Source organism: Streptomyces sp. NPDC060049 (assembly GCF_042736715.1).
Lineage (GTDB): Bacteria > Actinomycetota > Actinomycetes > Streptomycetales > Streptomycetaceae > Streptomyces.
The window spans coordinates 1-56,206 of record NZ_JBHWVV010000028.1 but is presented as its reverse complement, the minus strand read 5'-3'; the positions used below and the strand labels follow the sequence as shown (position 1 = coordinate 56,206).

The window sequence follows — 56,206 nt, the reverse complement described above, 5'->3', positions numbered from 1 at the left end:
GACCTGGTTCAGGCTGCGCAGGACCCGCTTCCACTGGTCCACCGGGATGCGACCGGCCTCGAAGGCCTGGCGCACGTCATCACCGTTGATGTGACCCTGCTCGCGGCCGCGCTCGACAAGCGCGACAAGGGCCTCGGATTCGGCGATCTCCGTGGGGAACGTACGGGACGGGCTGAGCGACACAAGGAGCCTCTCGTTGCGAACAGATAAGGGGTGGCTGGACATCATCGCGCGAACTTGGGAAACAGACCCGAGGGGGGTCTGTATTCCGGGCCGCACGAGGACACCTGTCGGTTCATCGCATGCCCGAGTCGATTCGTTACGCGCTGAATTGAGTGACCTGCGCCACGCTGTGACCGGGCAACCGTTCGGGGGTGGTCGCGTCCGCCCGTTTTGTCAGCCCGTTTTGCGGGCCTCGATGAGGAATCGGGCGGTGTGCGCGACGAACGGGCCGTCCCGTTCGATCTGTTCGTGCAGCTCGCGCAAGCGGTCCCGAAAGTGCCCGACTGTGAAACCGGGCACCATCCAGATCACCTTCCGGAGGAAGTAGATCACGGCTCCGATGTCGTGGAACTCCGTCCGCAGCCGCTCCGAGCGCAGATCCACGACCTCCAGCCCGGCCCCCGTGGCGTCGGCGACCGCGTCGTCCGGGTGCCGGCCGCGCCGGGCCTCCTCCGGCTGCGGGCCCAGGAAGTACTCGACCAGCTCGAAGACGCTCGCCGGACCCACCTGCTGGGAGAAGTACGTGCCGCCGGGCCGCAGCACCCGCGCGATCTCGTCCCACCAGATCGTCACCGGATGCCGGCTGCAGACGAACTCGAAGGCCTCGTCGGCGAACGGCAGCGGAGGCTCGTCGCGGTCCGCGACGACCACCGCGCCGAGCGGGTGCAGCAGCCGCGTCGCCTTGTCGATGTTCGGCGGCCAGGACTCGGTTGCCGCCATCAGCGGGGGCAGGGGCCCGGCCCCGGCGAGCACCTCCCCGCCGCCGGTCTGGATGTCCAGGGCCGAGCGGACCCCGGCCAGGCGCTCCCCGAGGAGCTGCTGGTAGCCCCACGAGGGGCGCTGCTCGACGGCGCGGCCGTCGAGCCAGGAGAAGTCCCAGCCGTCCACGGACACGGACTCGGCTTCCGCGACGAGATGGTCAAAGGTGGGCGTCATGTCTCGATCGTCCCAGGTCGGACGCCGGTCATCCACCGGGTTGCCGGAGCCGGGGCCCCCTCCGGGAGCTCCGGGGGTCGCCTACACTGGGCGGCGGGCCGTGACTGGCGTTCGGGTGGATCACCACCGGGGAGCGGCCCGGCGTACCTCCGTACGTCGACTGCCGCGCGCCTGGGCGAACCGCGATCCCGCAGCGACGCTCAGGAGACCCCATGACGACTGCCCAGACCGTTCCCGGCGCCCAGAGCGACCAGTCCCCTGCGGGGCGGACCGCCCGGCTGATGGACGGCACCGCCCTCGCCCGCCGCATCTCGGAGCAGACCGCCGACTACGCCGCGAAGATCACCGAGCGCACGGGCACCGCGCCCTGTCTGGCGACCGTGCTGGTCGGTGAGGACCCCGCGTCCGTCACCTACGTGCGCATGAAGCAGAACCGCTGCGCCAAGGCCGGGATCACCTCCCGCCACGTGGAGCTGCCGGCCGCGACGACCACCGGAGAACTGGTCGCCACACTCACCGCGCTCTCCGAGGACCCGGAGATCAGCGGGATCCTGCTCCAGCACCCCGTCCCGCACCACATCGACGAGCGCGCCGCCTTCGAGGCCATCGCCCCGGGCAAGGACGTCGACGGGGTCACCATGCACTCCTTCGCCGCCATGGGCTTCGGACTGCCGGGCTTCGTCTCCTGCACCCCCGGCGGCATCATGCGCCTGCTGGAGGCCTATGACGTGGACCTGACCGGCAAGCACGCCGTGGTCGTCGGCCGCAGCGCGATCCTGGGCAAGCCCGCCGGGATGCTGCTCCTGGAGCAGAACGCCACCGTCACCTACTGCCACTCGCGCACCGTGGACCTCCCGTCCATCGTCCGCCAGGCGGACGTGCTCGTCGCCGCCGTCGGCAAGGCCGAGTTCATCCGGGGCGAGGACATCAAGCCGGGCGCCGTGGTCCTGGACGCCGGGTACAACGAGGGCAACGTCGGCGACGTCCACTTCGAGTCGGCCGCCGCCCGTGCCTCGCTGATCACCCCCGTACCGGGCGGCGTCGGCCCGATGACCATCGCGGTGCTGCTGGAGCAGACCGTCCAGGCGGCCGCCGCACAGGCCGGTCTGGCACTCGCGGACCTCTGACCGGGCCGGACGGTCCCGCGGGCCCCGGTCAGACGCCCGCGGCCTGGCGGCGGGCCTCGGCCACGATCGGGGAGGCGTGGAACTCCCGGGCCAGCTCGGTGAGCGGCCGGGAGTCCAAGCGGTACGGGCCCGCGCAAGCGGGTCCGGCGCCGTCGGTGCCGGCGCCCGCGCGGTCGGCCGCCGCCCGGCGCTGGCAGGCCGCCGCGAGCATGGCCGCGTCCGCCACCAGGACGGCTTCCTCCTCGGTCCGGCCCTGGGCGCGCGCGGCTCCGTACGCCTCCTCGCGCACGGCGGGGTCGAACCAGTACACGAGCGCGAGGATGCCGTCGTCGATCACCGATTCGCGGTGGATCAGCCGGATCCCGACCGGCGACCACCAGGTCAGCGGGACGGGCCGCATGCCGCACGGGGAGAAGCCGCGCAGCGCCGCCCACAGCGGGCGCAGCCGCCGGTAGCGGCTGTAGTCCCGCCAGGGCGCCGAACCGCCGACCAGCGGCACGATGAACCCGGCCCCGACCAGCAGGGCCGCGGCGGCCCCCAGCGGTGGTGCCACATAGGTGGAGAGGTAGTCCAGGTCGCCGCCGCTCCAGTGCGCGGCCATCGCCGTCCACTTCACGACGAGGAAGGCCAGGTCGAAGACGCCCCCGGACATCAGCACGGCGAGCCCCGTGCGCAACGGGCGCATCGACGGGTCCAGGCGGCGCAGCCACTTCCAGCACAGCACCGTGAGCGCGGTGCTGCCCACGGTGTGCGCCGACAGGTAGCAGATGATCATCTCGCGCAGCCAGGGCGTGTCGGCGTAGTACGTGTCCATGTCCCGCAGCCGCTCGACCGGCGCCTCCCCCAACGCGAAGAGGACGACGATCGCCACGGTCACGGCTCCGTACGCCGCCACGGTCAGGCGGGTCGCCCGGCGCACGCCCGGGCTCGGGGGGCCGCTCCAGTGCAGGATGAGCACGATGCAGGAGCCGGAGAAGGCGGTGAGCAGGCTGTACACCAGCGGGGCCGAGAAGTTGACGACGCCGGTGAGCCTGTTGACCGCGACGATGGTCGGGGGCGCCGAGAGGAACACGGCGAGCGAGCCCACGACGAGGAGCGTGCACACGGCGCGCATGAGCGGCTGGTCCCAGCCCCGCCGTAACCTCGGCGCCTTGACGATCAGTGCCGCGGCGATCACCACGCCCGGCACGTAGAGGACGAGGCTTTCGATCATCGCGCCTGTCCGACGGGGTCGGCGGGGTCCGCGGAACCCTCGGCGACTTCCACGGCTTCCGCCGCTTCCGAGGCCTGCGGTACCTCGGGTGCTTCGGTGACTCCGGCGGGGGCCGCGGGCGCGGCCGGGCCGTCCTGGTCGAGGCCCGCGACCGTCCGCTCGGCGGCCGTCAGCGGCGCCGCCTTCAGGGCGCCGCGGCGGGAGGCGCGCAGCACCTCCCAGACCACGCCGGGGCGGACCCAGTACGTGGGCGCCTGGTTCATGGTGATGACCTGGAGCAGGGCGGCGGTGAGCGACGCCTTGGTGGTGGCGCCGGTCATCAGCCGGTCGACGTAGCCGTTCAGCAGGCCCGCTCCGGCGCGCGGCTTCATGCCGGTGGCGCCCGGGTACAGGATGTCCTGCGAGGTGGCGAGGTCCCAGGCGACGGCCACCTGCGGGGCGATGGCCCGCTGTGCCTCGCGGCCGATGGCGGGGTGCGACAGGCCCTTGGCGCGCAGCAGCGTGCGGACGGCCAGCAGGCCCTGGGCGGCGACCGTCATGCCCTGGCCGTAGAGCGGGTTGAAGGTGGCGACCGAGTCACCGACGGCGAAGAAGCCGTCCGGGAGGTCGGCCTTCTCGAAGAAGATCCGGCGGTTGGCGGTGCCCTGGGTGACGGAGACGCCGGTCAGCGGCTTCTTGCCTTCGAGGAGTTCGCCGACGATGGGGTCGCGGACCCCCTTGGCGAACGGGATGAAGGCCTCCGGGTCGGCGGTGGGCTGGCCGCCGCGGGTGCCGGACAGGGTGGCCTGCCAGCGGCCGTCCTCGATCGGGACGATGGTCGCGGTCCGGCCGGGTACGGCCACCCGGGGGTCGGACTGCACGTTGACGATGGGGAAGCCCATGGCGTGGGCGCCCTCGGGCGCCTCGAAGATGCGCGTCGCGTACACGAGCCCGGAGTCCACCCCGGCCTCCTTGAGGTCGCTGACGCCGAGCGCCTCCAGCCAGGTGCGGGCCCGCGAGCCGCGGCCGCTGGCGTCGACCACGAGGTCGGCGGTGACCAGGCGGTTCTCTTCCCCGCCGGTGTCCACCCGGACACCGGTGATCCGGTCGGCCGTGCCCTCCAGCCCTCGGACGCGGCTCTGCTGGAGGGTGGTGACACCGGCCAGGCCGATGACGCGGGAGCGGATCACCGAGTCGAGCAGGTCGCGGCTGCAGGAGATGTTGAACTGCATCTCGCCGTGGCGCGGCAGCCAGCCCTGGGCGGTCTTGGTGACCAGGTCGGTGGGCAGGCTGCGGCGGAACGCGCCGGCGGCCGTCCAGTCGTCGGTGATGCCGGGCAGGATCGCCTCGATGGCGCGCGCGCCGCCCGACCACAGGAGGTGGGTGTGCCGGGCCTGGGGGAGTCCTCGGCGCGGCTCGGGGCCGGCCGGCAGGGTGTCCGCCTCGATGATCGTGACCGTCGCGTGCTCGGCGAGGACGGCTGCCGCGAGCAGGCCGGACAAACTGCCGCCGATGACGACGGCGTGCCGGGGCGGGGAAGACTGGGGCATCGTGTGGTGCTCTCTGTCAGGCCGTGCGAAGACGCATCGGCGGAGGAGGTGCGTCGGCGGGGGAAGCGGTGGTCAGCCGCCGGGTGTGGTCACCGGGGCCGCGCTCAACGTCCCCAGCCGAACGAGCTCTTGATCCGTTCGATCGCTTCGGGGACCTGTTCCTCCCGGGGTGGTGGGAGGAACGCCTTGAGGATCTTGCCGAGGTGCAGTCCGAAGGTCTCCGCCCGGACCTCCGCCGGATCTTCCCGGTCGGCACGGGCGGCCGCCTGCCGGACGACGGAGCCCAGCCCCCGGTCGGAGCTCAGCAGCCCCGAGAGGCCGCCGTGGCGGCCCGTCAGCCGCGCGGCCACGGCCATGCCCGGGCCGTGGCGGTCGCAGGCGCCCTCGTCCACGTGCCAGAGCTCGTGGCAGGCGATGACGAGCTGGTGCTCGGGCCGGGTGCGTTCCTCGATGACGAGGAGGTCGCGCTCCTCCAGCCCGAGCCACAGCCCGCTGGCCGTGTCGGGAGGGAAGGAGGCGAAACGGAACTCGACCGGGCGCCCGCCGCGCACGCGCCCGTAGGCGGCGCAGAGGGCCCCGATGATCTCGGCGGCCCCGGCGGGCGGTGTCAGGTCCGCGGCCGCCGTCAGATCGTCGCCGAGCCTGCGCATGGCCCGTGTGGTCCTCATCGTGCTTCCCCCTCGGCGGTTCCTGCGTGGTCGGTGCGGTCGGCTGCCGCGGCGGCTCCGGTCCGCGGGCCGGCGGTTCCGCGGTCGTCCGCGCGGCGCGCGGCCGGGCTGCCGAGCTGTCCCTCCCGCGCGAGCAGATCGTCCAGGTGGTCGGCCAGCGACTTCCAGCCGGCCGGAGAGAGCCGGCCCGCCCGGGTGACGATGCTGCGCACGTCGTGCGCCCGCATCACGGCGAGCATCGGGTTCTCGGCGGGCCGCTCCGCGGCCTCCAGTTCGCGTTCGATCCCGGTGAGGGCGGCGGCCAGCGCCTCGGCGTCGTCGGCCAGCAGGAAGCCGCTCTCGACGCCGTAGAAGCGCTGGATCCCGGCGGCCGCCGCGAGGTTGGGCAGTCCCTCGCCCTGGGCGAGGCGGGTCAGCGACTGGCCCGACGCGTCGAAGGACCCGGCGATGGCGGAGAGCGAGTGGGTCTGCCCGTCCTCCCGGGGGCGGGTGCGGCGCAAGTGCTCGAACCGGCTGCGCACCTGCTCCTTCAGCGGGAGCCGGGGCGGGTTCCCGTCGAGGGTGAGCCGGACGGCCTGCGGGCTGATGCCGGTGAGGTACGAGAGGCGTTCGAGGTCTCCGGAGCCGGGCCCGGAGCCGGGGCCGGGCCCGGGCTCCGTCAGGGCGAGGGCCCGCGCCACGGCGCTCTTGCTGTCGGCCAGGAGGAAGCCGGCGTAGACCCCGAAGAACCGCTGTACGCCGGCCGCGTGGCCGAGCCGGGGCAGGCCGGTGCCCGCGTTGAGCGGTCCGAGGGAGGCGCCGGGGGCGTCGAAGTCCTCGGCGATGGCGGCGAGCGGCCACTCGCGGCCGTGCTTGTCGAGGCGGGTGGCGCGCAGCCGCAGGAAACGCTGGTGCACGCGCTCGCACAGGGGCAGTTCGGCGGCGGTGCCGGCCAGCACCCGGGGGATGCGCGCCGGTTCGACCCCGGACAGGTGGCTGAGCCGCTCCACGGCCAGTACTTGTTCCGGGTCCTGGCCGCGCCGCTCCGCCAGCGCGACGACGCGGCCCCGGGCCGCGTTGAGGTCGGGTCGGGCGGCGGCTCGCACCGGGTGTTTCTCCGTCAGTAGAGAGAAGGTTCGATCTGGTTGCTCTGCGTGAAGCCTAGCCCCCGGTTCCGTGGCGGAACAGGTCGGCCCGCAACCTTTCTTTCCGTCCGTCTCAAAGAAGGTGGGGACACCTGGCCAGGCCGACGGGCATGACCCCGGAGGTAATCGACCCGCCCCGGGCCCGGCGGCACAGTGGAGCCATCGGGTTCCGGAGCCGCGCACTCGGCTCCGGAACCCGGGTCACCCGTACGCCACCAGCACATTCGATCCTCGACGGAGGCTGATCCGCCATGTCCGCAACCCTGCTCACCGCCGTAGCCCGCACCGCCGTCCCGCGGGCCGCGCTGCGCCGCGTGCTCGCCGTCGACGCCGTCGTCACCGCGGGCAACGGCCTCGCCTACGCCGCCTTCTCCGCCCCGCTCGGCCGGCTGCTCGGCGTCGGACAGGGCCTGCTGCTGGAGCTCGGCCTGCTCCTGGTGCTCTACGGCGCGGGGGTCGGGCGGCTGGCCTCGCGGCGGCAGCCCGCGGCCTTCCCGGTGAAGCTCGTCATCGAGGCCAACTACGCCTGGGCCGCGCTCAGCCTGGTCGCCGTCGTCGTCTGGTTCACCCCCACCACAGCCGGGGCGGTGTGGATCCCGGCGCAGGCGCTCGTCGTCGCCTCCTTCGCGCTCCTGCAGCAGCTCGCGCTGCGCGCCGGCTCAGGGCGCCGTTGACCGCAGGTACTTCGCCGTCGCCGGGTCCGCAGGCAGCAGCGTCTCGATGGCCAGCTCGGCGACCGTCACGTCCATCGGCGTGTTGAAGGTGGAGATCGAGGAGACGAAGGAGAGCAGGTGCCCGTCGTGCTCGATCCGCAGGGGCAGCGCGATGTACGGGACCACTTCGTCCGGTTCGCTGTCGCCGGGCCGCTCCGGCACCGGGTAGGCGGCCACTTCCTCGTACAGCGCGCGCAGCGGCGCCGAGCGGACCAGCGCGATCTGCCGCTCCATCTGGGCCAGCAGGTGTCCTCGCCATTCGCGCAGGTTGTGGATGCGCGCCGCGAGGCCCTGCGGGTGCAGCGTCAGCCGCATCGCGTTGAGCGGACCGGCCAGCAGGTGCTCGGGCAGCCCCTCCATCAGCATCATGATGCCCCGGTTGGCCGCCACCACGTCGTACGTCGAGTCCACCACCAGCGCCGGATACGGCTCGTAACCGGTGAGCAGCCGCTCCAGTCCCTCGCGCAGCACCCCCATCGACGGATCGTCGAGCGGCGTGTGCGCGTACCGGGGTGCGTAACCGGCCGCCAGGAGGAGGGTGTTGCGGTCGCGCACCGGGACGTCCAGCCGGTCGGCGAGCCGCAGCACCATCTCCTCGCTCGGACGCGAGCGGCCCGTCTCCACGAAACTGATGTGCCGGGAGGAGGAGTCGGCGCGGCCCGCCAGCTCCAGCTGGCTGATCCCGCGCCGCTCGCGCCACGTGCGCAGCAGGGCACCCACCGTCGCAGTCGTCATGGCTCGACTTTAAGGGCTGCTCACCCCAGGTCGAAGGTGTTGCGCAGGCCGAGCCGGTAGCGCCAGAGGTCGTTGCGCTTGAAGGCCTCCACCGCCGGGGACCGGTACCGCGTCCGGACCGTGCACCGGGGTGCCTTCGAACCGTCGCGGTCCAGCAGCGAGTTGACGGCGGCGCGGGCCGACGCGTTGGCGCCCTCCATCGTCGCGAGGTCGATGTCCACGGACACGTAGTCCCCGCTGAGGAAGAAGTTGGGGACGCGGGTGCCCGCGCTCGGCCGGTTGTGGAAGGTGCCGGTCGGGTGGATCAACAGCTGGTCCTGGTTGGTGGGGTTCGGCGTACCGGTCCCGTCCACCCCCGGGTCCAGGAACCACGAGTGCAGCTTCCCGTCCGACAGCAGCGTCCTTCCGGTGTCGTTGAGCGAGGCCTTCAGCTGCGCCCACACCTCGCGGGCGATCTCCTCGCGCGTGCACTGCTTGGCCGTCTTCCCGTAGAGGATCCCGGGCTTGTCCCATTCGGAGATGTCCACCGAGAGGCAGTCCACGGCCACTCCGTCGCCGTAGTCGGCTGGGAAGTCGCGGGCCGTCCAGTGCTCGGCCTGCTGGATCGCCGTCAACGACCAAGCCGAGTCGATGCAGTTGAGGTGACCGTGCACGAGCGGCGCGCGCTCGGTGAGGTAGAACTGGATGCCGGTCATCCAGTCGGTCTCCAGCTTGTCGCAGCGTCCCAGCATCGGGTCGGCGGCCCGCAGCGCGGGGCTCCAGGTGCGGCGGGCGTGCTCGACGGGCAGGGCGCTGACGTAGTGGTCGGCCGTGACGGTCCGTACGGCGCCCGCCGGGTCCTCGACGACGACCCCGCTCACGCGGCCGTCCCCGTACCGCACCTCGCGCACCGTCCAGCCGATCTCGAACTCCACGCCCAGCGACCGCAGATGGGTCTCCCACGGGTCGATCCACGCCTCGTTGGTCGGCAGGTTCAAAATGCGGTCCGGCGGGCCGTCCGCGCCCAGCCCCAGCAGGTTGAAGACGAAGGCCTCGCCGAGCGTGCCGACCGTACGGGTGGAGGCCTCCTCGGCCTTGGTCGCCACGATGTTGCGCGTGACGCCGATGGCGAGGATGCGCTGGTACTCGGCCGACATCCGGGCAGCCCGGGTGAACTCCCACCAGGGGGTGCGCTCCCACGTGTCGTCGCGCCGCTCGTCGCAGCTGGTGAGGAAGACGAGCGCGCGGTCGACGAAGTAGGCCGTCTCGTGGAGCGGGAGGCGGACCAGTGACTGGAGGATGCCGGTGAGGGCCCGGCGCAGCTCGTCGGGGGTCAGGTCGGCGGCGGAGTGGCCGGGCCACGGGATGGGCGCGCGCAGGTCCTCGCGGCCGGCCGCGCGGGCGAACATCATCTCGCGCGGGGCGGTCAGGTTGTCCCAGACGCCGTTGGCGTTGCCGGGGAAGGGGATGCGCCGCATGGTGTCGGGCAGGTTGTGGTAGATCCCCGGGATGAAGCGGAAGCCGTGCTCGGCCGGGAGGGGGCGGCGGCCGCCGCGCGCGCTGCCGGGGACGTCCATGCTGCGCGCCTTGCCGCCGAGCGCGCGGCGCTCGTACACGGTGACGGCGTAGCCGCGTTCGGCCAGCTCGTGTGCGGCGGTGAGGCCGGCGACCCCGCCGCCGAGGACGGCGACGCGGCGCTCGCCGGCGGCCGCCGGGCGGGCAGTGGCCGGGGCGGCGGGTGCGGGGGCGGCGTGGGCGGGAGCCGCGAGGGCTCCGCCGCCGGTCAGCGCGCCTGCGGTGGCCGCGGCCCCCGCGATGAACGTGCGCCTGGAATTGCCTGTGCGCGTCACGATGGTGTCCCCTCGATGCCCGGCAGTATTACCGGCGGTAACAGTCACGTCCGGCGCAGGAGCATAAGGGTGGCGCGGTGGTCACGGAAGGCTCGGAAGTACCCGCACGCACTATGGCGCGAAACCTTCCCCGTGGCCCGCGCTGTGGGAACCTTGACCTCACGTCAGGTCAATCGGCAGCGCGCGTACGGCTACGCGTACGCACACGGGGAAGGAGCCTGCGGATGTCGAGAGAGCCGCTTTCGCAGAAGGAGATCGAGGACCGGTTGCGGGAACTCCCGGGCTGGGCCTTCGAGGACGACCGGATCGTCCGCACCTACCGGCTGGGCAGCCACTTCGCGGCGAGCGCCCTCGTCACCCACATCGCCTCGGTGCAGGAGGAGCTGAACCACCACTCCGACCTCACCCTCGGCTACAACACCGTCCGGCTCCGCGTGAACACGCACGACGCCGGAGACGTCGTCACCGACGCCGACTTCACCCTCGCCGAGCGCGTCGAGTCCCTCGCCCCCGCCCACGGCGCCGCCTGATGCCGATGGCGCGCCCCCTGCTCGACTACGACGCCGAAGCCGCGGCCTACGACGCCACGCGCGGCGGCGTCCCGCGCGCCGAAGCCGCCGCCGCCGGGGTACTCGGGCTGCTCCCTACCACCACCGGGACCCTGCTCGACCTCGGCTGCGGCACCGGCATCGTCACCACCCGGATAGCCGCCGCCCGCCCCGCCCTGCGCGTCCTCGGCGCCGACGCCTCGCACGGGATGGCCGCCATGGCCCGCTCCCGGGGCGTCCCGGTGGTCCACGCCTCCGGGACGCGGCTCCCGATCCGCACGGGTGCGCTCGACGCGGTGAGCGCGGTCTGGCTGCTGCACCTGCTGCGCGCACCAGGCGTGGCGGCCGCGGTGGTCGCCGAGGCCGGGCGGGTGCTGCGGCCCGGCGGGGTGTTCGTCACCACCGTCGACAAGGACTCCGCCCACGACGTCGGCAGCGACATCGACGAGGTGCTCGCCCCGCACCTGACCCCCACCCCCGCCGACTCCGCGCAGGCCGTCACCGGCTACGCGGCCGCAGCGGGCCTGCGCCCCGCCGGCGAAGCCCGGTTCACCGGGCACGGGCAGGGGCGCACCCCGCGCGGGAGCGCCGCCGCGCTGCTCGCCGGGCGGTACGCCTCACGGGTCCGCCCGCGCGGGGCCACCCCGCGCGAACTCGCGGACCGCCTGGAAAGCCTGCCCGGGCCGGACATCCCGCGCGCGGAGCCGGAGTACCTGCTGCGGGCCTTCGTACGCGACTGAGGCCGCCGCGCGGACCGGTCAGACGGACTCGAGGCGCCACCACTGCGAGGGCGAGTCCTCGTCCTCGCACTGGCGGGCGCCGCCCTGCGCGTCCGCCTCCAGCGACAGACCGCTGATGGCGGCGATCAGCGAGACGACACCCGGGTCGTCGAGGTGCTCCTCGACGACCCACTCCTGCGCCCCGAAGGCATTGGCCTTCCACACCTGGACCCGGGCGCCGCTCTCGGTCGACGCGTTCGCGACGTCGAGCCGCTTGCCGTTGTGCACGCTGACCACGTGGAAGATCCCGCCGCCGCTGTGGACCGGCGTGATCTCCCACTGCCGGGACGCGGCCGGTTCGCCGTCCGCCCCGACGCGCACCCGGTTGCCGCTCTCGACCTGGAGCATCAGCCCGCTGGCGACGTTGCGGATCCGGTACACGCCGTCCGGCGGCCGCCGCCGCGCCGGCTCGGGGTCCACGGGGCGCGCGGGGCCCGCGGGATCCATGGGGCTCACGCGGCTCAGAAGTCGAACTCGGCCGGGTCGGGACCGATCCGGCGGCCCGAGGCGCCCTCGCCCAGGGCGTCCAGTGCCGCGATGTCGGCCGCGTCCAGCTCGAAGTCGAAGACGTCCAGGTTCTCCCGGATCCGCGAGGGGGTCACGGACTTCGGGATCACGATGTTCCCCAGCTGCAGGTGCCAGCGCAGCACCACCTGCGCGGCCGAGCGGCCGTGCTTGGCGGCGATCGCGGTGACGGCCGGCAGCGTGAGGAGGTCCTTGCCCTGGCCGAGCGGGGACCATGCCTCGGTGGCGATGCCGAGGCGCGCGTGCACGGCGCGCAGTGCGGCCTGCGGAAGGAGCGGGTGCAGCTCGACCTGGTTCACGGCCGGGACGAGGGAGCTCTCGGCGCCGAGCCGCTCCAGGTCCGCGGGGCGGAAGTTGGACACACCGACGGCCTTGGCGCGGCCGCTCGCCGCGATCTCCTCGAAGGCCTTCCAGATGGCGACGAAGTCGTCGCGCATCGGGCGCGGCCAGTGGATCAGGTACAGGTCGATCTCGTCGAGTCCGAGCTTGGCGAGCGAGGCGTCGAACTCCCGCAGCACGTTGTCCCGGCCCCAGGTCTCGGACTTGCCGTTCCACAGCTTCGTGGTGACGAACAACTCCTCGCGCGGTACCCCGGAGGCGGCGATTGCCTTGCCGGTGCCCGCCTCGTTGCCGTAGATCGAGGCGGTGTCGATGCTGCGGTAGCCCGCCTCCAGCGCGGAGCCGACGGCCCGCCGGGCCTCGTCGTCCGCGATCTGCCAGACGCCGAAGCCGAGCTGGGGCATGAGCGTGCCGTTGTTGAGCTTGACGGCGGGTACCTGGTGGGGATCCTGGTTCACGTCGGGTCGTTCCCTCGGTTCGTCGCGGTCGTACGGGGTACACGTACGACCGCGACAACCGGGCCCCGCGGTGGCCTATTCCCGCTGTACGGGTGAACCCCGGCCGACGACTCCGGGCGCCGACCACGCCCCCGACCACGCCTCCGGGCGCCGCCTACGCCCCCAGGTACGCCTCCCGGACCCGCGCGTCGGCCCGTACCTCGCAGGCCGTGCCCTCGGCGAGCACGCTCCCCAGGTCCAGGACGACCACGCGGGTGCAGAGGTCCATCACGAAGGCGACGTTGTGCTCGACCAGCAGCACCGCGCAGCCCTCCTCCTCCGCGAGGCGGCGCACGACCTGCGCCAGCCGCGCGCGCTCGGGCGCCGACATGCCCGAAGCGGGCTCGTCCAGCAGCAGCACCCGGGGCGGATCGGCCACGGCGCGCGCCAGTTCCACCATCCGGGCCCGCCCCACCGGCAGACCGCCGGCGTACGAAGCCCCGAGAGCCCCGATGCCGCAGTCCGCCAGCATCCGCGCGGCCCGCTCCCGCCGCTCCCGCTCCAGGCGGCGCCGGGCGGGCGAAGCGACCAGATCGGCGGCGAGACCCCCGCCACCGCCCCGCCACTCCTGCGCGACGAGGACGTTGTCGGCCACGCTGAGCTGCCCGAACAACTGCTGGCGCTGGAACGTCCGGCGCATTCCGTGACGGGCCCGCCAGACGGGGGAGCGGCGGGTGATGTCCGCCCCGTCGAGCAGCATCCGCCCCTCGTCGGGCCGGCGGATACCGGACAGCACGTCGAACAGCGTCGTCTTCCCGGCCCCGTTCGGACCGATCAGCCCGCACACCTCGCCGGCCCGCACCCCGACGTCGACGCCGGACAGCGCCTTCACCCCGCCGAAGCGGACACTGACCCCGGAAGCCTCCAGGACATAGGGCTCCGCCGTCATGTCGCCATCCCCAGGTAGGCCTCGGTCAACCGGTCCGTCTCCACCTCGGAGCGAGGGCCGCACCAGGAGACCCGGCCCTCGGAGAGGTAGGCGACGGTGTCGGCGATCCCGAGGATCTCGGCCGCCTTCTCCTCCACCAGCAGCAGCGCGGTCCCGGCGTCACGGAGCTCGGTGAGCAGCCCGTACACCTCGTCGACCACGCGCGGCGCGAGCCCGAGCGAGGGCTCGTCCGCGATCAGGACCTCCGGCGGGCGCTGCAGCAGCGGGGCGAGGGCCAGCATCTGCTGCTCGCCGCCGGACAGCGCGCCGGCGGCGACGGAGCGCCGCTCGCGGAGCCGCGGGAACCGGTCGTAGACGGCGTCCCGCGCGGCCGGGTCCGTGAGGTAGAGCGCCAGGTTCTCCTCGATGGTGAGCGCGGGGAAGACCCCCCGTCCTTCGGGCGCCAGCAGCACCCCGGCGCGGGAGCGCCGCACCGCGCCGTCCCGGGTGGCGTCCCGCCCGTCCACGTGGACGCTCCCGGCGATGACGGGCAGCGCTCCGGCCGCCACCTTGCAAGCGGTGCTCTTCCCGGCCCCGTTGGGTCCGAGCACCGCCAGGATCTCCCCGCGCCGCACGACGAGATCCACCCCGTGCAACACGAGCCCGCCGTCGTAGCCCGCCGCAACGCCGCGCAGCTCCAGGGCGGGAGAATCAGCCCCGCCGGCGCCGTTCCAGCCCGCCCGGCGTTTGAGGGCCGGGGTCCGGGGCGGAGCCCCGGTTTCGGGAAGGGGCGGGGTGGGGGAAAGCCCCGCAGGGCCCACCCCGGCGTCGCCGCTAGTCCTGGCCGCGGGAACGGCTTCGGCCCCGGCCCCGGCCCCGACTCCCGCCCCGGCCCCGGCCCCGACTCCCGCCCCGGCCCCGGCCCCGACTCCCGCTCCGGCTCCGGCCGCGGTCACGGCTGCGGTCACGGAACCGGCCAGGGCCCCCGCCCGCCGCCGCGCCAACCGCACCGGAACGGCCGCGCAATACCCGTCCGGATCATTGGCCAAGGCCAACCCCGCCAGCCCGAACAGGATGACCGGCAGGTGCGCCGAATCCGTCACGTAGTCCGCCATGACCCGTGGGGCGACGGCGAAGACCAGTCCCGCCACCACCGCGTACTGCGGCCGCCGGACGCCCGCCGCCACGACCACCGCCAGCCACACCAGCCCGGTCATCGCCGTGAAGTCGGTCGCCGTGATCCGGGTGTTGTACGAGGCGTACATCACCCCGCCGAAGCCGGCCAGCCCCGCCGACAGCGTGAACAGCAGCAGTTTCGTCCGCAGTACGGACACCCCGGAGGCCATCGCGGCCGCGGGAGCCGATCGTACGGCGAGCATCGCCCGCCCCGACGGCGAGTTCCGCAGCGCGCTCAGCCCGGCGGCGACCACCGCGACCAGGACGACCAGCGCCACCCCGAGCGCGCGGTCGTCGGACAGGTCCACCGGCCCGAGGACGGGGCGCGGGACCGACCACCCCGAGTCCCCGTTGCGCAGCCACCGCATCTGGAAGAGCACCTGGTCCGCCAGGAACGCCAGCGCCAGCGTCGCCAGTGCCAGGGACCGCCCGCCGAGCCGTAGCGCGGGCAGTGCGACCAGCGCCCCCAGTACGGCGGCCACGCAGGTCCCGACCGCCAGCGCGGCGAGGAACGGCCAGCCGTGGCTCATCAGCAGCCCGGCCACGAGCGCGGCGCCGGTCACGAAGGTGCCCTGGGCCAGCGAGACCATCGCGCCGAGTCCGGTCACCACGGTGAAGGACATGAACACCAGCGCCAGCGCGAGCCCTTGGGCGAGGAGCCCGCTCCAGAACGGCGTGGTCACGGTGTAGAACGCGACACCCAGGGCCGCGCCCAGCGCGGCCCACACCCCCCACCGCCGCCCCCACGCGGCCCCGGCCAGGTGGTCCACCGGGGCCACGTCCACCGCGGCGGTCCCGGCGGCGCGCGTGCGCCGGGTGAGCACGAGGAGGCCGCCGAAGAGGATCAGGAAGGGCACGGCCGTCCTGAATCCGGTGATGGAGTCCGCGAAGGAGGCGTAGCCGACGACCAGGTTCTGCAGCACGCCCAGCCCCAGCCCGCCCGCGAACGCGAGCGGGACGGAGGCGAACCGCCCGATCACCGCCGCCGTGGCCGACACGAACAGGAACAGCGTGAAGTCGTGCGCCGACAGCCCCAGCAGCGGTGTCGCCAGCACTCCCGCCAGCCCGGCCAGCCCCGACGCGATCATCCACGCCACCGACGAGAGCCGGTCGGCGTCGATCCCGCGCAGTTCGGTCAGCGAGCGGTTGTCGACGGCGGCCCGCAGCCGCAGCCCCAGCCGGGTGTGCCGCATCAGCACCCACAGGGCCACGGCGACCAGGGCCGTGGCCACCCAGGTGATCAGCTGGTCGGAGTCGATGCCGACGTCGGCGGTGAGCTGCCAGGCCGTGGCGGGGCTCGGCCCCACCCCGGGCAGCCCGAACTGGTTCTCCGCCGGCGCCAGCGGTACGCCCGCCTCCGTCAGCAGTTCCACCGCCCACAGCCCGGCCGCCGGGAGCGCCACGAGCAGGCCGATGGTGGCGACGATCTGAGCCGTCTCGCCGACCTGCGCGAGCCGCCGGAACATCAGCCGGTCCAGTGCCCACCCGAGCCCGGGTGCCAGTACGAGGACCACCAGCAGCGCCGCCGGGACGGCGGGCCAGCCCAGGCCGGAGTGCAGTTCGTAGAAGGTGAGAGCGCACAGGTAGGCGGTGGCCCCGTGCGCGAAGTTGAACAGTCCGGACGCCGAGTACGACAGCACCAGCCCGGTGGCGAGCAGTGCGTACAGGGCGCCGGACACCAGACCGCTCAGTACGAAGGCGAGCAGATCCCCCATGCCGTTTCCCGGCCCGCTACTTGAAGGGGATGGGCTCGTGGCACTTGAACGGTACGGAGACCTCGTACGCGCCGTTCTTCAGCTGGACGAGTGCGCCGCAGCCGAAGCTGTCCTTCTGGCCCTTGGGCTCCGAGCGGTCGCCGACGAGGGTGCCGGTGTCGGAGAAGCCCTGCGCTGCGGCCTGGAAGGACTTGACGGTCAGGTCCTTTCCGGCCTTCTTCGCGATGGACACGAACAGGTCGGCGGACATGTACCCGGTCATCATGTGCATGTTGAGCGGCACTTCCTGCCCGCCGGACGCCGCCTTGATGTCGGCCTTGAACCGGGCCATCTTCGGGTCGGCCGATTCGAAGGGCTCGAACTGCAGCAGGACGTGCACGCCGTCGAGGGCCTGCTTCGTGGCGTCCTTGGCGAGCAGGCCGGGGTCGTAGTCGGTCGGGTCCGAGAGCAGCCCCTTGTACCCGCTGCGCTTGAGCGAGGTGAACAGGCCGATGTTGCTGGGGGTCTGCATGACGGAGACGACCGCGTCCGGGGCCTTGCCGTCGTTGCTCTCCAGGATCTCCTTGACGTAGGCCGACCAGTCGCTCGGCACGGCGGTGCCGGGCACCGAGGCCTTGGCGTAGGCGACCTTGAACCCGGCACTGCCGAAGCCCTGTTGGAAGGTGCGCACGCCGAACTTCCCGGCGTCGCTGTCGTTGGCGATGATCGCGACGGACTTGCCCTGGGCGCCGCCGAGCACCGTGGCGATGCCCTCGGGCCAGGTCTGGTTGATGGTGCCGCCGGGGGTGGGGACGAGGCAGCCGTTGAACCCGTAGATGTACTGGGGGCCGCAGAAGGAGGGGAGCGTGCCCCAGCCGAAGGTGGGGACCTTCTCCTGCTCCAGGAAGTCGGCGCCGGAGAAGGTGACCGAGCTCATGGGGGAGACGGCGAAGACCTTGTCCTGCTGGACGAGCTTGCGGGCCGCGGCCAGGTTCTTGGCCGGGTCCTGGCCGTCGTCCTCGGCGCCGATGTAGTCGATCTTCCGTCCGTTGACGCCGCCCTCGGCGTTGGCTCTCATGTAGCGGGCTTTGGCCCCGAGGTCGGTGTCCTTCTTGCTGTAGCCGCTGGCGCTGGTCATCGACACGATGCCGCCGACCTTGATCGCCTCCGCGCTCACCCCGCGGGAGTCGCCGGCGGCCCCCGGCTTGTCGGCGGAGGAGCCGTTGGAGGCGGAGTTGCAGGCGGAGACGAGGGCGAGAGTCGCCGCCGCGGCGGCCAAGGTGCGGATCGGTCGCAACATGTGTGGGATCCCCTCCGGTCGGAATTCCCGCATTCTGTGCGTGACCTGACGCATCGTCAATAACAATCACCAACTGGAGTGACGATGCGTCAGATGTGGTGCGTCAGATGTGGGGGTGGGGGTCGCCGCCGCCCTCCCGGATGCGGTCAGGACTCGTAGAGGGCCGCCACTTCCGCCTCGTAGGCCTTCTCGATCGCCCGCCGCTTCAGCTTCAGGGAGGGCGTCAGAAGACCCCGCTCCTCGGTGAACTGCTCGGCCAGGACGCGGAACGTGCGGATCGCCTCGGCCTGCGAGACCAGGGTGTTCGCGGCCACCACCGCCCGGCGGACCTCAGCCGTCAGATCGGGGTCGAGCACCAGGTCCGCCACCCCCGGCAGCTGCGGGCGCCCGCGCATCGCCAGCCAGTGCGCGACGCCCTCCATGTCCAGGGTGAGCAGGGCCGCGATGTACGGCCGGTCGTTGCCCACGAGCACGCACTGCGAGACGAGCGGATGCGAGCGGACCCGTTCCTCCAGGGCGGTCGGCGCGACGCTCTTGCCGTTGGAGGTCACCAGGATCTCCTTCTTGCGCCCGGTGATCGTGAGGTAGCCGTCCTCGTCGAGGCGCCCCAGGTCCCCAGTGGCCAGCCAGCCGTCGTGCAGCACCGCCTCGGTGGCGCGCGGGTCGTTGAGGTACCCGGAGAAGACGTGGGCTCCGTGCAGCCAGACCTCTCCGTCGTCGGCGATGTGGACGGTGGCGCCGGGTATCGGCCGACCGACGGTCCCGTACTTGGTCGCCCCGGGCGGGTTCGCGGTGGCCGCCGCGCACGACTCGGTCAGCCCGTACCCCTCGAACACCGTGACTCCGGCGCCGTCGAAGAACAGCCCGAGCCGGCGCGACATGGCGGAACCGCCGGACATGGCGTGCCGGACCCGGCCGCCCAGCGCGTCTCGCACCTTCCCGTACACCAGCTTCTCGAAGAGCTGGTGCTCCATGCGCAGCTTGGCCGAGGGCCCGGGTCCCATGCCGAACGCCTTCTGCTCGCGCGCCTCCGCGTACCGTACGGCCACGTCCACCGCCCGGTCGAAGGGCCCGGTCCGGCCCTCCGACTCGGCCTTGCGGCGGGCGGCGGCGAAGACCTTCTCGAAGACGTAGGGGACACCGAGCACGAACGTCGGGCGGAACGCGGCGAGGTCCGGCAGCAACTCGGCCGCCGCCAGCACCGGCTGGTGCCCGAGCTTCACCCCGGACCGGACCGCCGCCACCTCCACCATCCGCCCGAAGACGTGGGCGAGCGGCAGGAACAGCAGGGTGGAGGGCTGTTCTCCGGGCCCGGCCTGGAACACGGACTCCCAGCGGGCGACCATGGTGTCGGCCTCGAACATGAAATTGCCGTGGGTCAGCACACAGCCCTTGGGGCGGCCCGTGGTCCCCGAGGTGTAGATCACGGTGGCCGTCGCATCGGGCGTCACCGCGCCCCGGTGGCGGTGCACGACGTCTTCGGAGACCTGCCGGCCGTCCTCGGCCAGGGTGTCCACCGCGCCCGCGTCCAGCTGCCAGAGCAGGCGCAGGCGCGGCAGCCGCTCGATGACCGAGCCCACGGTCATCGCCTGGTCCTCGTCCTCGACGACGCAGGCCGTGCACTCGGAGTCGTACAGGATCCAGTACACCTGCTCGGTGGAGGACGTGGGGTAGACGGGGACGGGCTGGGCGCCGATCGCCCAGAGGGCGAAGTCGAAGAGGGACCACTCGTACCGGGTGCGGGACATGATCGCGACCCGGTCCCCGAAGCGGATGCCGTGCGCGAGGAGCCCCTGGGCCAGGCGCGTCACCTCGGCCGCCAGTTCGGCCGCGGTCACGTCCTGCCACACGCCGTCGGTCTTGCGGCCGAGCACGATCCGGCCGGGGTCCTCGCGGGCGTTCTGGAAGACGGCGTCGGCCAGGCCGCCGACGGGTGAGCCCGTGACGACGGGTGGGACGGTGATCTCGCGCAAGGACCCGCTCCTCTCCGCACAGCGCGGTGACGCTACCCCAGCCCTCCCCGTCGTTGATCAACGGGCGAAGACCTCCACAAGACCTCCCCAGCCGGAGCCCGGGGCCGTGACCACGGAGATGTCGACGCCCCCCGGCGCGTCCGGTTGTGGTCGCGCGCCGCCGGGAAGGCTCGCCGACCGCCCCGCCGCCCCGCCGTCCCGCCGTCCCGCCGGACCGCCGCCCCGCCGGACCGCCGCCCCGCCGGACCGCCGGGCCGCCGGACCGCCGGACCGCCTGGCCGCCGGGGCGGCGTCAGGCCGCGCGGGTCAGGCGGTCCGCGCCCGAGAGGATCGCCGCCGCCAGGGCTTCGGCGGCGGCCGACACCCGAGAGCCGCGCAGCAGTGCGAACTCCACCGGGCCGAGGTCCGGCAGGCCGCCCACCCGCACCAGCCCCGGCGGGATCAGGCCCCGCGCGTGCGCCATGACACCCAGCCCCGCCCGGGCCGCCGCGATCAGACCGCTGAGGCTGCCGCTCGTACAGGCGATCCGCCAGGGCCGGCCGTCGGCATGCAGCACGTCCAGTGCCCGCGCCCGCGTGATCCCGGGCGGCGGGAAGACGATCAGCGGGACCGGTCGGTCCGGGTCCACCCGCAGGCCCTGCGCCCCGATCCACACCATCCGGTCCCGCCACACCAGCCGTCCCCGCGCGTCGGCGTCCCCGCGCCGCTTGGCGAGTACGAGGTCCAGCCGCCCGGCGTCCAGCCGCTCGTGCAAGGTGCCCGACAGCTCCACCGACAGTTCGAGCTCCACCTCGGGGTGCTCGTGCCGGAACGCCTCCAGGATCTCCGGCAGGCGGGTCAGTACGAAGTCCTCCGAGGCGCCGAAGCGCAGCCGGCCGCGGATCCGGGTCCCCGTGAAGAAGGCAGCCGCGCGCTCGTGCGCCTCCAGGATCGAGCGGGCGAAGCCGAGCAGCGCCTCGCCGTCCTCGGTGAGCTCGACGCTGTGCGTGTCGCGCAGGAAGAGCGGCCGGCCCGTGGCCTCCTCCAGGCGCCGTACGTGCTGGCTGACCGTGGACTGGCGGACGCCGAGCCGTGCGGCGGCCTGCGTGAAGCTCAGCGTCTGGGCGACGGTGAGGAACGTGCGCAGCTGGACGGGGTCGTACATGCCGCCCACCTTAGGGTCTCCGCCGGAAGCCGCCGAGGGCCGCGGTCATCGTGGTTGGTCGGGGTTGGTCACCCGTTAGTCATCATGGTTCGTGATGGCAGTCACCACGGTGTGCGGGTTTCCCGATCACCGTCCCACCCCCGACCATGAGAGGGACCCGGCCCCGCCCGCCCCGGCACCCCCCGAGCTACAGCAAGTGAGCACCCCCATGCGCCGCCCGCACCTCCCCGCCCGGCTCCCCGTGGACCCCTTCATCGCGGGCCTGCTCGCCACCGTCGCCATCGCCGCCCTGCTGCCCGCCCGCGGCGCGGCCGCCCCGCTCGCCGGGGCCGCCTCCACCGCAGCGGTGGCACTGCTCTTCTTCCTCTACGGAGCTTGGCTCTCCACCCGCGAAGTCCTCGACGGCCTGCGCCACTGGCGGCTCCACGTCACCGTGCTCGCCGGCACCTTCGTCCTCTTCCCCCTCCTCGGCCTCGCCGCCCGCGCCCTGGTCCCCACGCTCCTCACCCCCTCCCTCTACAACGGCCTGCTCTTCCTCTGCCTGGTCCCCTCCACCGTCCAGTCCTCCATCGCCTTCACCTCGATCGCCCGGGGCAACGTGCCCGCCGCGATCTGCGCGGGCTCCTTCTCCAGCCTCGTCGGCATCTTCCTCACCCCGCTCCTCGCCGCGGGCCTGCTCGGCAACAGCGGAGGCGGGTTCTCCCCGGACTCGGTGCTGAAGATCGTCCTGCAGCTCCTCCTGCCCTTCCTCCTCGGCCAGGCCCTGCGCCCCTGGGCCGGCGGCTTCCTCGTCCGCAACAAGAAGGTCCTGGGCTACGTGGACCGGGGCTCGATCCTGCTCGTCGTCTACACCGCCTTCGGCGCGGGCACGGTCGCCGGGATCTGGCACCAGGTCAGCGCCGCGCGACTCGGCGCGCTGATGCTGGTGGAGGCGGTCATCCTCGGCGTGATGCTCCTGGCCACCTGGTACGGGGCGAAGCGCCTGGGGTTCGACCGCGAGGACCGGATCGCCATCCAGTTCGCCGGGTCGAAGAAGAGCCTGGCCGCCGGACTTCCCATGGCCAGCGTGCTGTTCGGCGCGCAGGCGAGCCTCGCCGTGCTGCCGCTGATGCTCTTCCACCAGATGCAGTTGATGGTCTGCGCGGTCCTGGCCCGGCGTCGCGCCCGGGACGCCCGGCAGGGCGCGGGGAACAACGCCGGCTCGGAACTCCCCGCCGACCATGTGGCGGAGGTCTCCCGTACCGCTCAACACCCCGCCCCCCAGGCCCGGTAACGTGCGGCGGTGACCTGGATACGCCCGCTCTCCGCCCACGCCGAACGACCCTGCACCCTGGTGGTCTGCCGGGGCTGCTGCTGCGGCGACCCCCGCAAGAACCCGGGCACCGACCACGTGGGTCAGCTGGCCCGGCTGCGCGAGGCCGCCGCCGCCTCCGGGGGCCGGCTGGCCCTCCGTACGACCGACTGCCTCGGACCCTGCGCGCAGGCCAACGTCATCGTGGTGCAGCCCACCACGGAGGCCCGGCGCCGGGGCGCCCGCGCGGCCTGGTTCGGCTGGGCCCTGGACGACACCGCCACCGACGAGATCATCGCCTGGGCGGAGTCGGGCGGCCCCGGAGCCACCCCGGTCCCGCCGACCCTCGACCTCCACCGCATCGACCCGCCGTCCCCGAAGCCGGACAAGCCCGCTTCCCGCCGGGGCCGCAGGGGGCGTTGACGTCCCCGTCGCGCCGCCCTCACGCCGACAGGTCGATCCGCTCCTCGCCCGCGTAGACGTTCATGTCCCCGCCCCGCAGGAACCCGATCAGCGTCAGTCCCGAGTCCAGGGCCAGGTCCACCGCGAGCGAGGACGGCGCCGACACGGCCGCGAGGACGGGGATGCCCGCCATCACCGCCTTCTGCGCCAGCTCGAAGGACGCCCGGCTCGACACCAGCAGCACCGACCCCGCCAGCGGCAGGAGGCCTGCCTGCAGGGCGCGGCCGACGAGCTTGTCGACCGCGTTGTGCCGGCCCACGTCCTCCCGTGCGTCGATCAGCTCGCCCCGCGCCGAGAACAGCCCGGCGCCGTGGAGCCCGCCCGTGCGGTCGAAGACCTTCTGCTGGGCGCGCAGCCGGTCCGGCAGCTCCCCGAGGACCCGCGCGCTCACCCGGAGGGGATCGTCCGCGATCCCCGGGAAGCGGGTCGCCGTGCGCACCGCGTCCAGGCTGGCCTTGCCGCACAGCCCGCAGGACGAGGTGGTGTAGACGTTCCGCTCCAGCGTGATGTCCGGCACGGGAACCCCGGCGGCCAGCCGGACGTTCACCACGTTGTAGGTGTTCGTACCGTCTTCCGCCGCGCCCTCGCAGTAGGTGACGGCGGCGACGTCCGAGGCCGATCCGAGCACGCCCTCGCTGACCAGGAAGCCCACGGCCAGCGCGAAATCGTCCCCCGGCGTGCGCATCGTGATGGCCAGCGGTTTGCCGTTCAGCCGTATCTCCAGCGGCTCCTCGGCCACCAGCGTGTCCGCCCGGGCGCCCGCCACGCCATTCCGGATCCGGACGACGCGACGCCGTTCGGTGACCCGTCCCATGTGATCAGCCCACCTGTTCTGTACTCGCCGTACCGTTCGCCCACCCATTCTCGCGGATCCGCTTCGGCCACCGTCCCCGGCTGGAAGATCCTCGGGAAGCTCCAAATTCCGGGCACTGAATCCTGTCGGGTCACGCGCCCCCGTACCGATGGGTAGCAGGCGAAGCTGGGACGTCCTGACTGCCTACGAGGGGGGAACCCACCCATGACCGGTTCACGCGTGGTGGCGCTAGGGCACTACCAGCCCGCGAAAGTGCTCACCAACGAGGACCTCGAGGCCATGGTGGACACCAACGACGAGTGGATCCGGTCCCGTGTCGGGATCAGGACCCGCCACATCGCGGGCCCCGACGAGCCGGTGGACGAGCTGGCCTACCAGGCCGCCGGCAAGGCCCTCGCGAGCGCGGGCATGACCCCGGACGACATCGACCTCGTCCTCGTCGCCACCTCCACGGCCATCGACCGTTCCCCCAACATGGCCGCCCGTGTCGCCGCCAAGCTGGGCATGGGCGGCGCCCCCGCCGTCATGGACATCAATGTCGTCTGCTCGGGCTTCACGCACGCCCTGGCCACCGCCGACCACGCGATCCGGGCCGGCGCCGCCACCCGTGCCCTGGTCATCGGCGCCGACAAGATGACCGCCATCACCGACTGGACCGACCGCACGACCTGCGTCCTGACGGGCGACGGCGCCGGCGCGGCCGTGGTCGAGGCGTGCGACGAGCCCGGCATCGGCCCGGTCCTGTGGGGATCGGTGCCCGAGATGGGTCATGCGGTCCGCATCGAGGGCTCGCCGCCGGTCTTCGCGCAGGAGGGCCAGGCCGTCTACCGCTGGACCACCAGCCAGCTCCCGCCGCTCGCCCGCAAGGTGTGCGAGAAGGCGGGGGTCACCCCCGAGGAGCTGGCCGGGGTCGTCCTCCACCAGGCGAACCTGCGGATCATCGAGCCGCTCGCCGCCAAGATCGGCGCCGTCAACGCCGTCGTCGCCCGCGACGTCATCGACTCCGGCAACACCTCGGCCGGCTCCATCCCGATGGCCCTGTCCAAGCTGGTCGAGCGCGGCGAGATCCCCTCCGGGGCGCCGGTGCTCCTCTTCGGCTTCGGCGGCAACCTCTCCTACGCCGGCCAGGTCATCCGCTGCCCGTAGCCCCGGCTTCGGCGGCGCCCCCGCGAGACGTCCCGTATCGCCCGGCCCGAGGGCCGCCCCTGGGACATGCCCGCAGGTCAGCGCGGCGCGTCGAACTCCGGCCGGGCGAAATACCTGGTCGGAACCGAGCGGAACCTTTGCTATTGTTGTCCATGTCGCCGCGGGAAACCGGGGCCGACCACCTAGTCCGGGTGGCGGAATGGCAGACGCGCTAGCTTGAGGTGCTAGTGCCCTTTATCGGGCGTGGGGGTTCAAGTCCCCCCTCGGACACAGAGGTCAACCGACCAAATAGAGCCGATCAAACCGACGTAATGTCGCTTTGATCGGCTTTATTGTTTGTAGCGAACGTAATCTGGCCCCCCGCCGTTGGCGGGGGGCCAGATTCGTTTGCGCTGGTCAGGCAGGGTGCAGGGGGTGGGAGGATCAGGTGCCGGGTGTGGGGTCGGCTAGGTAGCCCTTGGGGGTCCAACTGCGGGGGTTCTTGAGTTTGTGGCGGTTGGAGGGGCGGCGGCGAGCGGGCTGGTCGTCTACGGGGAGGGTGTCGAGCCAGCTGGTGAGTTTGCGTTGGTTGGCGTGGGCGATCTGGAAGGCGAGGAGGAGGGACTGGGCGGCGACGCCTCGGATGCGGCGGGTGCGGCTGCGTTCGATGGCTTCGTGGTCCTTGGCGTAGCTGTTGAAGTGCTCCACGCGGTTGCGCAGGCGGAAGTAGTGGTGGGTCCAGGGGGCCAGGCCGTGGTCGAGTTCCTGCCAGTGGCGTACGCCGATGTCGCGGGCGAAGGTGAGGGACTCCTTGCGGCATACCTCGGGGTGTCCGGCTGTGGTGGGGGGTGCGTCGACGACGGGGTGGCGGGGGTCGCGGCCGAGGCTGCGGCGCTTGACTGGGCAGGCCACGGTGGGGTGGGTGCCGGCCGCCGGGCAGAGCATCCGGCGGGCGCCGCGGTCGTCGGGGGCGGCCTTGGGGCGCAGGCGGTAGGCGGCGCGGGCGTTGGCCCGGCTTCGCCAGGTGTCCTTGTCGATCTTCTTGTCGAGGAGGTCGGATGTGACGGTGATCAGGGCTTCGGGGAGGTGGGGGCAGTACCAGGTGCCGTCGACGAGGAGTGCGCCACCGTGAGAGCCCTGGATGCCGAGCTGGTCGATGCGGTAGTCCCAGATGGGCCGATAGCCCAGGTCGCGGACTGGGATGTGGAAAGTTTCGGGGAGGGCTGCGTTGTAGGCGCGGTCGGCGGCGAGCCAGCCAGGCTGGTAGCCGCGGCGATGCACGTCTCGGAGCGCTGTGAGGGCATTGCCGGCGGGATCGTGGCCGGGTTTGTGGACAGTGAAGGCCAGGACGAGGGCGGGTAGGTGGTGCTCGTTGTCGGGGTTGGGGTTGTGACTGTCGCCGCGCGGGCCGGGTGAGGTCTCCCCGGTCACGACGAGGGTGGCCTCGAAGCCGTAGATGATGCGCTTGGCCTTCTTGCGTTCCGTCCCGCCGCCCGGGGTGTTGGAGGGGTCTCGATGGTCGCCTTCGCGGACGTACCAGGCGGCATCAGGGTCGGTAGCGGTCTGTGGGTCGGAGTTTGCCACTCCACGGGAGAAGGTCCGGATCGGGGTCGCGTCCACGGCGACGGGGCCGTCCCATACGGCCTCGATGTGAGGCCTGGCGGGGGCGAGGGAGGCTTCGACGAGTCGGTTGGTGACCTCGACAAGCAGTCGCCGCTGTGCCGCGAGCTTCTCCTGGTCGGCCTCTTGTTCCAGTCGGGCGGCATCGGCCCGGCTCAAGCGTCGCTTGGGCAGTGGTGAGGGATCCATGACTGTTTCGGCCGCGTGGAAGGTGCGGCGTACGGCGAGGTAGGCGGCCTCGAACCCGTCGGCGGTGTCGGGCCAGGTAGGGAGCCCGAGTTGGGTCCGGGCGGCGGGAGCGAGTTGGTAAGCGAGGATGTCGGTGACATCGCCGAGGACGACGCTGCCATTGCTCCGCCAGGAGGCCAGAGTCATGCCGATCAGCAGGGCGTTGAGGCTCACGTGTGGACAGCGGCCCGCATTGGACTTGCGTGCGTTGCGCCGAGCGCCGTCGATGAGCGGGACGACACCGGACATGGCGATGAATCGGCGAGCGCTCCTGAAATTGGCCCAAGTGACAGGCTCTCGGCGTCGACGCAACTGCGCGAGCCACACAGGAGCCGGAGACTTCCCCGCTCCCTGCTGGGGGGTGCGTGCGGTGTGGTCAGCGCTCACGGCATCTCCCTGAGGATGGTGGCAGCCTGTTGGGCGCCGATGGTCTTGAGGTGGGGTACGAGGCGGGAGAGCGCGTGCAGGGAGTCGAGGCCGGCGGCGGCAAGCAGGACGGTCAGCGGGATGGGGATGTTCATGCGGTCCACCAGCCAGGTGGCACGGCACCGGCCCATGACCAGGCGCGGTACGCGGGGGTCAGGGCTGGCGCGATAGATGAGGTCGGTGACGGTGTTGGAGCCGCGGGCCTGGCAGCCGGGGCGGAAGAGCGAGCCGGTTCCGGAGTGTTCACCGGCCTCGGCGAGGGCGCGTTCGTAGGGGCGGGAGCAGATGACCAGGCGGGCCCTGCCGCCCCGGACGGAGAGGACTTGGGCCCCGTCGTCCAGAGTGCGGACGTCAGGTCCGCGCAAGGGGATGATCTCGTTGGTGTCGAGGCCGCAGCCCAGTCCGAGGACGAGCAGCAGACGAAGGCCCCTTCGCAGTTCCTGGGTGGGCTGGCCGCCGGCCCACGCCCACAGTCCCGCCTTCTCAGTGGAGGTGTAGGGCGCGGAGGGGGCGGAGCTGGACAGCGAAACGGGCTTGCCGCCGGGCAGGTCGGGTCCGTAGACGGCCTGGCGGATCGCGGTGAGGCAGGACCGGTAGTTTGCCCGTGCTGCCTCGCGGACTTCAGGGCAGCCGACGGCGGTGAAGTACTCGACCATGGCGGGGTCCAGCCAGCGTCTGGCGTCGGGCGGGTGGCCGTGCTGGTCGGCGAAGACCGCGATCCGGGTCAGGGCGGTGAGGAGGTCGCGGGCGCGGTGGGTGGTGAGCGGGGCGGCGCGGGCGACGGTAGCGCGGACCTCGTGTTCGACGCGTTCCCAGGCCGGTGGGGCGTAGGTGGGCCGGTACCGGGCGATGCGACGCTCCATCAGCAGCCTCCAGACGAACACCCCTGGCGGGGTGCCATTGGAATACCATGCTGGCTGTTGGGGGATGCTGCGCGACCCGGGAGATCCGGATGGGTGAGACTGGGGCGTGTGCCCCGAGGAGACAGCCGGTTCGTGAGCCCCTGCGGATACGTGCAGGCCGGTCCCTGGCCCAGAGCCGTCTTGACTGACCATCACGGGGCCAAGGTCGCCCAAGCGCTGGCCCTGGCTCTCGCCGCAGGGCTGGAGGAACGCTGCTGGTCGGTGGCCGAGCTCTCCCGGCGCAGCGGGGTCAGCCGGCTGACCATCGCGAACGTGCTGGCCGGGCGAGTGTGGCCGGATCTGCTGACCGTCGCCAGCCTCGAGCTGGCTCTGGAGAGGGATCTGTGGCCGGGGCGTGAGGTGTGAGCCGGCCGGGCCTCGCCTCTTGGGCGCGGGAAGGGGTGGCGCCATCGTGTCCGTCCTCGACGGGGTGGCATCCACGGGAGCGGGCCACCCGAAGGGATGACGGCATGGCTGTATGCGGCTTCCCGGTGCGCAGTTCGCGTTAGGGTGCCGGAAACGGCCAGGCCGCGTTGATCTGGCCTGGTCCCGCCCGAGGGCGGGACCAGGCCAACATGTGAAGGGTCTGCTCAGGTCCGGAGCCGTTCAGGGCCGCCGCTGATGTGAGAGTTGGCGGCGGCCCGTACCCGTTTCCGAGCGGTCAAAGGCTTACCTCATCGCGCCCTCCTCGCCAGGTCGGGCCGGGAGGGCGCGCCGGTAGAACACAGTCCGAGGCAGCTCGGTGCGGCGTGTCAGGAGACCCTCGGCGACAAGCTCCTGGAGCAACAGGCGCATGCTCCGGTGGTTGGCTCTTCCCGAGGCTTCGGAGATCTCCCGCACCGTCCACTCCCGAGCTGGATCGCTTTCGGCATCGAGGACCGCCAGCACCCGAACCCTCCACGGAACTCCCGGTGCTGCACCAGCTGCTTGAGACGGCTGACCGGTCGGGGGCTGCTCCGGCTGTTGGCTGTCAGCAGGACCGTTCGGCTGGGAGGTGTCCTGTGCCGGTTCGGCGTTGGAACCCGCTTGTTCCGACCCGCTGGGAGATGGTGTGCCGCCGTCGTCCTGCCGGGGGAAGGACCAGGATCGTGCAGCGAGAGCCTCGAACTTCGTACGCGTCAGGCGGACATGCTCGGTGAACTTCTCTGCATCCGACTCGACTTGCCGCAGCCATTGAACGGCGGCGTGGGGGTCGGCGAGAGCTGCTTCCAAGTTCAGGCCGGTGAGGTCCATGGCGGACACCCTAGAGCCAGGCAGGTACCTCACAGGGCGCCAGGACAGGTATCCCACCCTGACGAGTGATGCGCTACAGCAAGTTATTTGCGTCAAAGCACACGGACAGGCCCTGTGGACCCCTGGCCTGCATGGATAGGTGGACGTGAGCGCGTGCTTCTAGGACTTCCTAGCCTTCCGTAACTGTCCGTTCCGTCCTACCTGATGGCCCGGACGGCTCACCTGGGATGCACTACGACGGCGCGCGGTGAAAGTGGGAAGCATGACGGTCCCGTCAGCAAGACCACGCCGCATCGCGCACGTTCTCCTGCTCGACCGCAGCCTCGATCGTGTGCTGCTGTCCGGGAAGGAAGACATCCTCTCGCCCCCCTCGGTCCTCCTGCGCCCGGGGCAGGGCTACCACAAGGCAGCCGTCGAGGCCGCACGTACCTGGTGGGGCGTAGACTCCTTGCCGATCGGACGGGTCACCGGCCACGGCTGGTGCGGGGCACCGGACCAGAGGACCAGCGAACGCAGTCTTCTGATGGCTTCCCTCGCACACCTGCCGGAACCAGTTCGCAGCAATCTTCCGGAAGGGCCGGCCGGATGCCGCTGGTGGCAGCTTGCGGACCTGCGTCAACATCCAGGGCCGACCAGCCCGGTCGATCTGCACCTCATCATCGAGGGCTACTGGGACGGATGGCTGCCTGACGGCCCCCTGTCTGTCGACTGGTGCTGACCTCAGTCAACCTGCGTGGCCCCCCGCCGCGGGACGCCGTCACCACGCTTGAGCTGGTCACCCTTTCGGAGGGTGGAGACACGAACTGCTTGGGCGCCAGTGACCGCTGAGACTAGCGTTGCCTGCGTGGCACACCAAGATCCTGGCGCGTTCCCATTCGACCATCTCGCGTCCATGAAGGCCGAGTGGAATCGCAAGCACGCCGAAGCCGCCGCCGAAGCGGAGCGGTACAAGGACCTTCTCGACTCTGCCAGCGACATTGAGGAGATCGCGGCCCTGTGGCAGCAACTCTCTGATGGGCCTGTCACCCACCACATCTTCGGCGCAGGCCGCGAACCGATCTCCGAGCAGCCCACACCTCTGGATGTTGACCGGGTGCTCATGCTGATGGGCCAGGAACCGGAGCGCCTGTGGAGGGCCAAAGACGTTCAGATTGTCTTCGCGCAGCGTTCCCTCGCTCAAGTGCGGGTCTTCCTCAACACGATGGTCGGCGAAGGCCACATTGAGGCGGTCCGTCGTAGCAACCGGTGCCTGAACTTCAAGATCCCCTCTCAGAAATCGGCCTGATCAGCCGACGTGCCGTAGTGACGGACCCAAGGTCGTCGCCGCGAGGTCCTCGCGGCTGTCACGTGAGCCATACGGAAGGAAAGGGTTCTCATCGATCTAGGGTTAGTCCATTACGCCGCACCGTGCGGGCGGACGCACCCACCACGCTGGCCGCGGTCAGTTCTCGGGTCTTGGCCGCCTCCCGGGACGCGAGGTCATAAACTCGGGGATCGGACGGTGCACGGGACTCAGAAGCTCCCCCCGCCTGCGGCTGCCTGGTGATGACCTCCACCAGATGCGGTTCCCACCAAAGAGCCTGATGCTCGGCATCGTCGCTCTCACCGTCTCCCGACAGTACCGGTGGGCGTGAGAGGGATCGTCTGTCGACGATCTCAAGGTCTGGCGTCCGGACGAGCTGAAACACTGTCCGACCCATTCGGTGACCCGGGACGTCGATGAGCTCGACCAAACCACCGGGCAGGCCAGCCACCGTCCAGGTCCCGCCGAGGCGGACCCGGCCGCCCAGGCCGATCCGGGAGCCCGCCAAGTGGCCCATCGCATGATCTCCGCCCTGCCCGCGAAACAGTCCCATCACGCCGCCCTTTCATGCGAGGCGTCGAATCTCGCGAGCCGTCCACGAGCGGCGGCCATGGAGACCTTCGAGTCCATCGATCGGGCCAATTCATCTATATAGGCAATCCAGAGTGACGCGCTGCCAACCAACAGTGAGTGCGGGTCGGGTCGTGGGGAGGGCGGCCGTTCGCCTCGGGCGGTACTGCTGAGGCGACGCCCAGGAAGTGGTCCCCGCCCTCCGTCGGCGTCGTCGAGCAGGGGTCCTGCTCACCTCGTATTGGAGCCCCCTGCAGCGGAGGGCCTCTGTGTAGGTCGGCCGCCCAGGTGGTTGGGGAAGCGGCGCGAGCGACTCCGGAGCGCGGCCCGAGCAGGTGTCGGCCGTTTGAGGGCAGGGCCATCATGCGTTTGGGGCCAGGGCCTCGCCACGAAACCGTTCCGAAGCGGACGTTCAACACAGGCACGCCGCCGGGCACTGTTCGCTCGAGTCGCAGTTCTTGCCCTCTGGCTGACTTGTTCAGCTGCCCTGAGGGTCCTTTGGTAGGTGGAAAGGCAGGAAAGCCATCTTGATCTCGCGGCTCGCGTCACCGTTGGCATGGAATACGAAGTCGTGCCGTTCGTCGGTCGAGTGCCGGCCATTACGCTTGTAGTTCGGGTGCTCGCGAAACCTGGCTACGGCCTTGGCCATGACGTCACCGGGGGCACCCGAGCGGATGAACAGCAGCAGCGCAGCCTTCGTGTCCCGCCACGTCAGGTAGCCGAGGAGCTGATCGACGGTGTCCGCGATGGTTTTGGGCCCCTTCCAGATCTTGCACTCACCGATGAAGATGTGGCGGTCGTCCACACGGATGAGGATGTCCGTCTTGCCGGTGTTGTTGAAGACCTCTCCGGCAGCCTGGCCCTCGAAGTGGCTGTTCAGGCCGATCAGGAGCAGGTTGCGGATCTCCTCCTCGCCCATCTTGGCGCTCGTGCCAGGAGCCCTCTCCAGCGCGTTGCGCTGATTCCGCAATACTTCGAGAGCCGCCTCGTAGTGCGCGTCAGCCAGCGCCGGCTCAGGCTCAAACGGACTGGATGCAGTGCCCCGCTTGGGAACGATCTTCTTCCGCTTGATCGGGACGCTGTAGGTCGCAGCGTCGTGCCGTTCTCGCATCGGGAAGCCGAGGGCTTCCTGGAGGTTCCTGTTGGCCAGCAACCGAGTCTTCCGCGCCTGGACCTCGGCAGCGATCTTCAGCGTCGCTGCCTCGTTGAAGAGGACGACCTGGGCCGTACTCCAGTCGATCCACCGCTGGATCTCATCGAGCCGACTGTCCAGGGCGAGCCGGACCTGTTGCGGGTCGTGGTCGACGGGCCCCATCCACTCGATTTCCAGTCCGCCGTCCAAAGCGTCCCCGTCGGTCGCGGCAACCGGTGGGCTGTTGGTGTAGGTGCTCGGCCGCATATGGAACAGGTCGAGCTCTCCCTTGAAGCGGACCAAGATCGTCACGACGGTCTGTCGGATCCGTAGCTCCTCGCCGAACTGTCTAACAGTGGCGAAGCCTTCCTTGACCGAGCCGGCCGTGATGCCATCCCGGTCGAGGACGAGGGGTTCCAAGCGGAACCTCTCCTCCAGCTCCTCACAGACGTCGCTCTCCGGAGAGGACAGCAGGACGTCCTCGTTCAGTGCCGCTACCTCCTCCGCGATCCTGTGGAGTTGATGGTTCAGGAAAGTCGCAAGCTCCATCAAGCTGAACAGTCTGTCGCCCGAGGTCATCCTCTCAGTGTGCTTGACGGCACTGACATTTAGACCGTCGACGGCCTCCAAGGGGGCCGGAGCCATCGACGGTCGCCAGCGATCGGCTTCAGGTCAGGGGGTCGAGGCGGTCGGTGCAAGCGGCTTGGAGGGCGCGCAGTTCCTTGCCCACCTCGCTGATGGCGTGGGGGGTGGCGGGGCCGAGGCGAATCGTGGCCAGGATCCTCCTCTCCAGCGTCTGGAGGGTGCTGTTGGGCACGAAGGGCATCCCCACCGAGTATCCGGTGTCGATCCCGGCGCGCAGGTTCAGGTTGAGCGCGTCCCAGCTCCTGAGGGCCGCGTCGGTCTTCGTGCCGATGTCGTCGCCTTTGGCCTTGGTCAACTCGTCGAGGTCCCTGAGCAGGGCCTGCACGTCGGTGTGGACCTGGGTGCAGAGCTTGCGCACCCGTGCGTACGTCTTGTGCAGGAGCACGATCGCGAGCACCGCGAGGGTCAGGAAGATGGAGATGACCGGCGCCTTGTAAGCCTCGAAGAACTGCCCACGTATCGCGAGCACAGCGGCGGCTAGGCCGGCGAAGTTGGACCACGTGCGGTCGCGCGTGGCGCGCTTGATGCGGCCGGTGAGGTCACCCAGCGAGAAGGGCTCGGGGTCGCGCTCTTGGGTGCCCCAGGCGAGCCCCAGCCATGTCCATAGCAGCAGCCAGGTGAGCATGGAGTAGTCGCCCGAGGTCATTCCCCCGCCCGGGGGCTCCTGCCAGAGATCGGGTCGCCTGTTCAGGTAGATGGCGATGAGGGTTGAGGGGACCATCGCCTTCAGGAAGATGACGGCCTTGGTTCGGTCGTGCCACCACCGCCCCGTGAGCACCTCGCGCTTCCAGTACGGGGCTGCGTAGCACAACATCGCGACGCCGAGGAGGAAGGGGAGGGCGCTGAGGGCTGTGCTCTCGCCTGCCTTGTAGAGGTTGTCTCCGTAGGTGGCGACGAGGGGGCCGGCGGGCAGGCCCCAGCGCCGAAGGAAGTCGTCGACCCGCTCCCGTGTTGTCTGCATGGAATCAGTGATCGGCTGAACTGCGCGAAGCCAACCGTGATTTGATGAACTTGAGAGGTTCGGGAGTCTGAGCCGGCCGTGCCTCTGATGCTGGTGAAGCGGGGGCTTTGGGTTGCTCCCGCATCCGGGCGGCCTGAGCAGGCTGGGGACTTCAGTGGGCTTCGTCCGCGGTGGCGTTCGGTGCCTCTTGGTACGGCAGGATTGCTGTCCATGGACTCCTCTGTGTTAGCGGCCCTGATATCCGCTCCGGTGGCTGTGCTTGCCTCTGCGGCTGCCTTCTTGGCCGGGAGAGCTCAGGGGCGCGGCGCCTATCACGGGCCGGTGGCTGCCGTGCGGCGTCAGCATCAACGTGAGGCGTATGCCGCCCTGGTCACTGTGGCGAACACCTACATCACCCAGACAGAGTGGGGAGTGTGTCTTCGGGAGGCGCGCAACCAGCTGGGGATTGCAACCCTGTTCGATAAGAGTCGGACGCAGGAGATGAATCGGTACGCCGCCCGTGTCCGTGCCGAGGTTTCAGTCGAGCCGGTGCGGGCGGCTGGCTCTGTCGTACTCCTTGAGGGGCCGGAGAACGTTGCGGAACTTGCCTCAAGCCTCGTCATCAGTGCGGACTAGGTGTGCCGGGACGCGCGTCGGGGCAACGGTCCCGGTGGCGTACTGGAAGCCCTGATGGAGGGCCGCCAGCCCGAGGTCCCTGCCGGGTACCTCATGGTCGACGCATTCACCGATGCCGCACGCAAGCATCTCAACTCAGATGGTTCATCGTCCTAGCATCTGGCCGGCCAAGGGCCTCAGAAGCTTGGATGCCAGAGCTCGGCGTCCAGAGGGATCCGCTATTCTCCCGAGGCCTACCCGGGGCACGTGGGGTCGGTGTCTCGTCTGGAGTCTGGTCTTGCTGCACTCAACCTCGAAAGCGTAACGGTCAGCGGCTGCTCTATTGGTCGTCGTGGGTTGTCTGGCTGCTGGGCAGCGCTGAGCGGTCCGTTTGGAAGCTGACCTGACCGTCGACCCACCATGTTCCGGCGCGCTGGAACATGGTGCCCCTGACCGTCACCAGTGCCCGCGCACGGTGGGCTACTACAGCGCTGAGGTAGTCGTCCGCGTTGATCGCGACCCGTACTTCGCTGGGTGGCCTGAGCCCATCGCGTCCCACGATGACGAAACCGCCGGCGCTACCCGATGTAGACAGTCGGTTGTCCAGGGTCACTGCGAGGACCGGCCCGCTGAAGTTCACGCGTTCCGCCGGGTCGTATGCCGTGGTCGGAACAGCTGGAGTGGACGGGAGGTCGTCGCGATCCACCCACTGAGTCGACCGCGGGTGTCCTGCTGCTTGACTAGCGTTAGCGTGGGCCGTGCGGATGGTCTCGGGTGTGAAGAGCGTGCTCTCATCCACGCCGAATCGGGGTTCTGGCCGGCCCGGAGCCCATTGCAGGGAGAGGCTGATCGACTTCAGGTCAGGAAACCCGGAGAGAGGCAGGAGCACCTTGGCCAGCTTGGCGGCAAGTTTCTGCGTACTCCCCGCGTCGGCGCCGAGCTCGGCGTCGAAGGGCCTGTTGCCGAGCCAGCTCAGCCCTTTGGCGAGGTTCTCCATCACGGCGCGGCCGAACGGTTGCGGAGAGTCGTCCTGTCCGCGCAGCAGGGAGTAGACGGGGAAGACGAAACTTCCGCGCTGCGTATGTCCCAGGGTGACCCGCTCACGCAGGTAGGACGTGACCTCACGGCTCGGGCGGCCGCCGAAGGAGGTGTAGGGGTCGTGCGTGTAGCGCGCGGAAGCATCGAGCAGCCGGTGGATGGCCTCCAGCGTTTCCCGTGCTTCAGTGAGGCCAATGGTGTCGGCGTCGGGATCGACATGGGCCAGTCGTACTGTCAGGGAATCCCAGGTGTGGCGTGAGATCAGCTGGCGCAGGCCAGCGGAGTCGCATCCGTAGTGGTCTGCGAGGGCGGCCATCAACTCGGCGAACCGTCGGGCGAAGTCTGCGTACTCGCGATTCAGCGGAAGCAGATAGAGGATCTGCGGGTAATGCTCGGGGTTGAAGTCCGGCTGAGCCCAACGCTCGAAGGCGCCTTCGCGGACGTCGACCTGTGTCCAGTGTTGGGAGGCGAGGAACCCCGAAACCTGAGAGGGGGAGACAGCGGTGGCCAGAGGGTAAAAGTCAGCGATCTCCTGGCTGCTCATGCTCTGCCCCCGTCGCCGATCCGCTTCATCTCGCTTCTTACGTACTCCTCGGTGAATTCGTCCTCGAGCCTGAAGCGGACGGTTCCGGACTTTTGGTCTGGCTCAAGAGGATCCCAGGTGCGCGGGTCTGACAGGAGCATGATGCCATCGAGGGTGTATCTGTCTCCCACGCGGATGAGGCGGGGCACCTCGACTCCTGTCGGGAGCAGCAGCAGGATGAACTTGACCGGAGTCATGCGGTCGCGGCGTAGTTCCCAGTGGCTTCTGGCGTCGAGTTGCATGGAAAAGTCGCCGTCCGCGAGTCGCCGGACGCGATGCTCGCTGCTGCTGGCCTTGAGTTGGACGTCGAACCGCGGCAGCGCGTATCGGTGGGGTTCGTCGGACACGACCGTTGTGTCCACGCAGTTGTAGTCAAGGCGGGGGTCGCTCAGGTGGCAGCCTGCGTCGTTCACGATCAGTTCCAGTACGGCTTTGCTCGCGACTTCTTTCCGGGCGGAGGCGGGCGCGCCTGTATGGCGGATCGGCTCCTCACCCATATCGCTGTCCCCACCTCGTCACGCGCCTGCGCGTCTGCCGTGCACCGCGCGGTTACGCCGGAGTGCTCGAGTCAGCCTAGTCCCGGGCAGGGCCTTGGTCAGGGGAATCGGGCCTCCGGCTACCTGCGCAGGGGAACTTCATCGCAGTCTCTGCTTCCGCCGGGCCGGATGTCTGTCCGCGGGCTGCGCGTTCGTGTGCCCTGAGCCCACCTCGGGGTGGGTGTTCGCCCACATGATCCTCGAACCTTCGTGTGATTCTGATCATGATGTTCGGGTTTGCCTCGGCGCGGGCGATGGTGCCTGCGGCAGCCGAAGTAGAGGCGGGATACCTACTGGGGCCCTCTGTCCGTGGTGCTCTCCGGGTTCGGGTCCGATGAGAGTCGGAGCAGCAGGCGCCGGTCCAGTGGGCGGGGGTCGGCCGGCACGCTTGCTGGGTGGTGCCGAAACCCCACCAGGCACGGATGGCCATCGAAACCATGAAGAGGCCGGGGATGGCATAGAAGCCCCATATGGTCCACACCATGAAGGTCTCCGCCTTGGCGCCACGCGAGAAGCTGAACAGGGCAGAGAAGAGCACCGTGGCCGCCCATAGCGGTACGGGGACGAGCCAGGCCATGAGGCTGCCGCGGTGGTGGATGCGGAGGTGGCCGAAGAGGTAGGCCGCGTAGATGTGCCCTCTCCTCGACCTATTTGCTTTCACTCCTGGCCGAGGTAGTCCCCTCATGTTCCCCCTGGGCACGTCAGTTGCGAAGGTCAGTGCGCCCGTGCAGTGCACGCTTCGACAGAGGGCAACAGGCCGCCACGATGACAGCGTTTTGCACTCGGTGGAACTGCGTGTCGGCTGGCTCCGTCGGCGTTGAAGGCGTCTGGACCTCCCGGTGACGGCCTGCGGGGGTGCTACGTCACTGCCACCTCGGCCCAAACCGTCTGTCCATGAGCATGGCGAAGGCAGACGGGCCTCGGTGTTGAGGGGTTCACGGGAGGAAGCCAGGGCGGCCGTCGGCAGCGGTGAAGTTGTAGGTGGTGGCTTCAGAGAGAACACCGAGGGGCGGATCACCGTTCTCGATGATCACGGCCTGGCCTGGAAAAGCCAGCATGTCCTCATAGAAGCGGTCCACGACGGTGGATGTGATGCGCACGTCTGGTAGGTCGGGGTCCTCTGGGGTGTGCTTTACCGGTTGGCGGTAGGTGACCACCGGGGAGTCCAGGACCACGAAGCCGAGATGGGGAAGGTCTCGCTCGATACAGAAGCGGGCAAGGGACGTAGTGAAGGCTGAGTGCAGCACGGACCGCACGCCCTTGCCGCGGCCAGCGCGTGTGCGGCCACCGGCCCAGATCTCGGCGTTGTACTGGTCATACCCAGGGCTGTCGACGGCCGGCACGTCCCAACTGCTCAAGGTTTGCTGGAGGACCGAGTCGAAGTCGTTGACGACGCGTGCCGCGATGTACTCCGCGGGCCGGGTAGCGGGTACGGCTGCCGCTCCGTCGAGGCGAGAGCGCTTGTCCTCAAGTTCAGCGATCCGTGCATGCAGTTCCAGCCCCCGCTCGACCGCAGATCGTGCGTCCAGTAGTTCTTGAAGGCCCTCCCTGAGCGGGGCTAGCCGGTCCTCGGCTTCGGCGATGAGTTCGTCCAGCACCTCTATGTCACCCTTGACTACCTGCCAGGTACGGGCACCTTCTTCATGCTCCTGGGCGAGGTCCTCGATAGTCGGCAGGAGGTCGGCGAGCAAGGCGGTCGTCTTCTCGGCCTCAGCCTGCACGGCAATGTGGAGCTGCGTGGCCTCCTGCTGGCTGTGGCCGGGATGCTGGTGCTCAGGATCCGCTCCGCAAAAGACGCACGTTCCGACACGGAAGTATCCGAGGATGCTGCCGGCCTCGTTGACCATGACCAGACGCTCCAGATCGGAGCGGTACTGGTCCGCCAGCAGGCTGAACCGTCCCAGCAGATCGCTGACCTCGGTCAGCCTCTCGTCCAGTCCGGCAAGCCGACGGGCATGCGTCATACGCTCACGCACCGCTTCGCGGTGACCCTCATCGACCGCGCGCAGAGCGCTGCTCTGATCGCCGATGGAGACTTTGACTCGTACCAGGCGGTCCTTGAGCTCGCGCTCGGTCTCATCGGACTCAAGCTTCGCGGACAAGTCGAGCACGAGCTGGTCCAGGAGATTTATCTGCCCCCTATTGACACGCCGCTGTCCCGAGTTGGGCCCGGTATCGACGCTTGGATCTCCCTCCCCGGTCAGAAGGAACCGCATGACCGACATCTCGGCGGTACGCGTGGTGGTGGTGCCTGTGCGCAGGACCGGGGAAGGCATGGCAATCATGCGGTCCTCCGTGATCACGGACAGGTTCACAAGATCGGTCAGCGTCAGAGAGCGGGTGCCACCCGCTTCGTTCTTGCGCAGGAGCACCTCACCCAGGCCCATGGCGCGAATCACATAGACCGAGAGGCTGTTCTTGCTGCGGGCGTTGTGCACCGAGTTCACGATGGCGTCTGCCGGCCGGTAAACCAGGTCGCGTAAGTCCTCGTGATGCAGGTGCGTGGAGTTGGTGCCAGGGCGCCGGACGAGGGTCAGAGGGCTGCCGTCGGGCAGCAGCAGTCCGAGGAGGATCTGGGTGTAACCCTCGGCCTCCGGGACCACGGTCAGCTGTGCGCCGCCGAGCATGTATTCCACAGACCTGACGATGAAGGTCTTACCCGTGTCGGAGGCGCCGTAGATCGTCGTCAGCTCGGGGCCGAAGACGATCTGTGCTGATGGCTTGCCCGAGCCGGCGTAGGTGAGGTGGACCAACTGGAGACTACCCACGATGGCCCTCCATCGAACGAGAGCTGGAAGCGGGGGGAGTCGTGAGCAGAGACCGGGTCGTGCCGCGTACGTCGGTCTCCGGGGCCCACTGGTGGACGGCCCACTCGGCGCGCTCCCGCAGACGCAGAACGTACGGGGCTTCGAGAACATCAACGAATGCCGGGCCGCGTTCGGTGGCCCGGTAGACCAGGCCGGTCCCGTCAGCTTCGATTTCGGCCAGGCCGGCGCGGATGAGCACAAGAAGGCCCTGTTCGAGAACTGTGCGCTTCAGGCCGAGCTCGCCCACGCGCGCGGGCAGGTCTGGATGCAGGCTGGGCGGCCCGTCGAACTCTGCGCTGTGCAGCGCGGCGTGGTCCAAGAGTGCGAGCTGGGCCAGGTCCAGGGCATCGGGATGGCTCTCCGAGAGCAGCACGAGTGCCCGCACGCCGATCTCCAGCGGGCTGTTCAGCGGCTTCATAGCCCTTCTTCCTCACACCACGTGAGCTCGTCCTCGTTCGCCAGGTGATGACATACCCCGGTACGGTCCAGAGTTCTAACGTGCTGAGCGAAAACGGTCTGCGTCAGCCCGGCACTGATCGCTTGCGAGGTGACGGCCTGCAGCCGTTTCCACCCCGTGGGGTGGTCATCCCTCGCCACGTCGACCACGGCGTCGTATATGTCCTTGGCCAGAGCCTCGAAATGACCCGCGGGGTAAGCCTCCTCGCCAAAGCGGCGCAGTGACTCGGCACTGAAGAACGCTTCACGCTGGTGGCGCAAGTGCGGTCCAGCCGTCGGATGCTGCGCAATCTGGGCCGCCGTGCTGGCGGCACCGGGCCAGCGCTCGGCATAGACCTGGACAAGCTGCTGCACGTAGCGGGCCTCTCGGGGCACCGGGTTCTCAGGCGGTTCCATGACGGCTGGACGGGGTGGGGCTTCCGGTGGGAATCGCCTCACCCAGAAGTCAGTGGTTTTGTGCTGTTCAAGCATCTGTTTCATATTGACCGTCTGGAAAATCTCGAACGAGGTCCCCGCCGCCAACTCCTCTACCTCGCGCCTCAACCGTGGTCCCAGGTCTGTGATGACCTTGTCTGTGGTTTCACGCAGCGACGCCACGAAGTCCTTGCGGGTAGAGACCGGGCGTTGCAGAGCCTGGCTCAGGCTGGGGCCGATGGACGGGGCGACGAAGGTGTACCGCTCCGGCACAGTGAACTCACCGGTGACCACACCCGCGAACATCTTGCGGATCTCACCCGCGGCCGGACTCCAGGCCAACGTCCCCTTGTACCGCTTGCACTGGTAGTTGTGCCAGGAGCCTTCGAGCCCCTGGCGGGTGAGGAATGCAGCCACGTCGATGCCGTGGTCGCCCGCACCTCCCTGGCGCTCCACCCGGACGTACAAACTGTCCAGAGCGGGCACCCACTCCTCAACGAACTTCTCGAACTCGTCCGGGTCGTAGCCGAAAACAATCTTCTCAGGCGACGGCATGGCCGGAAAGTGCATAGCCATTGGATAGTTGAGGATGAGCGACGGGACATCTGCCCGGCTCTCTGCCCCCCGAGGTTCCTGACTCAGATCCAACATCTCCCCCTGAATTCCGCCGCCCCTTTGCCGCGATGGATCCACTAGGGGTACCACTGGCAGGGCCTTTTCGAGAAGACCACAGCCGAGTGAAGAAGTTCCAAGGACCGGGGTGCCGAGAGGCCGGAGGCGGATGACAGGTGTGGGTCGGCAGCAAGTCAGCTGGCGGCGTAGGGGCTCCTGGACCCTTCGAGGTTGAAGCGTCCCCGGATGCGGAGCTACAGCGTGCCCGGGATCTACCTCCCGACGTAAGACCGAACGGTGCGGCTCGGCCGTCAAGCCCCGCGTATCTCTGTGGCCCTGCCCCGCGCGGTCCTGATGCGCGAGGCGGCATCGGCAGTCACGGGCTTCAGCCTCGACCAATCCTGGGCCAGAGCTGCGGCGAGGGTACGCGGAGGTCGCCTGAGCCTGCTGTCCGGGCTGTTCACTGTGCCGAACTTGAGATGCCCAGGACCTCGTACAGGTGCTGGCCATGGGCCCACCGTTTGAGTTCAGGACGGCCCATGAGGATGAGGTCATGGTGGGCGGCGAAGGCGATCGCGGGCTGGGTGAAGCCGTTGAGGCCGATCATGATCGGGACGTCCGCTCCATGATGAGGGCGTGCTGTCCCGTTGAACATCTGCACATGTCCTGAGCCGACCGGGCTCTGATACTGCTTGCATTGCACGATCAGCAGCCGGTCCTCGTGATCGCGAGCGGTGACGTCCACGCCCAGGTCCCCGGCGCCTCCCACCCGCCGTGTGCCGCGAAATCCATCCCGGACCAGGAGGTCGGCGCACGCTTGCTCGAAGCCGGTCGAGCTCATCGCGGCGAGTTGCTTCATCCGGAAGGTCAGGATCTCAAGGTCGGCCGAATCCTCTGGTGAGGCGTCGAAGGCGTCGTCCGCACCGAGGTAGGTCCCGGCCCCGAGGGGAAGCCACCAAAGCAGCCTTCCGAGCAGGGCAAGCAGGCAGAGCGCACCGGCTGTGATGAGTCCGCTCCACCATGGGTGATCAGCGATCAGGCCACACAGGTCCACAGCGATCCAACGGCTGACGTCGGTGGTCAGCCAGTCCCACACCGTCTTGCCTATGGCGAGCGCAAGGATGGTGTACAGCAGGCACTTCAGCAGCGGGTCGAGAGACCCGTCTTCGTCGAACACCGAACCTCCCCGATGGCGATGACGGGCGTCTTGTCAGACGGCACGCCAGAAGCGGGCCCGGCACAACCTTGCCGACAGTCCAAGGAACTCGTGCACCGCGGCGCCGCTCTCGGCCCAGCGCAGGAGCCTGTCCCGGTCGACCCAGTGGACACGATGCAGATCTCCCCAGGCCATGGCGTCCCGGGTGAAGGAGCCGTTGGTGACGACGACGGCGTGATCCGCCCGGTGGACGGGACCTGCCGTTCCCTTCACCCCGTACATGACCGAAGCCCCCACCTTGCCCCCGACGCGCGTGTGTTTGGCCTGGACGACGATCCGACCACGGGTGGGGTGGTCACCGATCACGTCAGCTGCCTGATCGCCGCCCCCGCCCACGCGCCGCGCCACCCAGCCGTCCCGGATCAGCAGGTCCCGCAGCGCGTACTCGAACTGCCGGTTGTCCATGGCATCGAGCTCGGCCAGCATGATCCGCAGAACGGCCAGCCGTACCTCGTCACGCCGTCGCCCCCGCACACTCCGCACGATCCGCCACGCCCCGATAGCCCCCGCCAGCAGCACGAGGAGCAGGAGGAACGGCCACAGGTCCTCCAGCGCGTCGACCATCGTGGAGGCGGCCCGGAGCGCCAGGACCGTAAGGGCAAGGGCCACGACAGCGGCCGAGAGAATCTCGGCCGCGCCGCGTGGACGACGCAGAGCAATCGGCTTGCGCCCCATTAGCCGGCGGCAGGAGCGGAGACGGCTGGCTGGGGCTGGGCGGGAGGGGCCGGATCGGGCGCCTCCCCGAACCCGAACACCTGCCCCCATAGCCAGATGCCGGCCGCAAGGCCCGCGATCATCCAGCCGCTCATCCGCTTCGCGCCACCCGGCTTCGGATTGCGGCGGATGTGCTTGCGTACGTAGTGGAAACCATCCGGCGCCTTCGACATGGGTGTCCCTCCCGTCGGCGAGCCGTCCTCGACGACCCGTCTCTTGAATTGGTTTAGCAGCGACCACCGACAGAAATTGATGGATCATCACGGAACCCGGCTGGCCCGCGTCACCATCAAGCCAAGCCCTGCACGCAGCCCGATTACTTGCCGTATGTCCCCTTGAACTGGGCAAACCGGTCTACCGGCCCCGACCGCCACCTTCGCTCCGCCTTCGGTACTCGCCCCGGACGACCGTCCGCACTTCTCTCACCTGGGCGGAACCCGCAGCAAGGCGCTGGAGCTCATGGGCAAGGGATTGGCGAAAAGGGACAGGAACGCATACGGCGCGCCACCGCGTCCGGCACTACCCGGCAGACGGGTGTGCGACCTCCCCCTTCCTAGCCTTCCGCATCAGCAGGCACAGCTGGTCCTGTACGTCTTCGGGTTCGCGAACCTGGTGGCGGCCGAATGCCGCTATGGCACTCCACGTATCATCCTGATCGGCCTGGCCGGGCACGTACTGGTCTCACTGCTCGCCGAACGGCTCCTGTGGCTCCAGGTTGAACACGGCCCTGCCTCCACGTGAAGGTCTCGCTCCCACGCCCCACGGTCCAGGGAGACCTCACCGACACCGACTGCTACGCAGGCCAGCAGTACGCCCCACTCATGGACATGGACATGGACATGGACATCGGCCCGGCACCAGGCAGGGCCAGCCGGCATTCGCGAACACCTCCGGTGCCCGGCCGTGGCGCTCGATGCGGGAAGGGCCGGACCACGAGTGGCCGTCGAGTCCGTGCAGCGGCGAACGGGAGGCAAGGATTTGCGCCTGATACGGTCCAGACCACCCGCGTCACCTGTGTCGTCCCCGGCATCGGCGGTGACATAGGTGGAGGGAACTGGGATGAGCGGACTGCCTTCGAACAAGTACGGGGGTGTGTGCGCAGCCAGCCACTGCCACCTGTACGTGGAGCCCGGCGCCGGAGTACGGGTCCGGCTCGGGGACAGCTGGAAGGTGTACTGCCCCGCGGATGTTCCCGGACAGAGCCCCCTTGCGAACACCGCTGGCGTGACCTTGAAGCAGCCGCTCCACAGCCTCGCCCCACGGGGCGAGACGAACCGGTTCGCTGGTCTCTGCATGGAATGCTCGGTACCGGTCGCCGCGGGCGCAGCCACACTGACCCCCTGCAACGACGGAAAGCGCAGAGCCCGCTGCCCCGTATGCGAAGAGGTCGCCATCCGGTGTGAACGCTGGGATGAGAATGACCAGTACGGACAGGATCCGTGGATCACCGACATCATCCCGGCCGGCTGCTCAGCCACGATCCAGTTGCGCGTGCTGTCCCTGGACCGCGCATGTTGGAAATGCCACCAGACCACCACATGCGTGGTGGGTCTATATCCGCACCGTCCAGCCCCTACCGACCCGAGACCGAGGACGGTGAATGAGACCTCGCGCATCTGGCTGAAGGAACTGCTGGCCGGATCCGGGTACATACGCCTCGCCGAGTCGATCAAACCCCGGTGGAGCGGCACCCACGGCGCGAGATATCTGAGCAGCGGTTGCTTGCACTGCGATGCTCTCCAAGGAGACTTCCCCCTAGAGGAGGAGGCTTCCGACCTCGTGAGGGAGAAGGGAGTGGACGCTCTGCAGACTCTGCTAGTGGCAGAGGTGGCGACGCCGGTGTGGCAGCGGACCGTTCACGGCGAACGAGGAAGAGGCGACAGCCTTCTTGAATGAGGCCAACACCGGTGCCCGTGCCCGGCGTACCCAGACTGCCAGAGCAGCATCAGGAACCAAGAAGGCCTTCGAAAGCTCTGGAGTGCCTCAAATGAGTTACGGCGCGGGAGGGTCCGGCCGACTCTGACGGCATGACCTTACCCCGCCACATCGCGAGGTTCGCCGCCGAGCACCTGCGGCACGCCTGCCTGCCGCTCGGATTCGTTCTCAACGTCTGGGGCAACAGGCTGTTCGAAACCGCCAGCCCGATGCTCGGGGTGCCGTTGTTCCTCGGCGGACTCGTACTGGCCTTGTACGGTGTGAGAGCATTCAGGGGACTGGTCCATCGTCACCGTGCCCTGTCAAGGATCCGGGACTGGACGCGAGCGAAGCGGATCTCTCCCGTGTGGGTCCGCAGCTGGAGCACTTGCAAGACGTTTGCGTGGGGGCTGGCTGCGTTCTGGCTGTACATGTACGCCCTTCGCATCGGTGATCGGGTCCTCATGGACCCGGGCAACTCCACGGAGCATTTCTCCGACGCCGGCAGGCTGGCCTGGGGCTGGGGCCTGTTCCCCTTCCTGGCGCAGGCCACAGAACCCAAGGACTCTCCCTTGGAACGGCTGAGCTGGCGGATCTTGCGGGCCTTGTATAGCCGTACGCTGGCGAACACGATCGGCGTGTACGCCGCAGGCATCGCGATCTTCTCGGTACTGTTTCCCAAGCGGCCGGAGATGCTGATCCCCATAGCTGTCACGCTCGCAGCGGCCGTGATCGTAGCCGGACACAAGACCTGGACGAGGCTGCGGAAGCTGTGTACTCAGCTCTACGCCAACATCCAGGCCCTTCAACGGGATCTCGAAGCGATCACTGGCAGCGAGACACCCGGCACGAAACAGGACGTGGCGCGTCGGAGCTGGGATGCAGTGAAGCGGGATCTGCTGACGCGGATCGACACCGGGTACGGCTTCGGGACCCCCTTCCTGCCAGGCGAGACGGTAGACGAGCTGGGCGAGCGGGTCGGGAAGGCCATCGAAGCGCTTGAACACGAGCCGGTGGGCAGCGCGGAGATTCTTTCTGATCTCGCCATGATCCAGAAAGCCTGTGAAGACCGGATCGACTCTGTGGCCTGAAGCGGGTCGACATGTCTGGCGAGGCGCCAGTGTCACACGTACGGACCGATCTCAGCCGGACCGCTGACCGGTACGTGCATCCATCGCGGTTTCATGGTCCGTATTCGGCCGGGATACCCCGCCCTGGCACCCTTCGGCAGCAGCGGCTCCTGCGCCGCCACGGCCCATCCGTGGGATATCCCCGCCTCGTGAGCAATTCACAGCCCAAGATCCACCTTCGATAGGCGGCCTAGCTGTGCGGGCGGGTGATGGGCTCCGCTTTAGGGCCGTGTCCGGAGGCTCAGACACCGAATGCACCCTGGCAGAACAAGGCATCGTTGGCCAGGGCTCGGTAGGTGACTCCCATCCAGCTGTTGGGGCGTTTGCTGAGCGAGCTGGTCGCGCCTGTGCGCAGGTGATCGCGCACGGAATCCGTTCCGCCGGAGTCCAGGAGCTCAGGGAGCTGGCCTCGGATTTCACCGATGAATCTGTTGGCCTGGACGGCGTAGGTTCTCCGGAGCCCGAACAGTTTGAAGTGGTTTTGGGTGCGAGCGGCCAGGACCTGGTCCCAGTCAAGGGGAGGGGAGACGAAGAACTCCAGGCGTACCGAACCGTCCTCGTGGACCACCTTGGCGTCGAGCCACCCTTGACCGTCGATGCGGTCCAGATAGGGGTGCAGGGGGAGCTCCTCGAGCGAGGCGGCTCGCTTGTCGGACTTCGCCTTGTTGCAGTCCGGACAGGCCGGTATGAGGTTGAGCGGGTCCACGCAGAGGGCCGGATAGCTGCTCTTGGGTAGGAAGTGGTCGAGCTGACTGACGATCCCGTGGCCGCACAGGGGACACCGTTCGTGTTCGGGCGCGCTCATCAGCTGGTTGTAGATGGAGCGGCCGGGGCCGGCGACCATGCCGTTCTGGTAGATCCAGCTGACGGGTCTCTCCTCGTTGCTGAAGCCAGGGATTTGGAACTTCTCGGGCTCCAGGGTGTGCAGGGTCTGGTCGGCGGCTGCGGTTCGGAAGTCCTCGCCGGCCGTGTGGACGGCGTCGGCCGCTGCGATCAGCCGGCTGTGCCGCTTCTGCTCTCCCATCTCCTTGGTGAGGGAAATGCAGAGTTCGTAGCTGTCGCGGGCGCTGTGACCGGGAGGGTCCAGAGGCCACATCAGATGTCCTCGCCTGCCGCTTTGTCCGCCAGGAGAATCCGGACGAGCCCCTTGGCCTCCCCACCGAGCTGCCCGCTGAACCGAGCCAACACCTCCTGGTAGGAGTCCAGTTCCCGAACGGCTTGCAAGATCTCGGCATGGAACCCGGAGTCTTTGACCTCCAGTCCGAATATCTCGTGGGTGAGTACACCGACGTTCTCTCCGAATGTCTCGATCTCGGGCCGCTCCACCCGCCGCCCGATCTTCCAGACACAGGACCGGGGTACCTCCTGAAGGAGGACAGGAGAGTGGGTCGCCACGATCGCGACGGCGTTGCGGTCGGTCAGCAGGCTGGAGAGGGCTTTGACGAAGGAGGCGAGCAGCGGCGGGTGCAGGTGCCCTTCCGGCTCGTCGAGGAGGACGAGGGTCTGCTGGTTCACAAGCTCCGTCAGCCGGGTGATGGTGAGCAGCACGAGGGCGTGGCCGGAGCTGAGTCCCTTGAAGATCGCGATGAGCTCGTCGGGCGGTACGCGGTCTGACCTGCCCCTCATGTGCGCCTCGTCGTTGCGGAGAAGGCCCGCGTAGCCGTGAACGGGTGACTCCGCGAAGACGGGGTCGTGCTTGAGCATCTGAAGAATGTGGAGCCACCTGTGAGCCCAGCCCGCTCGTGCAATGGCCTCGACGCTGGTGGCGAACTCGGAAGCCAGTTCATCACGTGTCTTGGGCTCCCCGCTGTCAGCCAGCAGCCCCACAGACACGTGCTTGATCGCGAAGGGGGACGTCGCGGTGATGGCGGTGACGCGATCGAAGGCACTGAAGGATACGGAGACAACGGTGGCGAACGGTTGGTCATCCGGGGCCTGCGTCAGTTCGTAGCCCATGCTGGCGACGGCTATTTCCGGACGGTCTCCGTTGACCACGGCCTGTGCCATGTCGTGAAGAAGAGTGGTTTTTCCAACTCCGTTGCGGCCGATCAGGACATGAACGTTACTCGGGGGCGCAGAGGCGGGGTCGACATCGAAAGTCAGCAGCGACGGCGGGCGCGAAGCGTGGGACCGCGCGACGTAGGCGAAGCTGTATTTCGTGAGGCGGTCGAGGCCGCGGGCGATGTGTCTGTACTGCCCCAACAGCGTTTGCTGATCGACTGAGCGCAGAAGCGAGCTCCGTGTCACCTCCTGGGGCAGTGCGTTGTTGGTGATCCGGACGTCGAAGGCGATGTCACACAGGGCAGAGAGCAGGGCTTGGCGTTTTGCCGGCCCCAGGGCCCGGATGTTGTCGTAGTAGGTGTCGTCCTGGCCTGCCGAGAAGAACACCTTGGGGTCGAGGTCGGACAGTTCCCCAGGAGGCAGCGGATGACCGCCTGGCTGCTGGCCGACGCAGCCGATCTTTACGCGTCCGATCAGTTGAGGCATGGCGCCGTACGTCTCTCTGAAGAAGAGGTCGTAGCTCGTATGGAACCCGTAATCGTCCCAGTCATTGGGAAGGAGGATCGCTCCGGCTGAGCTCGTAACTACCTCCGGACGGCTCGTCAAATGGCCGACGTGGATGCGCACGGGGTCCTCCGGGGGTGGCGTCGGCGCGGCGGCCGCGCTTCCCCGGCACTCTAGTCGCCCCCTCGAATCCAGAGTCGCTAAAGGCAGCCACGGCATCCCATGCCGACCGGCACTTCCCTTCTCAAAACGGACAAGATCTCCGACTCTCTGTGAAGGCAGGCGCAGACAAGGCGCAACAGCGCGGCGAGAAAGCGCAACGCGCCCCACAGCGCATATTCGTCGCCCCCAACGCGTCGCTACGCTCCGTGGCCGCCGACCTGCCTCCCACGCGGACGCGGACCCGGCTGGCCGTGCCCTGTTTAGATGGCTGGGAGGCCAGGACAAGGGCGGGTTCCCGGCTCGCCAGACATGCGGACGTGCTCGTGCGCGATCAAGGCCGCTGACCGCTTGTCGCTGCGCAGGGAGAGTGGCGTAGCGTCTTCGGAGTGGTCGGCAAGGCCGCGAACCCTTCCTGGAAGGTGATGTTGAAGCCAGGAAGACCGAGAAGAGCCTGGCTGGGGGCAGCGAGGAACGACTCCACAGAAGCGCTGACCAGCAGCGTGGGAAGTGATCTTGAAAGACGCGGGAACTTGAGTCCGTAAGGCGTTGCAAAGCTGCAGGTCGACGGAAACAGTCGGTTGGCCACAGAAGGTCGAAAGACCATCCGGCCCCCTGCGAACAGCAAGGGGCCGGACTTGTTTCACGGCTCCTCGTCGAGGCGATCGAGGAGCGCCGCGCTCGGGAGGAGAACGCGGTCGACGCCGACGCCCACGGCCGGGCCGTCGGGCGGGCGCTGACCACCGCTCTGATCGCGGACGCCCGGGCAGCCGGGATCGAGGTCCTCACCCTGGACGCACGCGGTGACAACACTGCTGCCCTGAGGCTCTACGCAGCCCTGGGCTTCACCGAGCATGGGCGGCTGCCCGGCTTCGTGGCCGTCGGCGAGCGCCGGTACGACAAGGTGTTCTGCATGCCGGACTTCCGCCGGTAAGCGGCGCGCCGGAGCTGTTGCGGGAGCGGTTCGCGCATCGTGGAACGGTGGATGCCGCCGCCCCCGGTCTCAGTCGTCGGCGGTGTAGACGCTCATGTGGGCGGGCAGGGCGGCCCTGCCGTGGACCTGGGCGGCGGGAAGGTCGATGTGGAACTCGCGCAGGGCGGACATCTGCACCAAGGGCGAGACGTCGATGTCGTCCTCTCCCTTCAGCATCCCCTGGTACTCACAATAGGCAAGGCCGGGAAACGAACGCGGCAGCCGGTCGATCACCTGCTGCGCGACCCGTCCATCGTCGGGGTCGTGGAGGTGCAGATCGGTGACTCCCTGCAGGACCGCGTCAGCCGGGAGGGTCTCGAAGGAGAGCGCCTCCAAGGAAAGGATTCCGAGGACCGGCAGGCGGGACAGCTCCTGCCAGTCCTCGGCCGACGCCACTCCGGTGAGGCTGAGGGTGGCGAGCTCGGGGTAGCGGCCCAGTCCCCTGAGCCCCTGCTCCGAAGGGACGCGAACCGCCAAGAGAAGGTGCCGCAGGGGCGCGCGCGGATGAAGCGCCTCCGGAGACCAGTCACGGGGCAGGGAGCCGACGATCCGGAGGTACGTTAGCTCCGCCAGCCCCTCCAGCGGGCGCAGGTCCACGGCCGCCGAGGACTGGATGTCCAGCTCGCGGAGCGGAAGGGCGGCGAGGGAGGAGAGGTCGACGAGTGCGGGGCAGTGCGCGGCCGTGAAGGACCTGAGCTCCGTCTGTCCGGCCAGGAATCCCAGATCCACGACCGGGTGCTCCGCGAGCCTGAGCTTGGTCACCGTGCGACGGGAGAGGTACGAGCCGAGCGCCTCCGTGGACACGGAGGCCCTGACGTCCAGGGAGTCCGCGCGCACTCCCAGACGCTCCAACTGGCGCAGCTGTTCGTCCGAGGTGACGGTGTAGTCGAGTCCGGCCGGGTCCAGCCGCGCGATGATCTCTTCCGCGTACCGCACGGTCTCGAAGCGCGACCAGGCCCACACGAGTTGGCTGCGCACCGCGAGGTAGTGGTGCCCGGCGTACCCGCTCAGGAACGGCAGGGCCGCATCGGAGGCAACGCGGGAGGCGGCGACCGCCGTGTAGTACGCCTCCATCTCGCGGAGCCCTGAAGGGCCGGGCAGGAGGTCCAGGATCAGCGGACCCACGTCCCCGAGCGCGCGGGCCTCCGCATCGCCGCGCGGCGGGATCAGCCTCCCGGTGCGCTCCTCCACGGCCTCGCGGACGGACGGCTCCAGCGTCGTGGCGTGTTCCAGGCAGGCGGCGGCGAGCAGGTAGACCCGGGAGCGGATCCGCTCCTTCTTGCTGCGATCGCCGAGGGCGAGCAGGTCCTTGAAGATCGTCACGCGTTCGCGGGGCCGGGCGAGCGCGACCGCCATGCGGATGACGTCCTCCCACTGGTCGTCGGCGGCGTGCGCGGCGAGGAGGCCGAAATCGCCCTCCTCCACTGCCGCCCGCGCACCCAGGAAGTCCTGGAAGGTGCGGTGGACGAAGTCCACGGTTCCCGGCGCCGGTTCACGCAGCAGCCCGCTGCGCTGGAGGAAGTGCTCGAATACGGTCGCCGCGTCACCCAGGGCGGCCGCCTCCGGAACGGCGGGCAGGGCCCGGCCGATGATGCTCTCCGCCTGTGAACGGTCCATCTCCGTACGGCCGTTCTTGATGAGCCAGTAGGCGAGCCGCTGGAGCAGGTCGAGCTGCGGCTCCTCCCGGAGGTCGGGAACGGCCATGTCGCGTTCCCGGTCCCGCCGGCTGATCAGCATCGACAGCGCGGCCTCGTACAAGTCCCTGCGCCCGTGCGGTAGATAGCCCCTGCGGTCACGGTGCAGTGCGCAGATCAGCCCGCACATCAGCGGGTTGGTGGCCAGCCGCCCGAGATCGCCCTTCGTGCGGACGGCGGTGCGCAGCTGTTCCTCGTACGCGTCGAGCGCGGCGTCGTCGCAGGCCTCGCCACGGGCGGCCGTGTGCCAGCGCCCGATGAAGGTGGCGACGTCGGCCGGCCCCATGGAGGACAGCGTCAGTTCGCGGAACCCGTCCTCGGCGAGCCAGTCCTGGCCGACGGCCGACGGCCGCGAGGTGACCAGCCAGCGGTTCCCGCCGTCGTAGGTGTCGATCAGGTCCCGCAGCCAGCGGCGGGTCCGCTCCCGCTCGGGCTCGGGGACCTCGTCGATGCCGTCCACCAGCACCAGGCCCCGCCCGGCGGCGAGGACCCGGTGTTCCCAGCCGGCCGGCTGGGAGCCCGAGAGCGGGCAGCCCGTGGCGGTGAGGAAGTCCTTCGGGGTGGGTAGCTGTTCGCCGTGGCGGGTGAGCGTGCGCAGGGGGAGTACGAAGGGCACGCGGTTGTGGAGGTACACGGGCCGGTCCGCGCGGTCCTGCTGCGCGGCGGTCACGGCCAGCCACTGGACGAGCGTGGTCTTGCCCGAACCGGCTTCGCCCCGCAGGAGGACGCGCGGCGTGTGGGCCAGTACCTGGTCCGCGGGCTGGGGTTCGGGCGGGTGGGCCACGGCGTTCCGGAGGGCGAGCCAGTCCGGCGCGTGGCCGGCCGGGTCCGCCTCCGGTTCCGCGGGCGCCGACGGCGGGGGCTTCCCCGCCGCGACGGCCTCCAAGCTCAGGTACGCCACGTCCAGCGGCCACCGCGTGGGGGAGTTGCCGAGGTCGATCCCGTAGATGGTGAGCTTGCCGTGCTTCTTCGCCACGTACGGCAGGTACGTCGCCTCGAAGACGGCGTCCGCCGCCTCCGGCAACGGGGCGCGCCGCAGCAACTCGTCTGTTTTGGCGGTCAGTTCGTCAATGGCGCGGGTCTGACGGACCAGTGCGTGGGCCGTGAAGGTCTTGCGCTGGGTGAAGAACTCCAGGATGTGCAGGGCGGCCACGCCGACCAGGGCCTCGTAGAAGTACGTGGCGTCGGCGGACAGATGGCGCTCCGGGTGGCCGCCCGCGCGGCGCAGCTCGCGGGCGAAGGCCTCCGGGCCGAGGCGTACGGCGTCGACGTCCGTGATCGTGAGGTCGCCGAGGGCGTGCAGGGTGGCGGCGAGGGCGTCGGTGACGGCCCCGTGCTCGTCCGCCGGAAGGCGGCGCCCGCCCGTGCGCAGGGCCTGCTGCACGAGGGTGCCGGCCAGGATGCGCAGGTCGGCCTCGGTGAGGGTGCGCTTCTCGCCCCGGAACGAGACGTAGCCGGAGAGCCGGACGGGCTTGTCGACCAGGCCCGCTCCGGGGCCGTCGGCGACGAAGAACTTCTTGACGATCGGGCCGACGACGGCCGATGCCAGCCGGATCCCGATGGCTGTGGGTTCCATGCGTGCCCCCCGTAGAGCTGTGACCGGTCCCGGGACGATCTTAAGGCGCGCGCCACGGGCGCCGCCGGGGTACCTGGTGTTGCGGCCCGGTGGAACTACCCGGCACAGCACTGACGAAGAGTGGGCGGCGGGGCGGGCTGCGGCATCATGGGCCCGGGACCAGGTGTTGGGGAGGACGCAGTGCCACAAGACGAGTCGCGCGGCAGTGTCGTGGTGGCCGGGCGGTACCGCCTGCAGGAGAGGCTGGGCCGGGGCGGGATGGGGACCGTCTGGCGGGCCCGCGACGAGCTCCTCGGGCGGCCGGTGGCCGTCAAGGAACTCCACTTGGGAGAGGGTGATCCGGACGGCGTCGCCGCCGGAGCGCTGCGCGAGGCGCGTGCCGTGGCACACGTGCGCCACCCCCATGTGGTGGTGGTCCACGACATCGTCGAACACGACGGGCGGCCCTGCATCGTCATGGAGCTGGTCGACGGCGGTTCGCTCGCCGAGCTGATGGCCGCCGGGAAGACGCTCACCCCGGTCGAGGCGGCCCGGACCGGTCTCGCCCTGCTCGGCGCCCTGACCGCGGCGCATTCCCGGGGAGTGCTCCACCGGGACGTCAAACCGGCCAACGTCCTGATGGAGGCGGGCACCGGCCGGGTCGTGCTCACCGACTTCGGCATCGCCCGCCTCTCCGGGGCCACCACCATCAGCGAGACGGGGGCGTTCGTCGGCTCGCCCGAGTACACCGCTCCCGAACGGATACAGGGCGCCGAGGCCGGCCCGGCCAGCGACCTGTGGTCGCTCGGCACGCTGATGTGCGCCGCGCTGACCGGGGAGTCGCCCTTCCGTCGCGACTCGCTGGGCGGCATCCTGCACGCCGTCGTCTCCGGCGAGATCCGGCCGCCCGCTCAGGCGGGTCCGCTGCTACCCGTCATCCGGGGACTGCTGGAGCGGGACCCGGAGCGCAGGATGGGGGCGGCCGAGGTCGACCGTCTGCTGTCCGCCTACCTGGCCGGCGGCAGCCACCAGCCCGCCGACCGGATCCCCGTATACGCACCCGCACGCGGCTCGGGCTCCGGCCCCGAAGCGGCCCCGGGATCCGAGGGGTTGACGGCGCCTGCCGTGCCCCCGCGCCCGACGGCCAGGCAGCTCGTCGCGACCCGCCCGGGCCTGCGCACGGGGCTGATCGCGGCCGTACTGGTCCTCGTGGCGACCGGGACGGTGGCCGGTGCCTCCTTGCTCGGCGGCGAGGACCCCGCGCGCGGGCAGCGGCGGGAGGCGGCGGCCGGCGCTGCCGCCACGCCCGCGCAGGCGACCCCGTCCCGGAGCCCGGTGGGCGCGGCCTCGGCCGGGACGCCCGGCGCGCTGCCCCCCGGCTACCGGACCTTCGCCGACCCGCAGGGCTTCGCCATCGCCGTACCCGAGGGGTACCAGCGGGCCACCGACGACCAGCGGGTCTTCTACATCTCCCCGGACGGCGCCTTCCGCGTCGGAATCAGGGTGAAGATGCCGGTCCCCGGCGGCCCGCTCGGCGTGATGCGCCAGTCCCACGCGAAGGGCCCGGACACCAACCCCGGCTACCACGACGGCACGGTGGTATCGACGACTCGCAACCAATTCCCGGCAGCGCTGTGGGAGTTCACCTGGGACGGCTTCACCCCGGCGGAGGGCGCCCGGCACACCTACGACCTCTGCTGGGACGAGAACGGCCGGATGTACGACATCTGGGTCTCCGCGCCCGTCGGCCGGCTCGCCGAGGCGAAGCAGCACTTCGACACCGCCGTGGCCACCTTCGTCACCGGCACACCGGGCACCGTCGCGCCCTGACACCGGTCAGGTCCGCAGCACCACCAGACCCTCCGCCGTCCGCAGGCTGCCCGGTACCAGCGGGGCGAAGGTGCGGGGGAGCGCCAAGCCGGGGAGCCCGCCGTCCGGCGGCGCCTGCGGCGCGTCGAAGAGGTACGCCGCCCCCGAGGCGCTGTCGCTGACCAGATGCGGTCCCGCGGTCCCGTCCGCGGGCCCCTCCCCGCCGGACCCGCCCGTCCAGGCCGCCCGGCCCGCCGCCCGGCCCAGTGGGGTCCGGAAGACGCTGCGCAGGTGCCGCAGCGTCTCCGCGGTGACGGGCACCGGCCCCTGCGCGGGCCCCGGGACCGCGGCCCGTACCTCGGCGGCGTCCGCGGGGTCCGCGGTGGCGTCCAGCGCGATCGCGGTGGCGTCCGGCGCGATCGCCCCCGTCAGCAGCAGCGCCAGCAGCACCGGGACCGCCTTGCGCCGCAGCGCCTCGGTGGCCCGGCCCAGCCGGTGCGCGTGCGCGCCGGGCAGCGACAGCGCGAGGCTTCCGGCGCCGTCGCCGAGCGCGAGGGGAACCGCCGCGCAGACCACGCCGGGCGCGTATTCGAGCAGGTCGAAGACGGGGGCTCCGGGTGCCACCGCGTCCAGCGCCGTGAAGAGGGCCCGGCTGTCGGTGATGGTCCGCTCGGTGAGCCGCGCCGGCCGGTGCCGGGCGACGTGGTCGACCCGGCCGTCGTGGTCGAGCTGGCTCAGCAGGCATTTGCCCACCGCGCTGGCGTGCGCGGCGTCCCGGAAGTCCACCCACTCCCGGACGGGCGGGGTGCCGGGCCCGTCCGCCATCTGGGTGATCCGGACCTCGCCCTCCGTGTACCGGCTCAGGTACACGGCAGCGCCCGCGCTGTCCCGTGCCAGCGCCAGCGTGCGCTGCAACTGCGCGGACAGTCCCCGCCCGTCCGGGGCCGAGAGCCGGTCGAGGGCAGGTCCGGGGGCGTACACGCCGACGCCGGGACGGTACGCGTACCCCTCCTCGCAGAGCATCGACAGCAGCGGCCCGAGCTCCGCCCCGGCCAGGCCGGCCTCCTGCCCCAGCAGGCCCGCCCGCACTCCGAGCGGCCGCCGTTCGAGGACGCGCACGACGGCCAGGGCGCGCCGCGCCTGCGCCAGGGCCTCGCCCCCGCCGGGCTGTACGACGGTCCCGCGGGCGGCGGCCGTCAGCGCGGGGTGGCGCAGCGGGCCCGCACCGGGCCGGGGCCGGGGCGCCGGAGCGGCCGGCGGCAGGAACGCGTCGAGCGCCCTGCACACCCCCGGGCGGGGCAGCGGCACCGGGCCCAGGTCGGGATCGTCGATCTGGTCGACGTAGCGCAGGACGGCCGCTTGCGCGCACAGCCGGACCTCCCGCAGATCCCGGTGGCCGCGCGGCCGGAAGCGGTGGCGGCCCAGTTCCCGCGCCCAGACCCGGGCGTCGTGGTGCTCGCCGCGCCGGGAGTGGTCCAGGAAGAGGCAGTACGCCGCGTGCGCCGTCCGGGTCCCACCGGACCCGGCGGCGAACTGCCACCAGAAGCGGGCCCCTTCGCGCAGACCGGCCAGGTGCAGCAGGCAGCCGAAGACCACGGCTCCGGGCAGGTCGGCGTGGCCGCCGCTCTCGAACGCGTCGAGCCGCTCCCTGGCACCGCGCGCACACACCGAGGCCAGGCACGCGGCCTTGAGGTCGCTCCGGGCCCGCTCGGAGTCCAGCGGGAGGTCCCGTGAGGGATCGCTCCAGCCCGGCGGGGGGGGGGGGCGGGCGGGGCGCGCCGCCGGCGCGGGGGGGGGGCCGGGTGGGGGCGGGGGGGCGTCGGCGGGCCGCGCGCCGGCGCCGGCC

The 56,206-nt window shown here is 70.2% G+C and carries 46 protein-coding genes, 1 tRNA gene, 3 pseudogenes and 1 riboswitch (1 of these 51 cut by a window edge); of the genes and pseudogenes, 17 read left to right on the top strand and 33 right to left on the bottom strand.

The annotated features are described in order from the left end of the window. Both ACFWBY_RS34780 and ACFWBY_RS34775 read right to left on the bottom strand, forming a co-directional pair. A protein-coding gene (locus tag ACFWBY_RS34780) for an RNA polymerase sigma factor (RefSeq protein ID WP_385335729.1) crosses the window boundary here: on the bottom strand, positions 1-183 show its beginning. It extends 1,389 nt beyond the left edge of the window; only the first 183 of its 1,572 coding nucleotides appear in the window; it begins with the start codon at positions 181-183; its stop codon lies beyond the left edge, outside the window. A 213-nt stretch (positions 184-396) separates the two neighbouring features. Continuing rightward, positions 397-1,158, bottom strand: coding sequence for a methyltransferase domain-containing protein (locus tag ACFWBY_RS34775; RefSeq protein WP_385335727.1), 762 nt, complete (start codon positions 1,156-1,158; stop codon positions 397-399). 90 nt (positions 1,159-1,248) lie between these two features. Then, positions 1,249-1,342, top strand: a riboswitch (ZMP/ZTP riboswitch). A gap of 28 nt (positions 1,343-1,370) precedes the next feature. Between ACFWBY_RS34775 and ACFWBY_RS34770 the strand changes: the two genes are divergently transcribed. Beyond that, complete coding sequence (locus ACFWBY_RS34770) at positions 1,371-2,285, top strand: bifunctional 5,10-methylenetetrahydrofolate dehydrogenase/5,10-methenyltetrahydrofolate cyclohydrolase (protein ID WP_385335725.1); 915 nt, start codon at positions 1,371-1,373, stop codon at positions 2,283-2,285. Between the two features lie 28 nt (positions 2,286-2,313). On the opposite strand, the gene ACFWBY_RS34765 is transcribed toward ACFWBY_RS34770, so the two are convergent. The 4 genes from ACFWBY_RS34765 to ACFWBY_RS34750 form a co-directional block, all read right to left on the bottom strand. Beyond that, entirely contained in the window at positions 2,314-3,498 is a 1,185-nt protein-coding gene (locus ACFWBY_RS34765) for an MAB_1171c family putative transporter (RefSeq protein WP_385335723.1), read from the bottom strand. Beyond that, on the bottom strand, positions 3,495-5,027 hold the full coding sequence (locus ACFWBY_RS34760; protein ID WP_385335721.1) for an NAD(P)/FAD-dependent oxidoreductase: 1,533 nt from the start codon (positions 5,025-5,027) through the stop codon (positions 3,495-3,497). Before ACFWBY_RS34760 ends, ACFWBY_RS34765 begins: the two co-directional genes overlap by 4 nt. A gap of 104 nt (positions 5,028-5,131) precedes the next feature. After that, positions 5,132-5,695: a toxin-antitoxin system, toxin component gene (locus ACFWBY_RS34755; protein ID WP_385335719.1), complete on the bottom strand. Its 564-nt coding sequence runs from the start codon at positions 5,693-5,695 to the stop codon at positions 5,132-5,134. Further along, entirely contained in the window at positions 5,692-6,780 is a 1,089-nt protein-coding gene (locus tag ACFWBY_RS34750) for a hypothetical protein (protein WP_385335717.1), read from the bottom strand. The genes ACFWBY_RS34755 and ACFWBY_RS34750 overlap by 4 nt, the downstream gene beginning before the upstream one ends. A gap of 290 nt (positions 6,781-7,070) precedes the next feature. On the opposite strand from ACFWBY_RS34750, the gene ACFWBY_RS34745 reads away from it, so the two are divergent. Continuing rightward, positions 7,071-7,493: a hypothetical protein gene (locus ACFWBY_RS34745; RefSeq protein WP_385335715.1), complete on the top strand. Its 423-nt coding sequence runs from the start codon at positions 7,071-7,073 to the stop codon at positions 7,491-7,493. Here the strand turns inward: ACFWBY_RS34745 and ACFWBY_RS34740 are convergent. Then, a complete protein-coding gene (locus tag ACFWBY_RS34740; RefSeq protein WP_385335713.1) occupies positions 7,479-8,267 on the bottom strand; it encodes a helix-turn-helix domain-containing protein in 789 nt (262 codons plus the stop codon). The genes ACFWBY_RS34745 and ACFWBY_RS34740 overlap by 15 nt on opposite strands. A gap of 20 nt (positions 8,268-8,287) precedes the next feature. Beyond that, entirely contained in the window at positions 8,288-10,096 is a 1,809-nt protein-coding gene (locus ACFWBY_RS34735) for an FAD-dependent oxidoreductase (protein ID WP_385335711.1), read from the bottom strand. Between the two features lie 224 nt (positions 10,097-10,320). Between ACFWBY_RS34735 and ACFWBY_RS34730 the strand changes: the two genes are divergently transcribed. After that, positions 10,321-10,626 carry a 4a-hydroxytetrahydrobiopterin dehydratase gene (locus ACFWBY_RS34730; protein ID WP_385335709.1) on the top strand — a complete coding sequence of 102 codons (306 nt, stop codon included), beginning with the start codon at positions 10,321-10,323 and terminating at the stop codon, positions 10,624-10,626. 17 nt (positions 10,627-10,643) lie between these two features. Next, the gene (locus tag ACFWBY_RS34725; protein WP_385335790.1) at positions 10,644-11,384 is read left to right on the top strand and encodes a class I SAM-dependent methyltransferase; all 741 of its coding nucleotides are present in this window, start codon (positions 10,644-10,646) and stop codon (positions 11,382-11,384) included. Positions 11,385-11,402: 18 nt separating this feature from the next. Here the strand turns inward: ACFWBY_RS34725 and ACFWBY_RS34720 are convergent, their stop codons facing one another. The 7 genes from ACFWBY_RS34720 to ACFWBY_RS34690 form a co-directional block, all read right to left on the bottom strand. After that, positions 11,403-11,870 (bottom strand): RICIN domain-containing protein, encoded by a 468-nt coding sequence (locus ACFWBY_RS34720; RefSeq protein WP_385335788.1) that lies wholly within the window; start codon positions 11,868-11,870, stop codon positions 11,403-11,405. Between the two features lie 14 nt (positions 11,871-11,884). Continuing rightward, positions 11,885-12,691, bottom strand: a complete 807-nt coding sequence (locus ACFWBY_RS34715; protein WP_385335786.1) for an aldo/keto reductase — start codon at positions 12,689-12,691, stop codon at positions 11,885-11,887. A 208-nt stretch (positions 12,692-12,899) separates the two neighbouring features. Continuing rightward, complete coding sequence (locus ACFWBY_RS34710; protein WP_385335707.1) at positions 12,900-13,673, bottom strand: ABC transporter ATP-binding protein; 774 nt, start codon at positions 13,671-13,673, stop codon at positions 12,900-12,902. Next, positions 13,670-16,543, bottom strand: coding sequence for an ATP-binding cassette domain-containing protein (locus ACFWBY_RS34705; RefSeq protein WP_385335705.1), 2,874 nt, complete (start codon positions 16,541-16,543; stop codon positions 13,670-13,672). Before ACFWBY_RS34705 ends, ACFWBY_RS34710 begins: the two co-directional genes overlap by 4 nt. Positions 16,544-16,559: 16 nt before the next feature. Beyond that, positions 16,560-17,822 carry an ABC transporter substrate-binding protein gene (locus tag ACFWBY_RS34700; RefSeq protein WP_385335703.1) on the bottom strand — a complete coding sequence of 421 codons (1,263 nt, stop codon included), beginning with the start codon at positions 17,820-17,822 and terminating at the stop codon, positions 16,560-16,562. A 146-nt stretch (positions 17,823-17,968) separates the two neighbouring features. Further along, the gene (locus tag ACFWBY_RS34695) at positions 17,969-19,795 is read right to left on the bottom strand and encodes an AMP-dependent synthetase/ligase (RefSeq protein WP_385335701.1); all 1,827 of its coding nucleotides are present in this window, start codon (positions 19,793-19,795) and stop codon (positions 17,969-17,971) included. 292 nt (positions 19,796-20,087) lie between these two features. Next, entirely contained in the window at positions 20,088-20,939 is an 852-nt protein-coding gene (locus ACFWBY_RS34690) for a LysR substrate-binding domain-containing protein (protein WP_385335699.1), read from the bottom strand. A 208-nt stretch (positions 20,940-21,147) separates the two neighbouring features. Between ACFWBY_RS34690 and ACFWBY_RS34685 the strand changes: the two genes are divergently transcribed. Both ACFWBY_RS34685 and ACFWBY_RS34680 read left to right on the top strand, forming a co-directional pair. Beyond that, on the top strand, positions 21,148-22,212 hold the full coding sequence (locus tag ACFWBY_RS34685; protein ID WP_385335784.1) for a bile acid:sodium symporter family protein: 1,065 nt from the start codon (positions 21,148-21,150) through the stop codon (positions 22,210-22,212). 9 nt (positions 22,213-22,221) lie between these two features. Beyond that, positions 22,222-22,653 carry a (2Fe-2S) ferredoxin domain-containing protein gene (locus ACFWBY_RS34680; RefSeq protein WP_385335697.1) on the top strand — a complete coding sequence of 144 codons (432 nt, stop codon included), beginning with the start codon at positions 22,222-22,224 and terminating at the stop codon, positions 22,651-22,653. A gap of 19 nt (positions 22,654-22,672) precedes the next feature. On the opposite strand, the gene fdhD is transcribed toward ACFWBY_RS34680, so the two are convergent. Then, complete coding sequence (gene fdhD, locus ACFWBY_RS34675; protein WP_385335695.1) at positions 22,673-23,506, bottom strand: formate dehydrogenase accessory sulfurtransferase FdhD; 834 nt, start codon at positions 23,504-23,506, stop codon at positions 22,673-22,675. A 204-nt stretch (positions 23,507-23,710) separates the two neighbouring features. Between fdhD and ACFWBY_RS34670 the strand changes: the two genes are divergently transcribed. Both ACFWBY_RS34670 and ACFWBY_RS34665 read left to right on the top strand, forming a co-directional pair. Continuing rightward, positions 23,711-24,652: a beta-ketoacyl-ACP synthase III gene (locus ACFWBY_RS34670; RefSeq protein ID WP_385335692.1), complete on the top strand. Its 942-nt coding sequence runs from the start codon at positions 23,711-23,713 to the stop codon at positions 24,650-24,652. A gap of 185 nt (positions 24,653-24,837) precedes the next feature. Then, positions 24,838-24,922: transfer RNA gene (locus tag ACFWBY_RS34665), tRNA-Leu, on the top strand. A gap of 153 nt (positions 24,923-25,075) precedes the next feature. On the opposite strand, the gene ACFWBY_RS34660 is transcribed toward ACFWBY_RS34665, so the two are convergent. Next, the gene (locus ACFWBY_RS34660; RefSeq protein ID WP_385409748.1) at positions 25,076-26,653 is read right to left on the bottom strand and encodes a hypothetical protein; all 1,578 of its coding nucleotides are present in this window, start codon (positions 26,651-26,653) and stop codon (positions 25,076-25,078) included. A 209-nt stretch (positions 26,654-26,862) separates the two neighbouring features. Continuing rightward, positions 26,863-27,768, bottom strand: coding sequence for a hypothetical protein (locus ACFWBY_RS34655; RefSeq protein ID WP_385335688.1), 906 nt, complete (start codon positions 27,766-27,768; stop codon positions 26,863-26,865). A gap of 180 nt (positions 27,769-27,948) precedes the next feature. Here ACFWBY_RS34655 and ACFWBY_RS34650 point away from each other — a divergent pair, with 180 nt between their 5' ends. Then, positions 27,949-28,173 carry a helix-turn-helix domain-containing protein gene (locus ACFWBY_RS34650; protein ID WP_382506975.1) on the top strand — a complete coding sequence of 75 codons (225 nt, stop codon included), beginning with the start codon at positions 27,949-27,951 and terminating at the stop codon, positions 28,171-28,173. 303 nt (positions 28,174-28,476) lie between these two features. Here ACFWBY_RS34650 and ACFWBY_RS34645 read toward each other — a convergent pair whose 3' ends face one another. Beyond that, a complete protein-coding gene (locus ACFWBY_RS34645) occupies positions 28,477-29,040 on the bottom strand; it encodes a hypothetical protein (RefSeq protein WP_385335686.1) in 564 nt (187 codons plus the stop codon). Positions 29,041-29,302: 262 nt separating this feature from the next. Between ACFWBY_RS34645 and ACFWBY_RS34640 the strand changes: the two genes are divergently transcribed. Together ACFWBY_RS34640 and ACFWBY_RS34635 are read left to right on the top strand one after the other, a co-directional pair. Further along, complete coding sequence (locus ACFWBY_RS34640; protein ID WP_382506970.1) at positions 29,303-29,758, top strand: hypothetical protein; 456 nt, start codon at positions 29,303-29,305, stop codon at positions 29,756-29,758. A 126-nt stretch (positions 29,759-29,884) separates the two neighbouring features. Further along, positions 29,885-30,325 (top strand): hypothetical protein, encoded by a 441-nt coding sequence (locus ACFWBY_RS34635; RefSeq protein WP_385335684.1) that lies wholly within the window; start codon positions 29,885-29,887, stop codon positions 30,323-30,325. Positions 30,326-31,391: 1,066 nt separating this feature from the next. Here ACFWBY_RS34635 and ACFWBY_RS34630 read toward each other — a convergent pair. Both ACFWBY_RS34630 and ACFWBY_RS34625 read right to left on the bottom strand, forming a co-directional pair. Next, positions 31,392-32,624, bottom strand: a complete 1,233-nt coding sequence (locus ACFWBY_RS34630) for a hypothetical protein (RefSeq protein ID WP_385335682.1) — start codon at positions 32,622-32,624, stop codon at positions 31,392-31,394. A gap of 88 nt (positions 32,625-32,712) precedes the next feature. Beyond that, positions 32,713-33,651 carry a hypothetical protein gene (locus ACFWBY_RS34625; protein ID WP_385335680.1) on the bottom strand — a complete coding sequence of 313 codons (939 nt, stop codon included), beginning with the start codon at positions 33,649-33,651 and terminating at the stop codon, positions 32,713-32,715. 210 nt (positions 33,652-33,861) lie between these two features. Here ACFWBY_RS34625 and ACFWBY_RS34620 point away from each other — a divergent pair, with 210 nt between their 5' ends. Next, entirely contained in the window at positions 33,862-34,266 is a 405-nt protein-coding gene (locus ACFWBY_RS34620; RefSeq protein ID WP_385335678.1) for a hypothetical protein, read from the top strand. A 319-nt stretch (positions 34,267-34,585) separates the two neighbouring features. On the opposite strand, the gene ACFWBY_RS34615 is transcribed toward ACFWBY_RS34620, so the two are convergent. From ACFWBY_RS34615 to ACFWBY_RS34580, 8 genes are all read right to left on the bottom strand, one after another. Next, positions 34,586-35,827, bottom strand: coding sequence for a hypothetical protein (locus tag ACFWBY_RS34615; RefSeq protein WP_385335676.1), 1,242 nt, complete (start codon positions 35,825-35,827; stop codon positions 34,586-34,588). Then, complete coding sequence (locus ACFWBY_RS34610) at positions 35,824-36,363, bottom strand: DUF4365 domain-containing protein (protein ID WP_385335674.1); 540 nt, start codon at positions 36,361-36,363, stop codon at positions 35,824-35,826. The genes ACFWBY_RS34615 and ACFWBY_RS34610 overlap by 4 nt, the downstream gene beginning before the upstream one ends. Before the next feature lie 974 nt (positions 36,364-37,337). Then, entirely contained in the window at positions 37,338-39,170 is a 1,833-nt protein-coding gene (locus ACFWBY_RS34605; RefSeq protein WP_385335672.1) for a hypothetical protein, read from the bottom strand. Continuing rightward, complete coding sequence (locus ACFWBY_RS34600) at positions 39,163-39,627, bottom strand: ABC-three component system middle component 2 (RefSeq protein WP_385335670.1); 465 nt, start codon at positions 39,625-39,627, stop codon at positions 39,163-39,165. The genes ACFWBY_RS34605 and ACFWBY_RS34600 overlap by 8 nt, the downstream gene beginning before the upstream one ends. Continuing rightward, the gene (locus ACFWBY_RS34595) at positions 39,624-40,655 is read right to left on the bottom strand and encodes an ABC-three component system protein (protein WP_385335668.1); all 1,032 of its coding nucleotides are present in this window, start codon (positions 40,653-40,655) and stop codon (positions 39,624-39,626) included. The genes ACFWBY_RS34600 and ACFWBY_RS34595 overlap by 4 nt, the downstream gene beginning before the upstream one ends. Before the next feature lie 496 nt (positions 40,656-41,151). Further along, the gene (locus tag ACFWBY_RS34590; RefSeq protein ID WP_385335666.1) at positions 41,152-41,868 is read right to left on the bottom strand and encodes a restriction endonuclease; all 717 of its coding nucleotides are present in this window, start codon (positions 41,866-41,868) and stop codon (positions 41,152-41,154) included. Positions 41,869-41,901: 33 nt separating this feature from the next. Beyond that, positions 41,902-42,582, bottom strand: a complete 681-nt coding sequence (locus ACFWBY_RS34585) for a restriction endonuclease (RefSeq protein ID WP_385335664.1) — start codon at positions 42,580-42,582, stop codon at positions 41,902-41,904. Next, a complete protein-coding gene (locus ACFWBY_RS34580) occupies positions 42,582-42,794 on the bottom strand; it encodes a hypothetical protein (RefSeq protein WP_382506935.1) in 213 nt (70 codons plus the stop codon). The genes ACFWBY_RS34585 and ACFWBY_RS34580 overlap by 1 nt, the downstream gene beginning before the upstream one ends. A 564-nt stretch (positions 42,795-43,358) precedes the next feature. On the opposite strand from ACFWBY_RS34580, the pseudogene ACFWBY_RS34575 reads away from it, so the two are divergent. The 3 genes and pseudogenes from ACFWBY_RS34575 to ACFWBY_RS34565 form a co-directional block, all read left to right on the top strand. Next, positions 43,359-43,403 (top strand): annotated as a pseudogene (locus ACFWBY_RS34575) (hypothetical protein); the annotation flags it as partial. A 277-nt stretch (positions 43,404-43,680) separates the two neighbouring features. After that, on the top strand, positions 43,681-44,517 hold the full coding sequence (locus ACFWBY_RS34570) for a hypothetical protein (protein WP_385335796.1): 837 nt from the start codon (positions 43,681-43,683) through the stop codon (positions 44,515-44,517). 131 nt (positions 44,518-44,648) lie between these two features. Beyond that, positions 44,649-45,626 (top strand): hypothetical protein, encoded by a 978-nt coding sequence (locus tag ACFWBY_RS34565; protein WP_385335662.1) that lies wholly within the window; start codon positions 44,649-44,651, stop codon positions 45,624-45,626. 280 nt (positions 45,627-45,906) lie between these two features. Here ACFWBY_RS34565 and ACFWBY_RS34560 read toward each other — a convergent pair whose 3' ends face one another. Continuing rightward, the gene (locus tag ACFWBY_RS34560; RefSeq protein WP_385335660.1) at positions 45,907-46,761 is read right to left on the bottom strand and encodes an HNH endonuclease; all 855 of its coding nucleotides are present in this window, start codon (positions 46,759-46,761) and stop codon (positions 45,907-45,909) included. Continuing rightward, positions 46,761-48,293: an AAA family ATPase gene (locus ACFWBY_RS34555; protein ID WP_385335658.1), complete on the bottom strand. Its 1,533-nt coding sequence runs from the start codon at positions 48,291-48,293 to the stop codon at positions 46,761-46,763. The genes ACFWBY_RS34560 and ACFWBY_RS34555 overlap by 1 nt, the downstream gene beginning before the upstream one ends. 721 nt (positions 48,294-49,014) lie before the next feature. On the opposite strand from ACFWBY_RS34555, the pseudogene ACFWBY_RS34550 reads away from it, so the two are divergent. Continuing rightward, positions 49,015-49,263, top strand: a pseudogene (locus tag ACFWBY_RS34550) (GNAT family N-acetyltransferase); the annotation flags it as partial. A gap of 69 nt (positions 49,264-49,332) precedes the next feature. Here ACFWBY_RS34550 and ACFWBY_RS34545 read toward each other — a convergent pair. Next, entirely contained in the window at positions 49,333-52,572 is a 3,240-nt protein-coding gene (locus ACFWBY_RS34545; protein WP_385335656.1) for an NACHT domain-containing protein, read from the bottom strand. 258 nt (positions 52,573-52,830) lie between these two features. Here ACFWBY_RS34545 and ACFWBY_RS34540 point away from each other — a divergent pair, with 258 nt between their 5' ends. Then, entirely contained in the window at positions 52,831-54,381 is a 1,551-nt protein-coding gene (locus ACFWBY_RS34540; RefSeq protein ID WP_385335782.1) for a serine/threonine-protein kinase, read from the top strand. A gap of 408 nt (positions 54,382-54,789) precedes the next feature. Here ACFWBY_RS34540 and ACFWBY_RS34535 read toward each other — a convergent pair. Beyond that, positions 54,790-55,509, bottom strand: a pseudogene (locus ACFWBY_RS34535) (IclR family transcriptional regulator C-terminal domain-containing protein); the annotation flags it as partial. Positions 55,510-56,206 lie beyond the last annotated feature (697 nt).

Excerpts from the sequence above, each read along its gene's own strand:
- ACFWBY_RS34775 (WP_385335727.1), bottom strand. The coding sequence starts at position 1,158 with ATGACGCCCACCTTTGACCATCTCGTCGCGGAAGCCGAGTCCGTGTCC.
- ACFWBY_RS34770 (WP_385335725.1), top strand. The coding sequence starts at position 1,371 with ATGACGACTGCCCAGACCGTTCCCGGCGCCCAGAGCGACCAGTCCCCT.
- ACFWBY_RS34765 (WP_385335723.1), bottom strand. The coding sequence starts at position 3,498 with ATGATCGAAAGCCTCGTCCTCTACGTGCCGGGCGTGGTGATCGCCGCG.
- ACFWBY_RS34760 (WP_385335721.1), bottom strand. The coding sequence starts at position 5,027 with ATGCCCCAGTCTTCCCCGCCCCGGCACGCCGTCGTCATCGGCGGCAGT.
- ACFWBY_RS34755 (WP_385335719.1), bottom strand. The coding sequence starts at position 5,695 with ATGAGGACCACACGGGCCATGCGCAGGCTCGGCGACGATCTGACGGCG.
- ACFWBY_RS34745 (WP_385335715.1), top strand. The coding sequence starts at position 7,071 with ATGTCCGCAACCCTGCTCACCGCCGTAGCCCGCACCGCCGTCCCGCGG.
- ACFWBY_RS34740 (WP_385335713.1), bottom strand. The coding sequence starts at position 8,267 with ATGACGACTGCGACGGTGGGTGCCCTGCTGCGCACGTGGCGCGAGCGG.
- ACFWBY_RS34730 (WP_385335709.1), top strand. The coding sequence starts at position 10,321 with ATGTCGAGAGAGCCGCTTTCGCAGAAGGAGATCGAGGACCGGTTGCGG.
- ACFWBY_RS34720 (WP_385335788.1), bottom strand. The coding sequence starts at position 11,870 with ATGGATCCCGCGGGCCCCGCGCGCCCCGTGGACCCCGAGCCGGCGCGG.
- ACFWBY_RS34715 (WP_385335786.1), bottom strand. The coding sequence starts at position 12,691 with ATGCCCCAGCTCGGCTTCGGCGTCTGGCAGATCGCGGACGACGAGGCC.
- ACFWBY_RS34710 (WP_385335707.1), bottom strand. The coding sequence starts at position 13,673 with ATGACGGCGGAGCCCTATGTCCTGGAGGCTTCCGGGGTCAGTGTCCGC.
- ACFWBY_RS34705 (WP_385335705.1), bottom strand. The coding sequence starts at position 16,543 with ATGGGGGATCTGCTCGCCTTCGTACTGAGCGGTCTGGTGTCCGGCGCC.
- ACFWBY_RS34700 (WP_385335703.1), bottom strand. The coding sequence starts at position 17,822 with ATGTTGCGACCGATCCGCACCTTGGCCGCCGCGGCGGCGACTCTCGCC.
- ACFWBY_RS34690 (WP_385335699.1), bottom strand. The coding sequence starts at position 20,939 with ATGTACGACCCCGTCCAGCTGCGCACGTTCCTCACCGTCGCCCAGACG.
- ACFWBY_RS34685 (WP_385335784.1), top strand. The coding sequence starts at position 21,148 with ATGCGCCGCCCGCACCTCCCCGCCCGGCTCCCCGTGGACCCCTTCATC.
- fdhD (WP_385335695.1), bottom strand. The coding sequence starts at position 23,506 with ATGGGACGGGTCACCGAACGGCGTCGCGTCGTCCGGATCCGGAATGGC.
- ACFWBY_RS34670 (WP_385335692.1), top strand. The coding sequence starts at position 23,711 with ATGACCGGTTCACGCGTGGTGGCGCTAGGGCACTACCAGCCCGCGAAA.
- ACFWBY_RS34655 (WP_385335688.1), bottom strand. The coding sequence starts at position 27,768 with ATGGAGCGTCGCATCGCCCGGTACCGGCCCACCTACGCCCCACCGGCC.
- ACFWBY_RS34645 (WP_385335686.1), bottom strand. The coding sequence starts at position 29,040 with ATGGACCTCACCGGCCTGAACTTGGAAGCAGCTCTCGCCGACCCCCAC.
- ACFWBY_RS34640 (WP_382506970.1), top strand. The coding sequence starts at position 29,303 with ATGACGGTCCCGTCAGCAAGACCACGCCGCATCGCGCACGTTCTCCTG.
- ACFWBY_RS34630 (WP_385335682.1), bottom strand. The coding sequence starts at position 32,624 with ATGACCTCGGGCGACAGACTGTTCAGCTTGATGGAGCTTGCGACTTTC.
- ACFWBY_RS34625 (WP_385335680.1), bottom strand. The coding sequence starts at position 33,651 with ATGCAGACAACACGGGAGCGGGTCGACGACTTCCTTCGGCGCTGGGGC.
- ACFWBY_RS34620 (WP_385335678.1), top strand. The coding sequence starts at position 33,862 with ATGGACTCCTCTGTGTTAGCGGCCCTGATATCCGCTCCGGTGGCTGTG.
- ACFWBY_RS34615 (WP_385335676.1), bottom strand. The coding sequence starts at position 35,827 with ATGAGCAGCCAGGAGATCGCTGACTTTTACCCTCTGGCCACCGCTGTC.
- ACFWBY_RS34610 (WP_385335674.1), bottom strand. The coding sequence starts at position 36,363 with ATGGGTGAGGAGCCGATCCGCCATACAGGCGCGCCCGCCTCCGCCCGG.
- ACFWBY_RS34600 (WP_385335670.1), bottom strand. The coding sequence starts at position 39,627 with ATGAAGCCGCTGAACAGCCCGCTGGAGATCGGCGTGCGGGCACTCGTG.
- ACFWBY_RS34595 (WP_385335668.1), bottom strand. The coding sequence starts at position 40,655 with ATGGCTATGCACTTTCCGGCCATGCCGTCGCCTGAGAAGATTGTTTTC.
- ACFWBY_RS34585 (WP_385335664.1), bottom strand. The coding sequence starts at position 42,582 with ATGGGGCGCAAGCCGATTGCTCTGCGTCGTCCACGCGGCGCGGCCGAG.
- ACFWBY_RS34580 (WP_382506935.1), bottom strand. The coding sequence starts at position 42,794 with ATGTCGAAGGCGCCGGATGGTTTCCACTACGTACGCAAGCACATCCGC.
- ACFWBY_RS34570 (WP_385335796.1), top strand. The coding sequence starts at position 43,681 with ATGAGCGGACTGCCTTCGAACAAGTACGGGGGTGTGTGCGCAGCCAGC.
- ACFWBY_RS34565 (WP_385335662.1), top strand. The coding sequence starts at position 44,649 with ATGACCTTACCCCGCCACATCGCGAGGTTCGCCGCCGAGCACCTGCGG.
- ACFWBY_RS34560 (WP_385335660.1), bottom strand. The coding sequence starts at position 46,761 with ATGTGGCCTCTGGACCCTCCCGGTCACAGCGCCCGCGACAGCTACGAA.
- ACFWBY_RS34545 (WP_385335656.1), bottom strand. The coding sequence starts at position 52,572 with ATGGAACCCACAGCCATCGGGATCCGGCTGGCATCGGCCGTCGTCGGC.
- ACFWBY_RS34540 (WP_385335782.1), top strand. The coding sequence starts at position 52,831 with ATGGGGACCGTCTGGCGGGCCCGCGACGAGCTCCTCGGGCGGCCGGTG.